General features: G+C 41.4%; 48 protein-coding genes (2 of these 48 running past the window's edge). 18 read left to right on the plus strand and 30 right to left on the minus strand.

Annotation, left to right across the window (positions count from 1 at the left end; all coding sequences use genetic code 11):
- Positions 1-512, plus strand: the 3' portion of a protein-coding gene (gene msrA, locus FZC79_RS16550; RefSeq protein WP_148947869.1) for a peptide-methionine (S)-S-oxide reductase MsrA. 13 nt of this gene lie to the left of the window's left edge; 512 of the gene's 525 nt are visible here — the last part of the coding sequence; its start codon lies beyond the left edge, outside the window; the stop codon is at positions 510-512.
- Between the two features lie 160 nt (positions 513-672).
- The gene (locus FZC79_RS16555; protein ID WP_148947870.1) at positions 673-858 is read left to right on the plus strand and encodes a hypothetical protein; all 186 of its coding nucleotides are present in this window, start codon (positions 673-675) and stop codon (positions 856-858) included.
- Positions 859-935: 77 nt separating this feature from the next.
- Here FZC79_RS16555 and katA read toward each other — a convergent pair whose 3' ends face one another.
- Positions 936-2,390 (minus strand): catalase KatA, encoded by a 1,455-nt coding sequence (gene katA, locus FZC79_RS16560; RefSeq protein ID WP_187442831.1) that lies wholly within the window; start codon positions 2,388-2,390, stop codon positions 936-938.
- A gap of 1,205 nt (positions 2,391-3,595) precedes the next feature.
- The gene (locus tag FZC79_RS16565; RefSeq protein ID WP_148947872.1) at positions 3,596-3,700 is read right to left on the minus strand and encodes a YjcZ family sporulation protein; all 105 of its coding nucleotides are present in this window, start codon (positions 3,698-3,700) and stop codon (positions 3,596-3,598) included.
- 339 nt (positions 3,701-4,039) lie between these two features.
- Between FZC79_RS16565 and FZC79_RS16570 the strand changes: the two genes are divergently transcribed.
- Positions 4,040-5,263: an MFS transporter gene (locus FZC79_RS16570; RefSeq protein WP_148947873.1), complete on the plus strand. Its 1,224-nt coding sequence runs from the start codon at positions 4,040-4,042 to the stop codon at positions 5,261-5,263.
- Between the two features lie 345 nt (positions 5,264-5,608).
- Here FZC79_RS16570 and FZC79_RS16575 read toward each other — a convergent pair whose 3' ends face one another.
- The 7 genes from FZC79_RS16575 to FZC79_RS16605 form a co-directional block, all read right to left on the minus strand.
- Entirely contained in the window at positions 5,609-6,469 is an 861-nt protein-coding gene (locus FZC79_RS16575) for a CvfB family protein (protein WP_148947874.1), read from the minus strand.
- A 573-nt stretch (positions 6,470-7,042) separates the two neighbouring features.
- Positions 7,043-8,227, minus strand: coding sequence for an MFS transporter (locus FZC79_RS16580; protein WP_148947940.1), 1,185 nt, complete (start codon positions 8,225-8,227; stop codon positions 7,043-7,045).
- A 490-nt stretch (positions 8,228-8,717) separates the two neighbouring features.
- Positions 8,718-9,560 carry an STAS domain-containing protein gene (locus tag FZC79_RS16585; protein ID WP_148947875.1) on the minus strand — a complete coding sequence of 281 codons (843 nt, stop codon included), beginning with the start codon at positions 9,558-9,560 and terminating at the stop codon, positions 8,718-8,720.
- Between the two features lie 627 nt (positions 9,561-10,187).
- Positions 10,188-10,703, minus strand: coding sequence for a YhcN/YlaJ family sporulation lipoprotein (locus FZC79_RS16590; protein WP_148947876.1), 516 nt, complete (start codon positions 10,701-10,703; stop codon positions 10,188-10,190).
- A gap of 157 nt (positions 10,704-10,860) precedes the next feature.
- Positions 10,861-13,101, minus strand: a complete 2,241-nt coding sequence (locus FZC79_RS16595) for an alpha/beta hydrolase family protein (RefSeq protein ID WP_187442832.1) — start codon at positions 13,099-13,101, stop codon at positions 10,861-10,863.
- 259 nt (positions 13,102-13,360) lie between these two features.
- Complete coding sequence (locus FZC79_RS16600) at positions 13,361-15,298, minus strand: endonuclease MutS2 (protein ID WP_148947878.1); 1,938 nt, start codon at positions 15,296-15,298, stop codon at positions 13,361-13,363.
- A gap of 520 nt (positions 15,299-15,818) precedes the next feature.
- Entirely contained in the window at positions 15,819-16,097 is a 279-nt protein-coding gene (locus FZC79_RS16605; protein ID WP_148947879.1) for a YkvA family protein, read from the minus strand.
- Positions 16,098-16,344: 247 nt separating this feature from the next.
- Here FZC79_RS16605 and FZC79_RS16610 point away from each other — a divergent pair, with 247 nt between their 5' ends.
- Complete coding sequence (locus FZC79_RS16610; RefSeq protein WP_148947880.1) at positions 16,345-17,943, plus strand: ABC-F family ATP-binding cassette domain-containing protein; 1,599 nt, start codon at positions 16,345-16,347, stop codon at positions 17,941-17,943.
- An 879-nt stretch (positions 17,944-18,822) separates the two neighbouring features.
- Here FZC79_RS16610 and recQ read toward each other — a convergent pair.
- From recQ to FZC79_RS16640, 7 genes are all read right to left on the minus strand, one after another.
- Positions 18,823-20,934 carry a DNA helicase RecQ gene (gene recQ / locus FZC79_RS16615; protein WP_148947881.1) on the minus strand — a complete coding sequence of 704 codons (2,112 nt, stop codon included), beginning with the start codon at positions 20,932-20,934 and terminating at the stop codon, positions 18,823-18,825.
- A 428-nt stretch (positions 20,935-21,362) separates the two neighbouring features.
- Positions 21,363-21,527 carry a hypothetical protein gene (locus FZC79_RS23275; protein WP_187442833.1) on the minus strand — a complete coding sequence of 55 codons (165 nt, stop codon included), beginning with the start codon at positions 21,525-21,527 and terminating at the stop codon, positions 21,363-21,365.
- A gap of 105 nt (positions 21,528-21,632) precedes the next feature.
- Positions 21,633-22,574 carry a nucleoside hydrolase gene (locus FZC79_RS16620; protein WP_148947882.1) on the minus strand — a complete coding sequence of 314 codons (942 nt, stop codon included), beginning with the start codon at positions 22,572-22,574 and terminating at the stop codon, positions 21,633-21,635.
- 409 nt (positions 22,575-22,983) lie between these two features.
- Entirely contained in the window at positions 22,984-23,187 is a 204-nt protein-coding gene (locus tag FZC79_RS16625; protein WP_113929198.1) for a cold-shock protein, read from the minus strand.
- A gap of 135 nt (positions 23,188-23,322) precedes the next feature.
- Positions 23,323-23,523, minus strand: coding sequence for a cold-shock protein (locus FZC79_RS16630; RefSeq protein WP_006834898.1), 201 nt, complete (start codon positions 23,521-23,523; stop codon positions 23,323-23,325).
- A gap of 260 nt (positions 23,524-23,783) precedes the next feature.
- The gene (locus FZC79_RS16635; RefSeq protein ID WP_148947883.1) at positions 23,784-23,909 is read right to left on the minus strand and encodes a YuzL family protein; all 126 of its coding nucleotides are present in this window, start codon (positions 23,907-23,909) and stop codon (positions 23,784-23,786) included.
- Positions 23,910-23,960: 51 nt separating this feature from the next.
- Positions 23,961-24,728, minus strand: a complete 768-nt coding sequence (locus tag FZC79_RS16640) for a hypothetical protein (protein ID WP_148947941.1) — start codon at positions 24,726-24,728, stop codon at positions 23,961-23,963.
- Between the two features lie 99 nt (positions 24,729-24,827).
- Here FZC79_RS16640 and FZC79_RS16645 point away from each other — a divergent pair, with 99 nt between their 5' ends.
- From FZC79_RS16645 to FZC79_RS16665, 5 genes are all read left to right on the plus strand, one after another.
- Complete coding sequence (locus tag FZC79_RS16645) at positions 24,828-26,348, plus strand: spore germination protein (protein ID WP_148947884.1); 1,521 nt, start codon at positions 24,828-24,830, stop codon at positions 26,346-26,348.
- Positions 26,349-26,476: 128 nt separating this feature from the next.
- Positions 26,477-27,589, plus strand: a complete 1,113-nt coding sequence (locus FZC79_RS16650) for a GerAB/ArcD/ProY family transporter (RefSeq protein ID WP_148947885.1) — start codon at positions 26,477-26,479, stop codon at positions 27,587-27,589.
- Complete coding sequence (locus FZC79_RS16655) at positions 27,586-28,752, plus strand: Ger(x)C family spore germination protein (RefSeq protein WP_148947886.1); 1,167 nt, start codon at positions 27,586-27,588, stop codon at positions 28,750-28,752. Before FZC79_RS16650 ends, FZC79_RS16655 begins: the two co-directional genes overlap by 4 nt.
- Positions 28,753-28,937: 185 nt before the next feature.
- A complete protein-coding gene (locus tag FZC79_RS16660) occupies positions 28,938-30,446 on the plus strand; it encodes an HD domain-containing phosphohydrolase (RefSeq protein ID WP_148947887.1) in 1,509 nt (502 codons plus the stop codon).
- Between the two features lie 110 nt (positions 30,447-30,556).
- A complete protein-coding gene (locus FZC79_RS16665) occupies positions 30,557-31,636 on the plus strand; it encodes an AI-2E family transporter (RefSeq protein WP_148947888.1) in 1,080 nt (359 codons plus the stop codon).
- 310 nt (positions 31,637-31,946) lie between these two features.
- Here the strand turns inward: FZC79_RS16665 and FZC79_RS16670 are convergent, their stop codons facing one another.
- The gene (locus FZC79_RS16670; protein WP_187442834.1) at positions 31,947-32,285 is read right to left on the minus strand and encodes a DUF1033 family protein; all 339 of its coding nucleotides are present in this window, start codon (positions 32,283-32,285) and stop codon (positions 31,947-31,949) included.
- A 160-nt stretch (positions 32,286-32,445) separates the two neighbouring features.
- Here FZC79_RS16670 and FZC79_RS16675 point away from each other — a divergent pair, with 160 nt between their 5' ends.
- Positions 32,446-32,901: a cupredoxin domain-containing protein gene (locus FZC79_RS16675; RefSeq protein ID WP_148947890.1), complete on the plus strand. Its 456-nt coding sequence runs from the start codon at positions 32,446-32,448 to the stop codon at positions 32,899-32,901.
- Positions 32,902-32,968: 67 nt separating this feature from the next.
- On the opposite strand, the gene FZC79_RS16680 is transcribed toward FZC79_RS16675, so the two are convergent.
- The 3 genes from FZC79_RS16680 to FZC79_RS16690 all read right to left on the minus strand — a co-directional run bounded on the left by FZC79_RS16680 (position 32,969) and on the right by FZC79_RS16690 (position 35,717).
- Positions 32,969-33,331: a fluoride efflux transporter FluC gene (locus FZC79_RS16680; protein ID WP_148947891.1), complete on the minus strand. Its 363-nt coding sequence runs from the start codon at positions 33,329-33,331 to the stop codon at positions 32,969-32,971.
- Positions 33,328-33,717, minus strand: a complete 390-nt coding sequence (crcB, locus tag FZC79_RS16685; protein WP_148947892.1) for a fluoride efflux transporter CrcB — start codon at positions 33,715-33,717, stop codon at positions 33,328-33,330. The genes FZC79_RS16680 and crcB overlap by 4 nt, the downstream gene beginning before the upstream one ends.
- Before the next feature lie 839 nt (positions 33,718-34,556).
- Positions 34,557-35,717 (minus strand): D-alanyl-D-alanine carboxypeptidase family protein, encoded by a 1,161-nt coding sequence (locus FZC79_RS16690; RefSeq protein ID WP_148947893.1) that lies wholly within the window; start codon positions 35,715-35,717, stop codon positions 34,557-34,559.
- 377 nt (positions 35,718-36,094) lie between these two features.
- Between FZC79_RS16690 and FZC79_RS16695 the strand changes: the two genes are divergently transcribed.
- The 3 genes from FZC79_RS16695 (at position 36,095) to FZC79_RS16705 (ending at position 38,447) form a co-directional block, all read left to right on the plus strand.
- Entirely contained in the window at positions 36,095-36,379 is a 285-nt protein-coding gene (locus FZC79_RS16695) for an acylphosphatase (protein WP_148947894.1), read from the plus strand.
- Positions 36,380-36,670: 291 nt separating this feature from the next.
- Positions 36,671-37,282, plus strand: coding sequence for a 5-bromo-4-chloroindolyl phosphate hydrolysis family protein (locus FZC79_RS16700; RefSeq protein ID WP_148947895.1), 612 nt, complete (start codon positions 36,671-36,673; stop codon positions 37,280-37,282).
- A 13-nt stretch (positions 37,283-37,295) separates the two neighbouring features.
- Entirely contained in the window at positions 37,296-38,447 is a 1,152-nt protein-coding gene (locus FZC79_RS16705) for a toxic anion resistance protein (protein WP_148947896.1), read from the plus strand.
- A 709-nt stretch (positions 38,448-39,156) separates the two neighbouring features.
- Here FZC79_RS16705 and FZC79_RS16710 read toward each other — a convergent pair.
- The 3 genes from FZC79_RS16710 to FZC79_RS16720 all read right to left on the minus strand — a co-directional run bounded on the left by FZC79_RS16710 (position 39,157) and on the right by FZC79_RS16720 (position 42,908).
- Positions 39,157-41,076 carry a vWA domain-containing protein gene (locus tag FZC79_RS16710; protein WP_148947897.1) on the minus strand — a complete coding sequence of 640 codons (1,920 nt, stop codon included), beginning with the start codon at positions 41,074-41,076 and terminating at the stop codon, positions 39,157-39,159.
- An 11-nt stretch (positions 41,077-41,087) separates the two neighbouring features.
- Positions 41,088-41,969 (minus strand): ATP-binding protein, encoded by an 882-nt coding sequence (locus FZC79_RS16715; RefSeq protein ID WP_148947898.1) that lies wholly within the window; start codon positions 41,967-41,969, stop codon positions 41,088-41,090.
- 732 nt (positions 41,970-42,701) lie between these two features.
- Positions 42,702-42,908, minus strand: coding sequence for a DUF6501 family protein (locus FZC79_RS16720; protein ID WP_148947899.1), 207 nt, complete (start codon positions 42,906-42,908; stop codon positions 42,702-42,704).
- A gap of 165 nt (positions 42,909-43,073) precedes the next feature.
- Here FZC79_RS16720 and FZC79_RS16725 point away from each other — a divergent pair, with 165 nt between their 5' ends.
- Positions 43,074-43,418: a hypothetical protein gene (locus tag FZC79_RS16725; protein WP_148947900.1), complete on the plus strand. Its 345-nt coding sequence runs from the start codon at positions 43,074-43,076 to the stop codon at positions 43,416-43,418.
- A gap of 2 nt (positions 43,419-43,420) precedes the next feature.
- Here the strand turns inward: FZC79_RS16725 and FZC79_RS16730 are convergent, their stop codons facing one another.
- The 4 genes from FZC79_RS16730 to FZC79_RS16745 all read right to left on the minus strand — a co-directional run bounded on the left by FZC79_RS16730 (position 43,421) and on the right by FZC79_RS16745 (position 47,875).
- Positions 43,421-44,029, minus strand: coding sequence for a DedA family protein (locus FZC79_RS16730; RefSeq protein ID WP_148947901.1), 609 nt, complete (start codon positions 44,027-44,029; stop codon positions 43,421-43,423).
- Between the two features lie 34 nt (positions 44,030-44,063).
- Positions 44,064-44,858, minus strand: a complete 795-nt coding sequence (locus tag FZC79_RS16735) for a GNAT family N-acetyltransferase (RefSeq protein ID WP_187442835.1) — start codon at positions 44,856-44,858, stop codon at positions 44,064-44,066.
- A 120-nt stretch (positions 44,859-44,978) separates the two neighbouring features.
- Positions 44,979-45,851, minus strand: coding sequence for a gamma-glutamylcyclotransferase (locus tag FZC79_RS16740; protein WP_252183372.1), 873 nt, complete (start codon positions 45,849-45,851; stop codon positions 44,979-44,981).
- 383 nt (positions 45,852-46,234) lie between these two features.
- Complete coding sequence (locus tag FZC79_RS16745; RefSeq protein WP_148947904.1) at positions 46,235-47,875, minus strand: AMP-binding protein; 1,641 nt, start codon at positions 47,873-47,875, stop codon at positions 46,235-46,237.
- A gap of 591 nt (positions 47,876-48,466) precedes the next feature.
- On the opposite strand from FZC79_RS16745, the gene sda reads away from it, so the two are divergent.
- The gene (sda, locus tag FZC79_RS16750) at positions 48,467-48,601 is read left to right on the plus strand and encodes a sporulation histidine kinase inhibitor Sda (protein ID WP_148947905.1); all 135 of its coding nucleotides are present in this window, start codon (positions 48,467-48,469) and stop codon (positions 48,599-48,601) included.
- 394 nt (positions 48,602-48,995) lie between these two features.
- Here the strand turns inward: sda and odhB are convergent, their stop codons facing one another.
- Positions 48,996-50,243 carry a 2-oxoglutarate dehydrogenase complex dihydrolipoyllysine-residue succinyltransferase gene (odhB, locus tag FZC79_RS16755; RefSeq protein WP_148947906.1) on the minus strand — a complete coding sequence of 416 codons (1,248 nt, stop codon included), beginning with the start codon at positions 50,241-50,243 and terminating at the stop codon, positions 48,996-48,998.
- A gap of 19 nt (positions 50,244-50,262) precedes the next feature.
- On the minus strand, positions 50,263-53,094 hold the full coding sequence (locus tag FZC79_RS16760) for a 2-oxoglutarate dehydrogenase E1 component (protein ID WP_148947907.1): 2,832 nt from the start codon (positions 53,092-53,094) through the stop codon (positions 50,263-50,265).
- A 957-nt stretch (positions 53,095-54,051) separates the two neighbouring features.
- Between FZC79_RS16760 and FZC79_RS16765 the strand changes: the two genes are divergently transcribed.
- The 3 genes from FZC79_RS16765 (at position 54,052) to FZC79_RS16770 (ending at position 56,634) form a co-directional block, all read left to right on the plus strand.
- On the plus strand, positions 54,052-54,462 hold the full coding sequence (locus FZC79_RS16765) for an Hsp20/alpha crystallin family protein (RefSeq protein WP_252183373.1): 411 nt from the start codon (positions 54,052-54,054) through the stop codon (positions 54,460-54,462).
- A 255-nt stretch (positions 54,463-54,717) separates the two neighbouring features.
- Positions 54,718-54,882, plus strand: coding sequence for a hypothetical protein (locus tag FZC79_RS23280; RefSeq protein ID WP_187442836.1), 165 nt, complete (start codon positions 54,718-54,720; stop codon positions 54,880-54,882).
- Positions 54,883-55,410: 528 nt separating this feature from the next.
- Positions 55,411-56,634, plus strand: a complete 1,224-nt coding sequence (locus tag FZC79_RS16770; RefSeq protein WP_148947909.1) for an MFS transporter — start codon at positions 55,411-55,413, stop codon at positions 56,632-56,634.
- 280 nt (positions 56,635-56,914) lie between these two features.
- Here the strand turns inward: FZC79_RS16770 and trpA are convergent, their stop codons facing one another.
- Positions 56,915-57,671, minus strand: the 3' portion of a protein-coding gene (gene trpA / locus FZC79_RS16775; RefSeq protein WP_148947910.1) for a tryptophan synthase subunit alpha. The gene runs 35 nt beyond the window's last position; only the last 757 of its 792 coding nucleotides appear in the window; the start codon falls outside the window, past its right edge; the stop codon is at positions 56,915-56,917.

The raw sequence follows: 57,671 nt of genomic DNA on the forward strand, positions 1-57,671 counted from the left end.
AAATAGCAACATTTGCAGGCGGCTGCTTCTGGTGTATGGTGAAACCTTTTGACCAGCTTCCCGGAATACAAGCAGTCGTTTCCGGTTATTCCGGCGGTCATGTAATAGATCCTTCATATGAAGATGTCAAAAGGGGAGACAGCGGTCACTATGAGGTTGTTCAGATCACCTTTGATCCTGCATTATTTCCATACAAACAGCTTCTTGATTTATATTGGCCGCAAATAGATCCTACCGATGACGGAGGACAATTTCAAGATCGAGGAGAATCTTATCGCACCGCCATCTTTTATCATAATGAGCAGCAGCGTCAAATGGCAGAGGAATCAAAAAGAGAAGTTGAACAAAGCGGACGCTTCAAGAAGCCGATTGTTACTAAAATCCTCCCTTCTGCACCATTTTATCCTGCTGAAGATTACCATCAGGATTTTTACAAAAAGAATCCTAAAGAGTATAAAGAAGACCGCGCTCAGTCCGGCCGAGATGAATTTATTGAGTCGAACTGGAAATAATATCTATATATTTTTAAAAAAGAGGGAGAAGCTCAGGCTTACTCCCTCTTTTCCTGTTTTCATTGACACGCCTTCCGAACTTGTCTCTTCTCTACTGACCAGAAACCTTGAGTTGAGAGAGAAAATGAGGGTCATACTAAAAAACAAGGGGTGATGTCAAATGAAGAAAAATCAGCCGTTTGAAAAAGAGGGAGATCAGCGTGCGGGTGCTTATGCAGGTCATGGTGCTTACTTGGATGTAAATGAACCTTATCCAGGGGACTCAGTAAATGAGCACCAGGACCTCGAGTTTGCCAATGAAATCATTGGCAGGGAAGAAATCAAACAGCAAAACGACAACCTTTAAAATTATGAAAAGACCCCCGCTCACCGCGAGGGTCTTTCAATTGAGAATACCGTCATTAAACGAGAATGGTTTTTTATCTATTTTACTTCTTGTGGTATTTGCAGCTGAAGTCCTTCGGCAACTCTTCTTCCATATTCAGGATCGGCCTTATAGAAATGCCCGATCTGCCTCATTTTGATTTCATCACTTTCAACAGGACTCATCGCTCCGACAACTGTTTCAATCAGGCGGTCTTGTTCTTCGCTGCTCATCAATCGGAACAGGTCACCTGCTTGAGTGTAATGGTCATTATGATCATAGGAAGTGCTTTCTGCCACCCCAGAGACAGGGAATGCAGTTTGGTTATCTTGTGGTGACTCCTGAGGGCCTCCTGCGCTGTTCGGTTCATAATATACTGAACTGCCTCCGTTGCTGTCATAGCGCATTTGTCCGTCACGCTGATAGTTTCTTACTTCATTTTTCGGCCTGTTGATGGGAAGGGTGTTATGATTTGCTCCTACACGATAACGGTGAGCATCGCTGTAAGCAAAGATTCTTCCTTGCAGCATCTTATCAGGTGAAACTTCAATACCTGGTACAAGTGTACCTGGTGAGAATGTGGCCTGCTCCACTTCGGCAAAATAGTTTTCCGGATTTCGGTTCAGGACCATACGCCCCAATTCGATTAATGGATAATCCTTATGAGACCACACTTTGGTTACGTCAAATGGGTCAAAACGGTACGTGTCTGCATCTTCAAGCGGCATAATCTGCACATACAGCTTCCAGGCAGGAAAATCTCCCTGCTCTATGCTGTTGAATAAATCTTCCGTGTGATAATCAGGGTTAGCCCCCGCTATTTTCGCCGCCACTTCATTCGTTATATTTTTTACACCCTGCTCGGATTTAAAGTGATATTTCACCCATACTGCTTCACCTTCTTTATTTACCCATTTGAAGGTATGGCTTCCGTAGCCGTTCATGTGGCGAAGGGTCGCCGGAATCCCGCGGTCACCCATCAAATATGTAACCTGGTGAAGAGATTCAGGAGAAAGTGACCAGAAATCCCATACTGCATTAGGGTTCTTCAAATGAGTCTGCGGATGGCGTTTCTGTGTATGAATGAAATCTGGAAATTTAATTGCATCACGTATGAAAAAAATCGGCGTATTATTACCAACCAGGTCGTAATTCCCCTCTTCTGTATAAAACTTAACAGAGAATCCACGAGGGTCGCGTACAGTATCGGCAGAGCCATTTTCACCTGCTACCGTAGAAAATCTTATAAACATCGGCGTTTGCTTGCCTTTCTCAGACAGAAACGCTGCTTTCGTGTACTTACTAAGATCATTGGTCACTTCAAAGTACCCATGGGCTCCAGTCCCTTTGGCATGAACGACACGCTCAGGTACACGTTCCCGGTTAAAATGCGCAAGTTTCTCAAGCAAATGAACATCTTGAATCAATGTTGGTCCGCGAGAACCAGCCGTCATAGAATTTTGGTTATCACCAACAGGGGCGCCCCAGCTGGTTGTTAATTTATTGTTTGTCAATTTCATTCACCTCTTGTTTTTTATAGATGATAATGATTACAATCTAATAATAACATCAATCAATTTAAAATCAATACTTTTTTATAATTATTATAAATAAAAATTGATTTTAACCTGAAATCATCCTTTTAATTAGGCTCTTTTCGTAATCTTTGTTGCTATTTTAAATGAAGCGAAAATAATGCCATAAACGATCGATAATATCCTGGTAAACAATTAAGAAAAGAGCTAATTTTCCTGTTTAGAGAGAAAAACTCCGATTACAGGGAAAATCCAGCACTTGAAATTTCTCCGAAAGCAGCAATTTATGATAAAACAGCCTTTTATAGACTATATGAACGTTTGTACTTTATTTAGAAGTAAAGTTTTGATATAAAGGCCCCCGAACATAAGCACAACAATCATTTTGGATCAATCGGTACCTTAAAAAGAATGCTTATTCATGCATGTGTTAATCTATTTTTCTCACATGAAGATCTCTACCAGCGGGCGATATGCTCAGACCCAATCAGATGTACGAAGAATGAAATTAAAAAGACCCGGCAATTTACCAGGTCACTGAAAAAGTCCAACGAAGACTTAAAATCACAGAATCTTACCTTTTTCGCTTGGGGTATTATGAAAGAGAGTTGGTTTTCGTTCAAGGTACCCGGCTTCGCAGGACGGGCACCTGATAGAGTAGACAAAATAGCGAGAGCGGCCTGTTATTTTCTTAATTAAGTCCCAAGCGGAAAAAATAAAGGAAGTTTTTTCCCTTAACTGCAAATCCCAGTTCATATTGGGATTAATAAAGGAAGTTTTTTCCCTTATATGATGAAACAGAACATTTTTTCTAGTGTATTAGGTTATATAAGGGAAATTTATTCCCCTATCTTTAGCTTTTTTAATGTTTTTTAGAAAATAAGGGAACTTTTTTCCTCTAATTACTATCCGAAATACTGATCACAGTTATAGGTGCCACCGGTCACTGCGCTGAATCAGCATCTTTCCCTCGACTAGTTGAAGAAGGACCCTTCCAGCCCGACAGGAACATGTTCCAAAAGATTAAAGGATTCTAAAGCTGATTAAGTAAAGAGAGCAGCATATTTAATTTATTGCTTTCAAAAAAGTCAACTTTTCTTCCTAATATAGGAAGTGAAGTTGACTTATTCTTTGTTAATAACTTTTCAATGTCCGGCAATTTGTCGAGTCATTTCAATATTATTTTAATATCCTCCGCCGTATGCACCGGCACCTACGACAACTAACAAAATGAACAACACAACGATCAATGCAAATCCTCCTGCATAACCACCTTGACCTTTACTCAAATGGATGACCTCCTTAAAGATAGATTCGTATTTAACATATTCAGTTGAGAATAATCGGTGCGGGCTAGCCCCTAAACCCTTCTATAAAGGAAAAATTCTCACCCCATAATTACTACATTATGGTAATATATATACAGATAAATCAGAGGAGGAATAAACATGTCAAAAACATTTACTGCAGTTCAAACCCGCCAAGGAGGAGTGAACGGTTAATTCTGCTGTCAACATACGGTTGTCCCGGATACTTAACGGACATTTTATCCAAAAAATCCGGACTGATTAACAGCACACTCCTGCCTTCTATTTAAAAACTTTTAATAGAAACAGGAGAATGTTAAATTGAAAAAACAAACGATTGCATCACATAATATCCGCGCTTTATTCTGGGTTCAGTTTTTTGGCACCATCAGCTTTCTGCAGCCGGTCATCACTCTTTTTTATATGGAAAGAGGATTAAATTCTTCCGATATCCTGATTGTACTCATGTTTTGGAGCGGAGCAGTTCTGCTCGGAGAAGTGCCGACCGGTATTTTCGCAGACCGGTTCGGAGCCAAAGCATCTTTCATAACAGGGACGATTTTGAAGTTCTTGAGCATCGCCATGCTGCTCTTCGCTTATGAACCTTGGATGTTCTTTCTTTATAGTGCTTTAAATGGATTTTCGGTAACATTCTTTTCTGGTGCTGATGAAGCGCTCATCTATGATTCTCTAAAGGAGAGTAAAGAAAATGACTTCATGGACAGGGCCATGGGAAAAATTCAGTCTGCAGGATTCATTTCTTCTATCTTTGCCGTTCTTTTTGGGTCATATCTTGCGAAAGATCTCCAGGATGACCAATTTCAGTTTTTGATCCTGCTGTCCCTGGCTTTTCATGTAGTCGAAATTATTTTTGTCATGACCGTCAAAAATCCTAAGACTGAAACTTCGTATAGGGAGAATCCTTTTTCTCAAGTTAAACAAGGATTGACTGTAATTCGGAAGGCACCGCAGCTTTTGATAATGTTCCTGAATGTCACACTGGTATTTATTCCAGCAGGGGCAGTCTATGGGTACTTTGATCAGCCGCTGATGACGGATGCCGGACTTCCCGTTTATTTGCTGGGTGTTATGTATGCTTGTTCCGCTTTACTAGGTTTCTTCGCATCCAATTCGATTGGATGGCTGACTGGAAAGTTCTCAAGGATTATTCTTATGCATGCGACCGGTCTTTTCGCTGTGGCAGGATTGCTGATCTCTGCCCTGCTGTCCGAGACGCTTTGGGTCGTACTCGGTGCTTTCTTCCTTTTAAGGTATGTCAGGGCGATCCGATATCCTATATACTCTCAGCTCAGCAACGACCTTATTCCTTCAGGCATCAGGGCAACGACGATTTCTCTGCTCTCGATTGTTGATTCTGCACTTGACCTGCTTGTCTTTGGAATCCTGTCTTATGTGGCACTGAGTGGATTTGAAGCCGTGCTTTATGGGTCTGCTGCTATAGCGCTGATCGGGACGCTGCTGCCTATAAAAAAAGTGAAACGGCAAGATTCAAAGGCAGCATTGTCTGCATTAAAGAATGATTGAATGAGAAAAGAAGCCATTGATTTGGCTTCTTTTTTATAATTTGCCTAGAATCCAATAGAGCCTGTGTAAATGACCGGTACGGACCATCATACTCTCTATTTCTCTTCTCGTTGGGCCGCATTTCCCTCTTGCGGGCATCTTCCTCTCTATTTTCTTTTCTCATTAGGCCGCAAACTGGCCCACAATAACCTGCTCATTGGACCGCTTCCATTCTTACAGCCAGACTTATCTCATCAGCTCTCGGCTAACGGAACAAATGAAGAAAAAGATTAGAAACGTCAAAACTTATTATCAAACTGAATCTAAAAATGGCGCAAAGGCTTTTCGCCCCTGCGCATACTCTTATTACTTTTTATAATAGGTCCATCCTTCTTCCTGGTAGACCCTTCCTTCTTTCATCAGCTTACCCATCGCTCTTTTAAAAGAAGCTTTACTCAAACCCAGCTTTTCCTTGATTTCTTCAGGCAGGCTTTTATCCCATAAAGGCATCGAGCCGCCTCTGCTGTCCATATAGTCTGTGATGATGTCTGCATCTTCGCCCATTTTATCTTGTTTCAATGGAAGGAAGGAAACATTGAGGCTGCCATCATCTTTAACATCTATAACACGGCCTTCAACCAATTCACCCAGTCTCGGCTCTTCTCTTCTTTCGTTTTCGTGGACAAAGCAGCGGTATCCCTGCTCAGTAAGAAAGAACGTCCCTACTTTCAGCAGACGGTACACGCGCCCTTTTACAGTTGCTTTCAACATTTCTTGTGATGCCCGCCTTGCGATTTGCCCGATAATATTTTCAGTTGCCAACTTTCCATATAATCGTCCGTTTTTGTCTGGTTTCAGTGACAAATAAAGCTGATCTCCCGGCGCAGGCCATAAATCCTCGTAGATGGGAAGATCATCGGATGATACAAGGATATCCTTCATCAAGCCGATATTCACAAATACTCCCAGTCCCGAATTAACGTCCACTACTTCTGTCCAGCCATAAGAGCCGATTTGTATCTTAGGTATATGCATTGTAGCAGTCAGCCTGACTTCTTTGTCATGAAAGAGAAAAACTTTCACTTCATCCTCCACTTCAATTTCTCCATCAACCTGACTATGATGAAGCAGAACATCTTCCTCTCCATTTGTCAAAAAATACCCAAAATCAACTTCTCTATCTACCGTTAAAACCTGGACTGTTCCAGCTTCCAATTCTCTGAACATTACCTATTCCTCCTATATAACCTGTTCTTTACTTTTATCTTTACCCAATGGTTTTTACCTAACTCTGTTTTTGCAGATAAAAAGCACTTAGCTCCGTTTCTATTCGTTTCAATCGATGTGGATTGATACCCAGCCTCATGAAACACTCTAAATGAAAAGCATAGTCACTCATTATCAAAGACTGTTTTCTCATACCTTGCTGCTTTCAGAAATATCCCAAAGTGCCATTTCCCCTTTAAAACTGGAGTGTTCTCTATAAACAGGGAGAGCAGCTTTTCCTTTCTCGTTTAACAGGTGTTCTGCACAATTATGGGATGATAGTTTTTGATTTTTATAAAACAGCATAAAAATTTCACTGAAAAAAATATACCAAAAACTCCGATGAAGGCACGGCCGCCACCATCTATAATAAAAAAGCTGACATCATTATCCTCAATGTATACGTCCGGTTCCAAGAGGCTGAACTTTTTCATACAAAGAGCCCTATCGATACAACATTTTTTTCCACAGACTAAATAGATGTTCCTCTTCTTTCACAACTTCCTGCCGCGCAGAGTTTTAAGGGATTTCCTTTTACATGGCATGGTAGTTCCGTATTTCTTTATCTTTAGGCAGGAGCCACGTCAACACTCCAACAAGCGGGAGAAAGCTGCAGAGAATCATGACAAAGCGGATACTGTATAAATCAGCCAGGCTGCCGAATAGGACAGACCCTACTGCGCCCATTCCAAAGGCCAGTCCGACCGTCAATCCTGATACCATGCCTATCTTCTGAGGAAGCAGTTCCTGTGCATAAACAACAGTAACACTGAAGCTTGAGGAAAGGATGAATCCAATCAGGAAAAAGACCGGTATAACAACGTCCAACGGCAAGTACGGTAAAAGGAGTGTCAATGGTGCAGAGCCAAGCATTGACAGAAAAATGATGTTTCTCTTGCCAAACTTGTCTGCCAGAGGTCCTCCGAAGAACGTTCCCAATACTCCAGCAAACATAAAGGTGAAGATATACAGCTGCGCCTCCCTTATGGTAAGCCCATAATCTTCTATCAGATAAAATTGATAGTAATTCGATATCCCTGCACCATACCATGATCTTGCGAATACAAGGAAGACAACCAGAAGCATGGCTATCTTAATTTTTTTATGTATCCCATTATAGGCTTTCTTCTTCTGATTCTGTCTTTTCTTGCTAAACACGTCTTCGCCAGCCAGCCTTTTCTTATACCATTGAGACACCCGGACGAGCACAATGATGCCGATTCCTGCCGCCAAGGTGAACAACAAGGCACCTTCTTGGCCTAAAGGCACAAAAATGAAGGCAGTTATAATGGGAGCCAGTGACTGGCCTGTATTTCCCCCTACCTGATAGATGGACTGTGCCAGTCCTCTTTTATTACCGGCTGCCAGGTAGGCTACCCGTGATCCTTCTGGGTGAAATATGGCAGATCCGAATCCAATGAACAACACGGATAATAGGAGAAAAATGAAATTGTTAGATAAAGCAAATCCGATTAATCCTAAGAGACTCGACACCATGCCAAGAGGAAGCAGAAAAGGACGGGATTTGATATCGGCATAATATCCAAACACAGGCTGAAGAAGGGAAGAAGTCATATTTAAAGCAAAAGCAATCCAGCCAATTTGTGTGTAACTCAACCCTAGTGATCTTTCTACAATTGGAAACATGGCAGGAACAACGGCCTGCAATGTATCATTGATAAAATGGCCAGAACTGATTGCCAGCAGGACTCCATACATAGTGGCCGTTCGCCTTGTTTCTTCTTTGCTTAGAGTTTGCCCCACTAGATTCAACTCCTGTCAAAAGTTTAAAAGTCTTCAATCTTTGATAGTCAACCTTTCAAGTATATCTTAATTATGATGAATAGAAAATAATAACATGTTGTTTTGACAAGGCTCTTTTCATAAACTTTGCTGCTATTCTATATAAATTTCAAAATCAATAACTATAATTGAGCAGAAATACCTTGTAAAGCATCATGAAAAACAGCTTTACAAAAAAAGGTCAACTGTTCCTAACAAATAGACGGAACTCCATTGCTCTTGCTTAAAGAGCAGTAAGATTAATTAGGTTTAAAACACAACACCAACTAAAAAGACCCTTAAAATCAGGTTCAATCAAAATTGAAACTAACCATTTTAGTGAGCGATTTAGCCAAAGAAGAGGTTTTAGTGATAGAGAAAATTTTGAGTGTTAAGACATAAAAAAAACTGGTGACAGGTTTCCCCGTCACACAGTCCTTTGAGTTTCACTACCGTTTATTGTATTGATTGCCTGTTTCAAACTGGAGTAAGTTTGGATCTTTTTAAAGTCAATCCCGAGATTCACCACTGTTTGGACTATATCCGGAGTCATTCCGGTCACTTTTGCTTCTACCCCGATTAATTCTAATGAATCAATCAGCTGGAAAATGATTTGTGCCACATACGTATCAATAATGGGAACACCTGATAGATCCAGGATAAAATATTTGACTTTCAGTTTCGCGCTCTTCTCGAGTGCTTTTTCCAGCATCAATTTTGCCCTGCCTGTATCGATATCCCCTACGAGCGGCAGCACCGCTATCTCATCTGAAATCGGAATAACTGGAACAGATAACTCGAATAATGCTTCTTTTGAATTTCTTAATTGATCTGCTTGATAATCGACGAATGGCAGGCTGAAATAACAAGTAACATCTCCAATATCCGTCTCAAGAATATTTAACATATTGTAGAAGCCGTCGATCGTCAGGTCATTTTTTTTCGCATGCATTTTCAGCAAGTCACCCAAAATAGTACGATATTCAGGAAATTCATTCAACATTTCCTCAAGACTGGCATTTAAAGTAGCGCATTGGGTTCCCGCTTTCTTTCCCCATGCTTTGAAGTTTTTCTTGCGATCTTCATCACTCATCACAAAAGACTTGGCGAATAAGCTGACCAATTCCTCCCGCATTGAGAGCAAGTCATTTGATATGGACTGCATTTCTGGATACTTCTTTGTTTGGATCTCTGTAACCTCATGAGCAAGTTCACTGCTTTTCTCAAGTATCAGGCTGCAGAATTCTTCGTAAACTCTTTCGTTGGACATTAATACACCCTCTTTGCCTTTCTCGTTAACAATTTAATTACAATTCGTTCTCTATTAAATTGTATATTAAGTTTGCACGAGGATTCAAATAATAATGTTCGAAGTGAGCTTCTGTTAATTAACCAAAGTCTGATAATTGCTGAATTTTTTACACAGCAGGGTGAGGATTTCAGTGAAGGGTAAATGCAAAATCACTCTTATTCTTATTCAGGAAGGCTGTTAAGCCTTTCTCTAATTACTACTATTTACGTTAGATAGCGCCAATTTATTCATGCCCTGGACTCACTGCTTATCGAATAAGAAGGCTCTTTTCGTAAACTTTGTTGCTATTTGATATTTCTTACAAAAAATATGACCGTAAAACGCTCCAATAATCTGTTAATAGTGAAGAGAAAAGAGCACTCCCTGATTCGAGAGAAAATCCTACTATTTGGGGATATCCGAAAGTAACCATTTATTCGAAAACAGCCAATAAGAAAAACTAAGAATTTAAATTGCCCTAAATGCTGTTAAATCAATAAAAACGCACGTTGAATTTGAGTTCAAGTGCGCTTTTATATTTGTTATTAGAGACCCGCACCTCTAGAGTAGATACGTTCACTTTCAGAGGGAAGAACTTTATTTATTCTATTGAGCATTAGGAAATAGCTTGGAAGCTCTTTCTCCAATACGTTCTCCCAGATCTTCTACAGGTCTTCCGCTATGGACCAAGTCACGGTAGGTTTTCAAGTCCCTTACTAAATCACGGTCATTTGTGACATAAACCTGCTGAATATTACTGTTTACACTTTTAACCGCTTCCTCCACTTGTCTTTGTAGATCATCATCAAGATTTTTTTCAAGGCGGTTTTCCAACACTACACCTGCGTAGGCATCAGCACCATTGGTATATACGTAAGCTCGTTCCACCTCATACAGCTTCATTACTTTATTTGCCATGCGGTCTGTCATCCCAAAGGCAGGATCGGCTGGATTCGCTTCACCATAGATATTGTTTGATCCGGTATTAGTAGTGTTATACCGGACCTGCTGCACTCCCATTCCGCCGTCTTCTCCTTCTTGTCCCAGGTTCTCGTCGTTATTCAATGCGCATCCTGCCAGAAATATCATCAATACCTGTATTGAGCACAGTAATTTTTTCATACCCTGACCTCCTTTATCTTCTCAACCTAGAGTTCCCAAATCGGATAAAAAAAATACCGATTGGAAGTCAGAGTTACTAAAAAAGCAGCCAGAGTAACAAGACAGGGAACGTGCACACCTCTCAATGAAAAAGGCAGAAGCCCGGGGCTTCTGCCTTTCATTGATCACCTTCCAGCACACCTATTTCATCGAGGAAGATATGACCTTGTGGTGTCTTATCAAACACAAATTCGATTGTCGTGACTTTCTCAATTGGCAGATCGAATTTTTCAAAAGGAATCATGAAGGTTTGACGTACAGGTTCGTGTGAATCTCCATATCGAGCCTCCTGATAAAACACTGTTTTACTTTGCTGTATATGGAGAGCAGGTGCAAGTTTTATTGATTCTCCCAAAGACACCTCCGAGGCTTTGCCATCTTCTGTTACGAGACGGATAGTAAAATCGGATGCTTCCTTCATGCTGTCCATGCTTGCAGCTGAAAAAGTGAACACATCATTGTCCTTGATAGATGCTCTTTTAGAATAATCCTTCGAAAACTCCAATTGATATTTCCCGGGGGCCGAATAGCTGTCATCCCACTTAAGGTAAACTCCATGATTTCCCCTGTCAGCATTTTCTCTCGATTTCAGGATACCTTCACTCCAGTATCTAAGCCTGGAAGCCTTGAAGGTAACTCCCTCACTATTGCCGGTTGTTAAATCATAGTCATTTTCAAAGTCATTGATCACCTGAAACCGGGCATCACTATACCGATTGATATAGATGGTCTCCGGCAGCCAGTTCAATGCATGACTGTAATCCTGAAACATAGGTTTGTATTCTTCCTTGCCTTTCAGCGTGGCATCCAGAAATCCGGAAATATAGGTTTTGGCAATTTGCCTCTGCTCCTCCCCTTCTAGAAGAGGTTTTTTATTGATGAACAAGTTCATAGGGAATGACGTGTCGTTATCTCCCCATGAGGTGTTGAACTGTCCATGATTGGCACCATGAATATAAAGGGAAGATTTAAACCAATCGCCATCCTTGCTGAATGTCAGTCCATCATATTGGCGGTCGCCGCTGAATTCAGAAACATCACTATCGTATGAGCCGTGAAGAAGCAGATAATTGACATCTTCAAGCTCGACCGGCTTATCTCCAAGTGTAAAATAATCGGTTGGTGCTATCGATATAACCGACTTGATCTTATAATCAAATCGGAAGGGCACCATTCCATTATTCGGATAGCGGTCCAATTCATTGAACTCTGCAGCCACTGCGGCTGCCTGTCCACCCCGGGAGTGGCCCAGCAAAGCAATATTATTCATGTCAATCTTATTAAAGAGTTCTGTACCTTCTGCATTATTAAATTCTTCAAATTGATTCAGATGCTTTAACATCAGCCAAGCCCTTGTACTTATTTCATTGTTCAAGCTGCCCGACCATGAGGATGTATTTAGAAAATTCTCATCCAAAGAAACCGCAATGTACCCCCTGCTAGCCAGGAGTTCTCCCAAATAAGCATAACCTTCATCAGAAAAATCCTCCATAGCATGATTGCCATGGACCATCAAAACAAGCGGAAACTTTCCAGGACCTTCAGGCATCCAAACCGTTCCATTCAAAGGCAGCTCCGTCCGATCGAACCCCCAGAACCATGTCCTGTATTTATTCCAGCCGCCTGTAATAAAGGAAGCATTCACCGGATCTGTTTCATATTCTGCTTCATTTGCGAAATGCGGCCTCCTTTTATCCGTCCCGCTTCCATAGGTAAAGGTGCGAATATCATATCTTCCCCTTTTAGAAGGATCTTCTGCATTTAGGGTTTTCGGTTCCGTCTCCACAGCTGCAGCCGGATATCTCTCCATTCCTGGATACCATAACCACAATGCGAATCCCGTGGAGCAAACGAGACCCAGCAAAAGTACAAGCAAGGAAGTGAGCTTGGTTCTAGTAGATTTCCACCAGAAACCGATGGCTCCCCCGGCAAATATACCAATTCCGATGATTACATAACCCAAAGGCATGATTTGATAAGCTGCCCTCACTTGGGATAACAGGACAATCAATAGAATCGTTGACGATAAGACAACAGCCAAAAATCGATTATTTATTTTTTTAAGCAGCAAAATAAAGGGGTATAAAATATAAGGACTCAGAATTGCTGCAAGCAAACCAGGGATGAATACAATCAGGAAGTCAATAACAGGATTCAATCCTGTTTCCAGGCCGATGCCAAAAAAAGCTAAAAAGAGGATCAGCATAAAAAACGCACCGGCTGCAGCACCCTTCCATGCCTTCTTGCAAGATTCCTCAACTGAATTCCAAGAAGATTGAGCACGCTTCTTCATTCGATGAATGGCGGATTTCTTTTTCTTTATGTCAACTGGTTCATCTAACTTTTTGTACGGTTCCATCAAATTTCCACCTTTTTTTATCTTCAACGTCATTATAACAAATTTGGCGCTCCATCACGGTTTAAAATTATGTAAATTCCCTGAGCGGCATCCAGGGCCATTGGTTATTTTTCGTAAGATAACTCTATAATTCACCCTAAACTTCCTGGTAAGCAAGAAAGGAAAGAGCTGCTCCCTCAAGAGAAAACCTTCATACCAGGGTATATTCCACAGCAGCAATAAAGAAGCCGCCCCTAGGTAAAGGAACAGCTTCTCTCAATCATTTATGCTCATCTTGATAAATCACTGTCTCTGCATCATGGCGCCTGTTCATTTGATGGCTCTTTTTCCGATAATCTTTTGACTTGAAAACTATATCAAAGTCATAGTCTTCCGGATATAACTCTTTTGCCGATATATAAAGCTCCAGGCGTTTATGGTTGACCTCTCTCTTTTCACCCTTTACCCAGACAGTGTAACTTCCCATTTTATCAGGTCCCTTTTCCACTATTCCAATTTCGCCTGCCGGACTGACTTTCACATTGTCACCCATTACAAACTGAGGGGATTCTGTTTTGTGTGTTTCTTTTTCGATGCGCTCTCTCTTCGCATAGCGGTTGACAGCCACCTGTCTTTCTTGTTCCTTCCGCATATGATCATCATATGAAACACCATCGTATCTCCTGTTCTCTTTATATGTCACTCTATGGGCAGCCTCAATGATTTCAGGATGCATTCCTAACTTGAGAGCAATCGAGAATGCCTGGCTCTCGCCGCCTCTTCCCACGATAAGACGATAAGTTGGTTCCAGTGTCTCAAGATCGAACTCCATTGAACCATTGATGAATCCTTCTTCTCTGTCTGCAAAATCTTTTATTTCACTGTAATGAGTAGTCGCCAGCAATGTCGCTCCTTTGTCATACAATTTTTGCAGAATGGCGGTTGCAAGGCCCATTCCTTCTCCAGGATCTGTTCCAGAACCAAGCTCATCCAGAAGAATCAAACTTCTGTCATTGGCTTCTTGCAGTATTTCAATAATATTCTTCACATGAGAACTAAATGTGCTTAAATTTTGCTGCAGGTTTTGACCATCCCCGATATCCAGGAGGATTTTCTGAAAAATGCTGATGTGACTGCCTTTTTCCACAGGAACATGGATACCGCATTGAGCCATAAGCGTGAGAAGACCCACTGTTTTAATCGAAACTGTTTTTCCTCCTGTATTCGGCCCCGTGATGACCAAGGCGTGAAACTTCCCTCCCATCTCAATATTCAGGGGAACCGCATCTTTTCTTAAGAGAGGATGTCTTGCATTCTTTAAAGAGATATAGTGTGACTCGTTAAGTTCAACCGCATTCCCGCCTATAGCCTTACTGTACTTGGCTTTGGCGAAAAGATGGTCATAATTGATCATGATTTCGACTGCCAATTTCAATTCCTTTTCGTGCTGCTGCACCAGCCCTGTCAGATAAAGTAAAACACTCTCCACTTCAGATTCTTCTTCCATTTTCAGATACAACAGTTGATCTTGCTGTGCACCTACTTCTTCAGGTTCGATATACAAAGTGGAGCCGGAAGCAGATGCATCAAGCACAGCTCCTTTGACTTTGCCTTTGTATTCTTTTTTGACGGGTATGACATAGCGCCCTGCCCTTTGACTGACGATTGCTTCTTGAATATACGTTTTATACTTATTGGATTTGAGCATACTGCTGACTTTCTCTTTAAGGCGTTCTTCCCCAATGCTGATTTGTTTCCTGACCTTAAGCAGCTCCTTTGAAGCATAATCATCCACCTGGCCATTACGTATACAGCGGCTGATTTCCTCATATAAGCCTGGAAGGTCCTCAATCGAATAGACATACGACGAGACTCTAGGGGCTATGAATTCTTTATCTTTCATGAACCTTTTTAGTTTCCCGCAGCAATCCAGGAATAAAAGGAGCTTTTGAAACTGCACCGCCCTCAATGCCGTTCCTTTATTCATCCCACTAAGAATAAGTTCAATTCCGTCGAGTGCATGAATCGGCACACTCTCACTTTTATTTAAAATCTCTACTGCTTCTGTGACTTCATCCAGCCAGGCAGCAATTTGCTTCTTATTAAAAGAAGGTGAAAGAGATTTCACAAGCCCTTTTCCTGAATCCGTTAGTGCATAGCTTGCTATCTCTTCTTTGATTCTTTGAAAATCCAATTGCTTAAATGTATTTTCGTTCAATTTTTATTCCTCCGTATTTAATTTATTTTTGCTGATTTCTGGTCTAAGCGCTCTCTGACATCTTGGTTAAGTCATTTACTGAATGTTACTTTTCAATCTCTTCTGTCACTAAAAACCATCTATTTAATGCTTATTTCATCCCATAGAATTCAACTAATCCGTAAAAACAACGCAAAAAACCGTAATGAACAATGTCCATTACGGTTCTCGATATCATACAAAAGTCAGGTCTTCAGCAGTGAAAGATTGCACAAAAAAACCGTGCTTGATCGTACACAGTGCTGCAGACGAATGTTTGCATGCTATGATCATTGTTCTTAACTTATCAGACATAAAGGCATACTTAAATAAGCATTGAGAACAGATATTTTTCTGTCCAGCCTTGATGAATGACCGTATAAAATTACGGATTAGTTAAGAACGACACCTAACATACTACATTTCCCCTTTTGAGAGATTCATTATTTACAACTACATATTATTCCAAATGAAGTGCAATTGTCAATCAGTGATGCAAATTTTACAATTTGATATCATACTTGTTTTTCAGTTCTTCAGGTGCCATCTTGATCATCTGCTGGAGAATCAGCGTAAATACAGCGATGTCATCCACTATTCCAAAAATGACGAGCCAGTCAGGTATCAAATCGAATGGCAGCAGAATATAACCAAAGATCAAGCCCACAGACAATAATTTTTTCCACACCTTTACCGATGGTGATTTGAAAAATGCCACCAAAAATGGAACTGACCTTCTGATGTTAAATAAAAATTTCAATCTGCTGATAAATCTGGTCAAAATTCCTTCCCTCCTTCTAGAACACTCACTATTTATATACCACATTTTGAAACGTTTATCTTTCTATTAATTATATTCTTTCATTTCATATTATAATGGTTCTTTCCAAATCTGTCTCAATCGGCCTTAGATAAGGTTGACACTAGCTAAAAACAGCCTTATTTCAGCCAAATCCACTAATACATGTGAATTTATTCTCTGAACATGTTATAATCTCTTAGATATGATTGATGGAGGTAATTACTAAATGATTCAAGTATCAGATGTTAGTCTGCGTTTTGGTGACCGTAAATTATTTGAAGATGTAAATATAAAATTCACTGCCGGAAACTGTTACGGCCTTATTGGTGCGAATGGTGCCGGTAAATCCACTTTCCTAAAGATACTTTCCGGTGAAATCGAATCTCAAACCGGCAATGTTTCCATGACACCTGGAGAGCGTATGGCTGTCCTGAAACAGAACCACTTTGAGTACGAAGAGCATGAAGTGCTGAAAGTAGTTATCATGGGCCATTCCCGTTTATATGAAGTAATGCAGGAAAAAGACGCTATCTATATGAAAGCGGACTTCTCTGATGAAGATGGCATGCGCGCAGCCGAACTTGAAGGCGAATTCGCTGAGTTGAACGGCTGGGAAGCAGAGTCTGAAGCCGCAATCCTTCTGAAAGGCCTGGGAATCGGCGAGGACCTTCACACCAAGAAAATGGAAGATTTAAATGGTGGGGACAAAGTAAAGGTATTGCTTGCACAGGCACTGTTCGGGAAACCGGAAGTTCTCCTACTTGATGAGCCTACCAACCATTTGGACATCGCTGCCATTCAATGGTTAGAGGAATTCCTGATCAACTTCGAGAACACGGTAATTGTGGTATCACATGACCGTCACTTCTTGAACAAAGTATGTACTCATATTGCCGATCTTGATTTCGGAAAAATCCAAGTCTATGTCGGAAACTATGATTTTTGGTATGAGTCCAGCCAGCTTGCTACAAGGATGGCTTCAGACCAGAACAAAAAGAAAGAAGAAAAAATCAAAGAACTTCAAGCATTCATTGCACGTTTCAGTGCGAATGCTTCTAAATCCAAACAAGCGACTTCCCGTAAGAAGTTATTGGACAAAATCACTCTTGATGACATCAGACCGTCATCACGCAAATACCCTTACGTCCACTTCAAACCTGAACGCGAAATCGGAAATGACCTTTTAAGAGTTGAAGGGATATCTAAAACGATTGATGGTGTAAAAGTTCTGGATAACGTAAGCTTTATCATGAATAAAGATGATAAGATTGCATTGGTCGGAAGTGATGAAATCGCGAAGACGACTCTGTTCAAAATTCTTGCTGGTGAAATGGAGCCTGACAGCGGTTCATTCAAGTGGGGTGTCACGACTTCACAAGCCTATTTCCCTAAAGATAACTCCGACTACTTTGAAGGCAACGAGCCTAACCTGGTCGAGTGGCTGAGACAGTACTCTCCTAACGATCAAAGTGAATCCTTCCTGCGAGGCTTCCTGGGCAGAATGCTGTTCTCTGGTGAAGAAGTTATGAAAAAGCCGAGTGTTCTTTCCGGTGGAGAAAAAGTCCGCTGCATGCTTTCGAAAATGATGCTGAGTGAAGCCAACGTTCTTCTTCTGGATGAACCGACGAACCACTTGGATCTTGAGTCCATCACAGCGCTTAATAATGGCCTTGAGAACTTTAAAGGTTCCATGATCTTCTCATCTCATGACCATCAGTTCATTCAAACAATTGCAAACCGTATCATCAAGCTCGACTCTGAAGGCATCATCGACAAGCAGATGACATATGACGAATTCCTTCAAACGACAGCGGTTAAAAACTAATACTTCCTATAAAAAAAGCAGCCTTCCCCCGGGAAGCTGCTTTTTTTGTTTAGTTTTGTCAGGGAAAATCCAGGATGCATGCAAACCGCCCTTACCGTTCTAAAGCCGCTAAGTGCCGCCAGCTTACTGCGTATCTCCTCCTTATTAATAAGAGCCCCATGGCTGGCACCTTCCGATCTTCTTGCGATAAGTGATATTTACCTATGAACAGCGTACATTTTGCCTTGCTTAGGAAAAAGTTTCCCCTCTTTTAAATTTTCCGCTTCATTCAGATAGTAGAGGTTACTTCTTTAAGGATTCCAACACAAAAATATTTTGCTCGGCCTAAAAGGCCACTGAATGATTTAGTCCAGCGATTTATTCACTTTGGAAACAATAAGGGGAGAAATTCCGCTTATTTAAGAAAAAGCTAAAAAAAACAGCTAAAATAAGCGGAGAAATTTCCCTTATTCTCGATAAAGATGCCAAAAAGGTTCATTATGTTGTGTTTAAGCGGAATAATTCCGCTTATTTACCCCAAATCAAATTCTTTTCCACAGCTTAACCGGAAAAATTCCGCTTATTTTAAATAGGATTATTCATACCCTTCTCAGGGCATGTCTCCTGCTACAATTGAATGAAGTGATAGGGAAAACTGCTATCCTATGTTGAGAGACAGTTTTTATACCACGCTATAAGCTCTTTTGACCCCCTGCATAGCCAAGGGGTTTCAGGAACAAAGTTAAATTGGCTGGAATGAGTTCTGTTGAATATCGAACTCACTCCAGCCAATCAGCCTCATAATATAACTCTAACTTTCGGGGGGCGACGGCAGATACCGTGAATTATTGTTTTACTTTTTTTACTTCCCTGAAGTAAACCTGCAGCTTCTTACAAGACTCATTTTACAGACATGACCCGCTCATGAAGAAAAACCTTTATTTGAAAATAACTAATTTCATCAGGAAGCTCTTCCTTGATGGGCTTAAGCTTTTCTCCTCCTGTTTTTTCCACTGCAAGTTCAATGAGTTTTCGTTCTTCGACAGAAAGAAAAGCTTCGGTGTCTACTTCCATTCCTTCTTCAAAGCATTGCAGGATATGGTTCTGGACAGTGGTCAGAGACAAGTTGCGCTTTTCTGCTACCTCTGCCAATCCCAGCCCCTCTGTAAACATCTTAAAAGTTATTAAACTGGAGGGCTCATCTGTTTTCTTCTTGCCTTCCTCAGCTTGGGCATTCTCTTCTTTATACTGAGAAATCGCTCGAAGGAAGCGAGAACCATACTTTTCACTTTTGTGGGCGCCGACTCCTTTAACATCGAGAAAAGCAGTATTATTCTCAGGGAGCTTTCTGCACATGTCCCTGAGCGTTTGATCTGAAAAAATGACAAACGGAGGCACTCCTTCTGAGTCAGCCAGCTCTTTTCGTATTGCTCTTAGAATTCCAAACAGCTCATCGTCTTCTTGATGAGAAACTTTTTCTGCTCTCATGGTCTCTTTCCGCATCACTTTTTCTTTTCCCTGAAGGACACTCTTTCCTCTCTCATTAACCCTGAGTACAGGAAAAGTCCCGCTCACCACTGTTATATATTCTTCAGAAATCAAAAAATCAATGAACAAGCTGATCTCTTTTTGTTTCTGTTCTTTCATCAATCCGTAGGTAGAAAGTTTCTCAAATCCAAATTCTTTGATTTTCTTATTCTTTGAGCCAGCCAGGACCTGACTGACCAATGAATTCCCAAATCTCTCGCCCATCCTGATCATGCAGGAAAGCACCATCTGTGTCTCTTTTGTCACATCGATTGCTTGACGATTGTCTGTACAATTGCTGCATTTCCCACACGGAACTGCTCTTTCATCACCGAAGTAATGAAGGATGAATTCCTGCAGGCAGCCTTCTGTATGGCAGTAATCAACCATTTGTCTCAACTTAAGAAGTTCCTGTGTATGGCGGGCAGGATCCTGAGAGTTTTGTGAAATCAGGAATCTCTGAATCTGCACATCCTGAGGAGAATATAGCACCACACACTCACTTTCTCCACCATCCCGGCCGGCTCTTCCTGCCTCCTGATAATAGCTTTCCATATTTTTCGGGAGCTGGTGGTGAAGCACATATCGCACATTCGATTTGTTGATCCCCATCCCGAAGGCATTTGTTGCCACTATTACCTGCAAATTGTCTTTCAGGAACTCTTCCTGCATTTCGTTACGCTGGACATCACTCATTCCTCCATGATACTTGCCCACTGAGAAACCCTGTTTGTTCAGTTTATTATATAGTGAGTCGACTTCTTTCCGTGTTGCGGCGTAAATAATTCCCGATTCATTTTTATTCGCTCTTACATAGTTCATGGCATACTGGCTGCGGTCCTGGCCCTTGATGACTTTAAAAGAAAGATTCTCCCTTGAGAAGCCGGTGATATAAGTATTCTCCTCCTGTATTTCAAGAGAGGCACAAATATCATTTTGCACCTGCGGAGTTGCGGTAGCTGTCAAGGCCAGAACAACCGGGTTACTCGGGAGTCCCTTCAGTAGATCCTTGATTTTGAGATAGCTTGGACGAAAATCGTGGCCCCATTGAGATATACAGTGTGCCTCGTCTACAGCGACCAGAGGAATCGGCAGGTTTCGCAGGTATTGTACAAAATAGGGTGACTCCAATCTTTCCGGAGCAATATAGACCAGTTTATAAACCCCCAGTTCTGCCTCACTCAATCTTCTTTCAATCTCTGCATGAGTAAGGGAACTGTTAATAAAAGTTGCCGGGATACCGGTTTGGTTCAAGGCATCCACTTGATCCTTCATTAATGAAATCAAAGGTGAAACGACAAGTGTTATTCCTTCCAGAAGGAGTGCCGGAATTTGATAGCAAATGGATTTCCCACCGCCTGTCGGCATGATTCCTGCTGTATTTTGGCCAAATAAGACACTCTGAATAATTTCATCCTGTCCTGTCCTGAAATTTTCGTATCCGAAATATTCTTTTAAATAATTTTTAGCATGATAAATATTCATTGCTCAATAACTCCTTATAAAAACCAATAGGCTTGGTCATATGCTTCTTCCTTCTATTATAAACCCCATATACTCTGAGGTCGATGAAAGCCCTTGGTTTTACAAGGAATTTTTTCCGCTTGGAGATTCCAGAGGCAGCGTACTGTTTTTCTTCATTAAGAATCTTAGTTTCTTAACGAGTAGAGCTGCTCCGGGCTCAAAAAAAAAACCCATTGACTGCTCAACGGGTCTCCATTCTTTATTCCTTATCAAAAGGCTGTTTCCGCATATATTGTTGCTTTCGGATATTCTCTGATACTAAGAGTTTTATCTCTTATCAGAGAGGAGCAGCTCTTTTCTTTTCGATATTACCGAATTTTTCACTTCCAGATAATGATATTTCTTCGGAGTTAGAATCAAATAGCAACAAATTTTACGAAAAGTGCCTATCAAAACCAGCGGAAGCCGGGCTTTTCTTCTTTTTCTTCTTGTTCAACTTGTTCCTCTGCTTCTGCTGCAGGCACACCTCTCCAAAATACATCCCACACATTATGTTTTGGCTTTTCTTCGACAGCTTGCACTTCTGCTTCTATATCAACATTTTTCTTTGACATGGAAATACCTCCTTTGAATTTCTTCCGATTGTTGCCGTAAGTAAATCGACATTACATACTATTCAAAGAAAGGCACATCGTTTAGGCGGATTGCCCACTTTGTCATCAATTTTCTTTAATCTCGCCCATTAGGCGGCGCAGGATATTTTTAATGAAATCTTCATAATCGAAGTTAATATTGATGAAATGGTTTGCTTCCGGATTGTTCTCCATGTCCCTGAAATCAGCATAGGTAAATCCTTGAGTGAGTTTTTCGGTAGATATCTGCACGTTTTTTTGGACAATGGTTGTTTTATCAGGATTGGTTAAAAAGTATAAGGTATAAAGATCATGTAAAGGCACCCCCTCCAGGCCGGGCTGCAGTTTTTCGTACGCTTTCTGATAATATTGAAAGATTGGCAGAAAGATCGATCGGAATGGATTTTTACTATTTTCAGCCAACAGTCTGACATGTTCCTCTTTCAACTGTGCATATTGGGTTACATTAAGGGGAGCCAAATAGACCGGCAGACCGGATTCAAGGACAAAATTTGTGGCAGTCGGGTCACCATGAAAGTTCGCTTCCGCCACAGGAGTGACATTGCCGGGCACTAAGAAGGCACCGCCCATCAAATACACTTCTTTTATACTATCTTTAATGAAAGGATAAAGGTTAAAGGAGAGGGCCATGGAGGTATTTCTCCCAATATCCACGAAGTAAAGGTCATCATGCTGGGAAGTGACTTCGAGGATATGGCTGAATGGTTTAGCTTCATAGGTAAAAGTATCTGGTATGTCGATTGGACCGATTCCTTCTTCACCATGTATTTCAGGATAATAGGGTTCATACTCTCCTGTAAGCGGCTGAGATGCTCCAGTGATGACAGGGATGTCTTCCCTTCCTGCAACGTGCAGTATAAATGCCGCATTTTCAGTGGCATCTTCTTTACTGACATTTCCAAACCCAGTGACAATCGCCTTGACTTCTAACTCCGGGCTGCTTAAAGCATAAACGATCGCGAATGTGTCATCTATGCCAGGATCTGCAAACAAGACAACTTTTTTCATTGGAAACACACCTTTCGGAAAACTTCATGATGATTGAGCTTATTCAAAGGCTGTCTGTTTTCTCATATATTGCTGCTTTCGGATATCCTCGGATTCTAAGGTTTTCCTCTCTAATCGGAGGGTGCAGCTCTCTTCTTACAATTATTTTCGGTGATTCGGGGTGATATCTTACGCATTTCATGTTAAATAGCAGCAAAGTTTTCGAAAAGAGCCTATTCAAATGAGAAGGATTTCAGCCTTGAAATCAAGGCCCTATCACTTTTCATTCTATTTACCATGGTATGCACGATAGCCGGGAGAGGCACTTCAACACTTTAAAGGACTAAAAGGGACAGTTCCTTTTAGCCCTTTAAAGTGTTGAAAAAAGTAAAAAACTTCCTACTGAATAGGAAGTTGAATGATCACGGTACTATTTAGTTGTTGGATGCGGGTTATCCACAACTTGAAGAACTTCTGATGAAGGGACCATTTCGCTTTTGCAAAGCGGACAGTGAGGTGTTTCTTCACTTTTGAAGTTATCTCTCATCCAGCCTTTGCAGCCTTCAGATGAACATCTCCAAATTTTCGTATCTTCAGTTTTGATTTCTTCTTCATTTCTTCTTCCAAATGCCATCGTGTCATTACCTCCTTTGATATTACAACAAGACCGATTCCCGGCTTAAAACTGCCGAATTCTAGACCGGTCTTACAAAAATAGCTACCCTCTTGCTGGTGGGGCAGCTATTTTTTAAGCGTCAACGCACTAAAATTATAATTTTACAACGTTAGCTGCTTGTGGTCCGCGGTTGCCTTCAACCACTTCGAACTCTACACGCTGACCTTCGTCAAGGGATTTAAAACCTTCACCAGTAATCGCACTGAAATGTACGAATACATCGTTTTCGCCTTCAACTTCGATGAATCCAAAGCCCTTTTCTGCATTGAACCATTTAACTGTACCTTGTTTCATGAGTAGAAACCTCCAAGCAATAAAAAAATTAATATGTTACTTTTTAAATATAAAAATTCACATATTATAAAAAGTACCGGCGAAGAAAGGCGATCACTTTTTATAATATGTGAATGGCTTTCGATCTTGCGGTGTTCCGTTATTAAATCTGATAATCCTATTATAGTACATTAATTGATTTTGTCAAATATGTAAATGGTAATGCTTACCGGTTTTAGATGGAGCAGGAGAGCCTCCTCGACTCTCCTTTGCATTATTTCTTATTTTTTTTTCCTGGAAGAATCAGCTTTTATTCCGCCTGGCAGTTCACTTGTTGTGGTACCCTGCCCTTCAACCTGCGCGGATCCCAGACCCGTCTTAGAAGGATCTTGTTTATTCTTTGCCATACTTATCACCCCGGAAGTTAGTATGGCTGAAACTGCTGTATTCTATGTTCATTAATTTTCGATTGGACTTCTCATCTGCCATCCATCAATAGAAAAACCGCCCATTTGGCTAAGAACATATTCACTCAGTTTTTCATACATATCTGCCATTTGTTCTGTTTCTGATAAATTCATGGCCATTTTAAATAATCGGGAAAACTCCTCATCAGGAAAAGGGGGCTTCAAATATTTCTTAAGGTATCTCTTATCACTTAAATAAGCACCTATTTGATAGTAAGGGATCTGTTCCACTGAAAGGTACCGGCAGTATTGATCAAACAGCAGGTTTAGGGAGTTATGATAAGCAAAAGTGATTCCTTTCTCTTCCTTCTCGTGCATGTCCTGTAGGTTATCCAGGGTATCCCAAATGCCATACTTCATAAACTCCATTTCCGTATCGCCGATTTCTTTAAACGGTTTATTCAGCCATACACCTGCCTCTTCTTTCAGTCCTGCCACGCTTCCCTCCTTATCCCAGAGAATTTCCCCTGTAGCGAATTGAACTGCTGCATGAGTAGTCCTGCTGTAATGATCTTCCTCAAAATACTTCCTTATTTGAACAGGTGGGTTGCAGAAGTACTCGATAAGATAACCGTCCACAAATTCATTTCCCCTCTCCCTCCATTCCTTTCCTTCCTTCAGAATCAAGTGGACATCGATATCTGAACGTGCTGAAGGGTTTCCTGTAACGAAGCTTCCGCAGACCAATACACCAGCAAGGTCGGATGCATATTGAAAATCATTCAAAAAACTTTCCAGTGCTTTTCTCCAATTCTGCATAATGATCACTGCTTTCTTTACTGATTCCGTCAAAAAACGGTAATAATTCCACATTTCCAGGACAAAATACTAGAAAATATAGGTTAAGGATGTTTGGGCATGGTATTCAAATGGCGCGAAAAGAAAAGAAGAGAAGAAGAAAAATCAATAGCCCACAGCCTAAGCTTCGAAGGCTTGAAAGAAGAGATAAAAGACTCATTGAAACAGAGTGCGGATATCGCCTTTCACGAAATCGAAAAAGAAAATCACAGCATACTGATTATCTATTTAGAAAATATCATAAATACAGATCAACTTCATCAACATATCATCAAACCACTGGAAAGAACTTCAGAAGAACTGGATCCTAGATCGATCGCAAACAATATTAATATTGGCAAAATTTCAATCACAAATAAACTTCTGGATATTACAGAGGCCATTCTAAATGGCCATGCTTATATTTATGGAAAGGGCCAAGCGTGCGGTGTGCTTGCCGATATTGCTGAGAAAGCAAGCCGTTCCCTTGAAAAAGCCGAAACCGAATCCCTTGTTTTCGGACCAAAAGTCGCTTTTACTGAAGATTTATCAACTAATATGAATGTCATCAGAACGAACATTAATGATCCGAATTTATGCGTTGAAGAATTCATTCTCGGTTCGCGGGTGAAAACCAAAACCTATCTGATCTATATAAAAGATATTGCAGAACCAGAAAACGTAAACACCTTCAAACAAAGAATGAAAGACCTTGAAGTAGACAGCATCATAGACAGCTCTGTTCTGGCTCAAATGATAGAGGATAATTCATATACGGTTTTTCCTCAGCTCATTACCACAGAGTTGCCTGACCGCTTCAGCATTTCACTTTTGCATGGAAAATTGGGCATTCTTGTAGACAGAAGCCCTCAAGCCATCATAGGACCATCTACCTTCCTGAATTTCTTCGAATCTACAGAAGATCTATATATGAGATGGAATATGGGTACTTTTTTAAGAATGCTGCGCTTTACCGCCATCATGCTGTCTGTTTTACTGACACCAGCTTATGTATCCGTTCTTACTTACCACTATGAAGTCATTCCATCTTCATTGCTGGTTTCACTAGGTGAATCCAGGTCAAAAGTACCTTTCCCTCCAGTGTTTGAGGCTCTCCTTCTGGAGTTCATCATTGAACTGCTTCGGGAAGCAGGTGCCCGGCTCCCTACAAAGGTCGGCCAGACCATGGGTATCGTGGGAGGTATCGTTATCGGGCAGGCAGCCGTTGAAGCTGGGTTCACAAGCAATATCTTAATCATTATCATTGCTATCAGTGCCCTGGGCTCTTTTACAGCTCCCAGCTATGCTATAGGGACGGCTGTAAGGATCATCCGTTTTCCAATCATAATCTGCGCGGGGCTTTATGGCGGAGTAGGAATCGTTTTCGCCTTTTCGTTTTTGTTGATTCATCTCTTAAAGCTTACGACATTAGGAAGACCTTATCTGTCTCCCATCTACCCGCTTACCATTTCTGACCTCAGATACAGTTTATTCAGGATGCCATTTCAGTATATGGGAAAAAGGCCGGAAGCCAACTCCCCTGTGGATTCTGAGAAAATGAAGGCCAGCAAAAAAGCTGAAAAGAAAGATGTAGACGAATAAACAAGCCCTGCTTGCGGCAGAGCTTTAAATGCCAGCAGGAATATTTATGAGCTTTTCGTCTAAGGGGCCGTATGCGGCTGCCTATTTAAATTCCATCAAATTGATATGAATGATAAAGGATTGTGTCCATGAAAATAAATGTTGATCCTCCAAAAAGCTTAATGTTCAGCTCATTTTACATCATGTTTGTTGTTCACGCGGCACAAACAGGAGTCGGTATCGCGGGCCTCCCGAGAATCGTCTTCCTTGAAGCTGGGCAGGACGCGTGGGTTTCCATCCTGCTTGCCGGTGTCATGACCTCAATTGCAACAGCAGTTATTGTGTTGCTTTTGAAGAATTATGAGAGTGCAGATCTTTATGGTATTCATAAGGATCTTTTCGGAAAGTGGATTGGCAGTTTTTTCAGCATGATTTATATCGGATACATGCTGGTAATCGCCTATCTTGTCATCATGCATTATACCGAAATGGTTCAGGCTTGGATTTTTCCGCAAATGCCCACCTGGCTGCTGTCTGCTCTATTAATTTTTCTAGGGGTTTACGCTGTATTGGGAGGAGTCAGAATCATAGTCGGAGTAAGTTTTATGGCTTTCATACTAACAGCTTGGCTGATATTTGTTATTTATGCCCCTTTGAAGTATATGGATTATACACATTACTTCCCTATGATGGATCATAGTTGGAAAGAATTGGGGATGGGAACGTATAAGACGGCATTTTCAGTCATCGGATTCGAACTCCTTCTCCTTCTCTATCCTTATGTAAAAGACAAAAAGAAAGTCTTGAAGTTTTCTTTATTTGGCATTGCCTACACAATATTCATCTACTTTGTGGTCACCTTTGTCTCCATAGGCTTCTTTTCCGAAATGACACTTGAGAAGACAATCTGGCCAGTTCTTTCAATGTTCAAAATTGTTCGGATTCCTAACCTGGAACGTTTTGAATTTATCGCCGTGTCTTATTGGATGCTGGTCATCCTGCCGAATATCTGCTTATATCTTTGGGCAGCCACAAGAGGTGTGAAAAGAGTGTTCGGTTTTCAGCAAAAGAAGGCAATCTATATATTTGCCGTAATTTTATGGGTAAGCACATTTTTCATTGACCAGAGAATCCAGATGAATACTTTTACCGATAAGGCTGCAACCGTCAGTTTCGTCCTTGTATTTATCTATCCTGTGCTGCTATTAATTTTTGTATTTATAAAGAAGTTGTTCAATAAGCAAAAGGGGGAATCCATGTGAAAAAACTTCTTATGGTAACAGTATTCCTAACCGCTTCACTTCTTCTAAGCAGTTGTGTTGAAACAAGATATTTGGAAAAACAGGGGTTGATCACCGGTGTAGGATATGATCAATCTGAAAAAGAAGGGAAAATTAAAGGGACCATCGTGTTCTACCAATTCAATCCTTCTATGAAAAACTTATCCACCGTCATTTCAGCCGAAGCAGATACAAGTAAAGGAATCCGAATGTCCGCCAATATGGAAACCGACCATAATCTTGTTTCAGGCCAGCTGAGGGTTGCTCTATATGGGGAAGAAATCGCTAAGAAAGGAATAAACTCTTTGGTTGACTCTCTTTCAAGAGATGCCTCTATAGGAAATATGATTTTTTTAGCAGTGGCGAGTCCAAATGCAAATGAAATTCTTTCCTTCCAGCCAAAGAGCCAGCCAACCAATATGGGAACCTACCTTTATAATCTCATGCAGCTGAATATTCAGAACGAAATCATCCCTAACCCTACCCTGCAGGAATTTATGACGAGTTACGGGTCCGTAGGAAAAGATGCTATCCTGCCCTACCTCGCTATTGTTAATGGCAAGGTTGGAATCACCGGGTTCGCCCTCTTTTCCGATGACAAGCAAGTGGGAATCCTTGATCGCGAGAAAATATTTTATGTCCGCTCCTTGCTGGACTCCATAAAAACCGGAAGCACTGAAGTGGAGGTTCCTAAGGAAGTTTTCAAAAAAGAGATCGAGATGGCTGAGCCGGAAAAAACAGAAGCAAAAGAGGAAGATAATGAAGAGAAGATGATGCACATTACCATGGACAATATCAAAAATAATTTCAATATCGACTTGATTGACAAAAGCAAACCTTCTTTTCAAATCACTTTAGAGTTTGAATCCAGAATCCTTGAAATGACTGTCCCGCTTAATTTATCAGACGCAGAAGTTCTCAGGAAGCTCGAAAGCGAACTAGAAAAATCGATGGAAAAGAAAGGGATGGAAGTAATCCAGGAGTTACAAGAATACGGAACTGATCCTATTGGTTTCGGCTCATACTACCGGGCATCCAGCAGAGGGCAAGAAGTGACAAAGAAAATGTGGGCTGATAAATATCCTGAAGCCGAATTCGACCTGAATATTGATTTGAAAATCGTCCGGACAGGAATCATTGATTGACGTGAAGGGATTACTGAGGACTAAGAGTAGAGCTATTCTCTTATTAGTATCCGGGAAAAATCCGGCTCTTGGAATTTTTCCTAAAGCAGCATTTTTATGTGAAAACAGTCTTTTTTATAAGTTATATACCAAAGCTGCCTATTTTGCATTATAATGTCATCATTAGCAGGATTATGGAGGTATGCATGGCTGTTTTCACTCTTTTCCAAAGAAAAATGTTTTACAATTACATATTAGGTTCACTGATCGCCGTACTTGGTGTCGGCTCTGTCTTTATCTTTCAGACACTGGATCTCCCAAATGGAGAGTATCAGTATATGATTTTCACCATTTTCATATCTTTAATCACCATGTTTTCAACTGAATATTTTGTATACAGCAGGCATATCAATCCGATTAAGACCATTTATATAGACCAGCTGTATTCACTGGATGCCCTGAAGAAAGCCTTCAACCACAGCTTAAATTTTCCTGTACTGACGGTCAAAAGAATCATGCTGCCTCATTTCCTTGGACTCGCTGTTCCGGCAACAGTACTCACTTACTTCTTTATAGAGTCAGAACTGCTGGACTTGCCTTATACTTATATAGGCTACGCCTGGGCAGGAGCATTCCTCGTCGCTACAATGCATGCACTTATTGAATTTTATTTAACTTTTATCACTGCTGCTCCTCTCCTGACAGATTTAGCTGATAAAGCCCAGAAATTATATAATATCGATCTTTTTAAAAACAAGCCCTTTTATCTCAGCTTAAAGAGGAAGCTCTTGGCAGGTTCGCTTTTCCTTGCCCTCTTTCCGGTACTGCTGTTTAGTCTTGCATCACAAATCCGGCTTTCGATCACCTCTGAACCTCAATCGGATTATTGGAGCTGGGCCGGGCTTCTAATACTGATCATCCTGGTGCTCGCTCTCTTAGGAACCATCCTTCTCTTCAGAAACATTGAGCAGCCGGTAAAAGAGCTTCAAGCTGGATTTCAAAATATTGAGCAGGGTAACCTGAAGCAGTTGACAAATCCTTATTCTGACGAATTTTCTGACCTGGTCAACGGTTTTAACAATATGGTGACTTCCATTGGGGTAAAAGACAAGAAAAATGAACAGTTGATCGCCAGCTTCTTCGATGTCATTGCAGGAGCATTGGATGCCCGTGATCCTTACACTGCCGGCCATTCCAAGCGTGTCGCTCACTATTCTTCCGAAATAGCCGAAAAAGCCGGGTGGAGACCTGATAAGATCGAATTGCTTAGAAAATCTGCACTCCTGCACGATATCGGAAAAATCGGGATTCGTGATGACGTTTTGCTGAAAGACGGAAAACTGTCTGAAGATGAGTTTGCCCAGATCAAACTGCACCCTGTTATCGGAGCAAATATCCTGGAAGGGATCGACCTGACAGAAGAACTCCTTCCCATCCTGCCCGGAATAAAATATCACCATGAACGGCTGGACGGCAAGGGATATCCAGAAGGGCTGTCAGGTGCTCAAATACCTGAATTCGGACGGATGATTGCTGTCGCCGATGCCTTTGATGCCATGACATCCGACAGGCCTTATAGAAGAGGTATGAGCCCCATGAAGGCTTTGTCCATTCTTCAAGAAGGAAAAGGCACTCAATGGGATTCGGAGTTCGTCGATCATTTCATCTCAATACAGTCATCGCAAATTGCTGCGAAAGCTTCTGCCCACAGGTAGGAGCTTTTTCATTGTTTAGGAAACTACACGTTTCAAAGGAAAAAATAAAGAGAATATATAGAGGAGAGGACTGTATACAGTCCTTTCAGTATTTGTAAGGAGTGAAATGTATGCCTGAGGTAAAATGGTTTCGCAGGGGCTATGCCGTTGCACTAATTTTATTAATCATCTATTTAGGGACACTGGTGGACTTTATTTTCACCCCCCTTACCGTGTTAGTTACAGCCTTGTTCGGACCAATCGTGCTGGGAGGAATCTTTTATTACCTATTGCGCCCGCTGGTCAATTTCCTGGCTAAGAAAATGCCTAGACCCGCAGCTATATTCATCATCTACTTGGTCGTCATTGGTATTTTTACCGGAGTAATCTTCTATATCGGCCCGATTCTGCAAAGACAAATCAACAGCCTGATTGAAAATACACCGCAGCTGATTGAGAATTTCCGCGATGCACTGTTGAACTTGCAGCAAAATGAATGGGTCTCCCGTTTTCAGAACGGAGAGAGGTTCTCCCTGGAGGATATCACCAACCGCCTGACAGACTACCTTAACGAAGCAGCATCCACACTGGGCAGCAACCTGATGAATATTATCAGCACGGTAACCAATATTGTTGTATTGGTGATTCTTATTCCGTTTGTTCTTTATTACATGCTGAAAGACGGCGGCAAGCTTTCCGGCAGAATCCTGCAGCTCGTTCCACATAAGCATGAAGATGAAGGAAAAAAAGTATTGAGTGACATGGATGAAGCATTGAGTTCTTACATCCAGGGACAAGTGATTGTCAGCTTCTGTGTAGGTGTCCTTGTATATATTGGATACTTGATAATCGGTTTGGAATACTCACTCGTCATTGCCTTGCTGACAATGCTGACAAATGTGATTCCCTTTGTCGGTCCTTTTATCAGTTCTGTGCCTGCGGTCATCGTTGGATTTCTTCAAGAACCTATTATGGCACTATGGGTTGTCATTGTCATACTGGTTGTGCAGCAAATCGAGGGAAATCTTATTTCCCCGCAAGTCATGGGCAGAAAATTGGATATTCATCCGTTGACCATCATTCTGCTTCTTGTGGCGGCAGGAAGATTTGCCGGCTTTCTTGGATTGCTTCTTGCAGTACCAACCTATGCGATCTTGAAAGTAATATTCACGCACGTTTACCGATTTATTAAGTTACGGACAGATTTATAAGGTGCTGGCTCCCAATAATTTGAAATGCTCTTTTCGATCAGAGAGAAAACCTTTAATATCCGGTGATATCTCAAAGCAGCAATAGATGCGAAAACAGCATTTTAAAAAAAGCAGGAATGAAGGATCCCCTTCCATTCCTGCTTTTTTGTTGAACCTGTATCAGACCAGGTTACAAGCAGTGCGATTTAAGGTTCTTCACTGCTTTTATAGGCTGTCGCCATGCTGCGGAAAGAGCCATACTTCAAGAGAATGGTTCTTTTTTCAATACAGCTCAATAAGGTGATACCCTTCTATATTGACCGAAAGACGGTCATCTTTTAAATGAAGAGTCAAACTTCTTTTTTTCTTCTTCAGTAAACTCTTTTAACTTTTCATCTTCCATTAGAATTAGGCCATGATACAGCTGCAAGTCATCGTCACACGCTTCACAAAAAACCTTTTCGTTCTCATTCCAGAAAGCGGCAGTATTCTTTTTATGCTTTGCATGCTGAAAGGCCTTATTGTATTCCTCAATAAGGTTGATATACTGCTCAAATGCTTCTTTTTCAGTACTATAGTGTAGTTCCTCTTTTATATCCTTCTTCCAATCAGGAAAAAACCACCACGGTTCTGCTTCTCCTGACATTTTAACTATTTTCCATGATGTCATTGCAAAACACCTCCGAATCCTACGGGTAAATTGTACAAAATTTCCGTCAGGATAGAAAATCATCTGCTTAGTTTCACCTCTGAGACAAAGTTCATTCACCTTTTAGACAAGTTTTAGAAGGACAAGGCATATATTTGTACAAGATAAAGGAGGTTGTACCATGAAGTTTGTTGTATTGAAGAAAGGGTCTCTTATTCTTTTTATTATCGGTTTTATCGCCCTTTCACTGGGTGCCGTGTGGATGATGTTTCCAAAAGAATCCTATCCGACTGTCTCAATGAATGGAGAGAGCTCCAGCGTTCAGGTAATTCAGATGGTTACCGGGGAATTCTCTTCCGAAACTGAAAGCGGTGAGAAGATTGAGTCTTATAGATGGGATCCGGGCACAATCGTAGTGGACAAAGGCAAGGAAGTACAATTCCGCATTTTAGGCGTCAATGGGATGGCCCATCCCTTTTACATTGAAGGTACAGATGTAAGGGGGACTGTTAAAAAGGGAGAAGAGTCAATTTTCAATGTGACCTTTGATAAGAAAGGAACCTACAGGCTCGTTTGTGAAACTCATGAATCTATTGAAAACGACGGGCCAATGATCGGCTATATCGTGGTCAAATAAATAAATTAAGGCTGTCTCATTATGCGTCTAACCAGATAACTTGTCTGGATAGACAGATGAGCCGGCCTTAATTTAACAGATTTATTCCCGCAGCAAGTCCTAAGAAAGCTGAAGACAAGCCGCCTGCATAACTCCATGCCAGATATAATACCGCTCTCCTTCTTTTTCCTAATATTTCCAGTCTCCATACCTCCACCATAAAAGTAGAGTAGGTGGTGAATGCACCAAGAAATCCAATACCGAAAAATGCGTATGGTCCCCCTTCGATTCCCAAACCGAGAAGCATGCCCAGCAGAAACGAACCTGCCACATTTATAGACAGTGTGCCTACAGGAAAACTTGAAGGGAATCGGCGTTTGACTGCATTTCCGATTACAAAGCGTGAGACAGCCCCCAGAAATCCTCCAGCTGCGATCGCCATTAGAATCATCCTCTCACTCCTTTCCTCTTCCCGGCTTTAAGTCCGCCGAAGGCAAATAAGAGTCCACCCAATGCACTTAAAATAAAATATAAAAATGCCAAGTAAAAGTGTCCGCTGTACAAAAGTCCGATTGTTTCTGCACTAAATGCAGAAAAGGTTGTAAAAGAACCAATCAAGCCTGTTCCCAGAGCGGCCGACACTTCAGTAGAAATCCTGCCAGTCTTCATCGATGATTCTGTTAAAAGCCCCAGCAAAAAAGACCCCGCCAAGTTGGCTGCCAGTGTTCCATAGGGAAACGCAGAAGGATTCAAGTCCAGCAGTAAATTTCCCATCATATATCTTAGCAGGCTGCCTGCCGCTCCGCCTAATCCAATAAGAATATAATTATAGTTCATAAATCTCCCTCACACTATGTAGTAATATATATCCTGCCTTTTTAAATATTCACATAAGAAAAACTTTGATATGAAAAACACACTCCCCTTTATTGTAACTCTGAACAGTCACAATAAAAAGAAGTGTGCATCTTTTCAAGTCTTACTATATTTTTCCCTTGGGTTTGTATGATGTACACACCGGGTTCAATCATTGATAAATTGCCCTAAGACAATGAAAGCCCTTCCTCTCAATCATCCTTATGGCTCCTAGGCCATGCCAGTGAGAATTAGGGGAAAATCTAGCAATAACATATATCATACAACTCTCATTCTGTTTGCATCGGATAATGTTGAGCCTTTTTAGCTGGATTTGAAAAAGGCCTCCTTATCTACTCCGGATCTAATCGTCCGGTCAGCATAAGGATCAAAAAAATCGATCAAGCTGTAGTTGATCTGCAGAAGAAAATTTTTCGATGTACTACTACGGAGATTAGTAGTCAGTAAGACCTGACTTATGGTATTTCATTACCACAAATATTAACTATACACTTTTCTGTAAGACTTGTCAACAGGTGAAGAAGGAATGGAACTAGTCTGCACGATGGCCTCTACTCTTTCTTTGAGAAAGCTCCCTTCTTTACACATTCTTAATGCCCGCCTTCCTCATTCTCATTAGCTCATATTGGGCCGCCTCATGTTGATCGTCAAGCACCGATCCTTATTTACAGTGAATGTATCATCACTTGCTCAGTCGTTGCACCAAAAGTAAAGAAGCCCAAAAACCGTTCAAGGAAGTAGCCCTTGAAGGTTTCTGGTTTTCTTAAAAGCTGGTAAGCTGCTTCAATACTTATACAGATTTATACGGAAGTTATTTTATTTCTTACTGCTGCGGCGCCTGCAATCAACAGCAGTCCAAAGTAGAGGTAAACAGGATATAGAACAAGCTGGCTCTTAACAGAATCCCCAGATTCCTCCTGGTCTCTCTCCTTCTGCTTTCCCTCCGATTTTTTCGGGATGGCAGGCAGCTTACTCAACAGCTGTTCCTTCCCATCCAGTGTATAAATCAATCCCCCGGTATCATCTAAGGAGATTAGGTCTTCCTCTCCCATAAGACTTGTATAAATGATCTCCCTATCTGAGAAATATTCCTTCCCGCCGTTTGCATATCTCTCTCCTTTTGGAATGACGTTATGCTGGAAATGGGTTAATCCATATTTCAGTAAAGCATCAGTATCCTGGTATATGGCCGTTTTGGATTGCGCTTTTAATAGAACTACTGCAATTGAAAGGTTTTCATTTGAAGCAGTGGTGACGAGAGTATGTTTCGATTCATCTACATAGCCATTCTTTCCGCCGGTCACCTCAGGAAAAACCATTTCTCCCTTGACCATCTTGTGGTGGTTAAATAATGTTGTTTCCCAGCCTTTCCCTTTCCATTCTACTTCTTTCAGAGAAAATAAATCTTTGAAATCCTGATTTTTCATGGCATAAGAGATGATTAAGGCCATGTCCTCTGCTGTTGTATAATGTCCCTTTTCATAAAGGCCATGAGGGTTGGAAAAATGGCTGTTTGTGACGCCGGCTTTTTCTTCTAAAAATAGGTTAAGGTTCTCACTGAATTTTTTAACTGAACCATCCAAATGTTCTGCGATAGCCACAGAAGCATCATTACCTGAATTAATCATCATTCCGGTTAAAAGCTGCCTGAGGGACATCTGCTCTCCTTCCAGCAAGTATACAGAGGAACCCTCGGTCTCAGCAGCCTCTTTGCTGATTGTCACCATACTGTCTAAATTTCCCTTTTCAATTGCATAAACAGCTGTGGCTACTTTGGTTATACTGGCAGGAGACATGGGCCTTTTCGCATTTTTAGAGTACAGGATTGTCCCGGTATCCGTATCGATCATGATCCCACTTTCGCTGAAGAGCATAGAGGGCTTTTGGTTTTCTTCTGCTTGAGCAAATACAGTTGTGACGGATGAGAAAAATAAGATGATTGCAATAACATACTTTTTCACAGAAGGGTCTCCCTCCTTATCATTATTTAAGATGTTTTCGTATATATTCCTGCTTTCGGATAATCCAATACTAAGGGTTTTCTCTCTAATCGGGAAGAACAGCTCTTTTCGGACAGGATCACCAGGTAATTCCGATGAGTTATGGTTATTTTTTTGAAATTAGTACCAATAGCAACAATGTTTACGAGAAGAGCCTTATTTAAAAAGACATTTAACATTTTAACAGAAAATTGCGCTTCTTAACCGTTGAAATCAAAACTTAATAAAGTTATGAAGAGTATGCCCAATGTTTGAACCAGGATTCTTTCAAAGAGTATAAGGTTAACCATTTCTTTGTTAGGGAATAAAAGAAATGACGATTTTACAGGAGGATTAAAATGAAGAGAAAAGTACATTTATTTGTAGAAGGGCACGTACAGGGAGTTGGATTCCGTCATTTCACTAAAAACAAGGCAGACGAAATGGGCATCTCAGGTTGGGCAAAGAACCTCGAGAATGGTTCTGTTGAAATTACTGCTCAGGGAGATGAATCTGATATTGAGAATTTCGTCACCTTTGTCAAGAATGGAGCGAGTCCGTCTTCCCGCGTAGACGTTTGCCATATTAATGAGCTTGAGGCGGATGAACACTCCCGCTCGGCGGATAGTTTTAAAACATTATAATATGTAACCGGATGAAAGCTGCAGGGCACGGTCAGCGGGATTTTTGCCAGCTGAGTCAGGTCAGCTGGCAAAATAAGACTGGCCCAATAGTTGGTCAGATTTTATTTGATGCGATGAAGTTATCGGGCCATTGAAAAGAGAAAATGCCCTAGGAATAAAGTGTCGCCGAAATTCATTTATATTTAATTCCTCTATATTTGCAGGATTTTTGAAACTTTTATAGTATTGAATCGTAATAAATAATAATAAAGCTATCGCTTTTAATACAGTACGATTTAAGGAGTAGATCATATGAAATCAATACCTCTGACATTCTTAAAGTCATTTTTAGGAATTAACGGGTTTTTCATCACTTTCCTTGTCATGATATTTGGATTTGACCAATCCGTTCCTGCAGGAGCTTTAGGCGGAATAGCTGCTGCCTTTCTGGCTTCTACGCTTGGAAAATGGGTGTACACAAGGAGATTTCTTAAGAAAAACGGCATTTCCTTACAGGATTACCGTTATATAGATAAAAACTTGAAGGAAGCCAAGGTGAAAATCAAACGCCTGCAAAAGGCTCAATTCCAAGTCCGCTCCCTTGGTGCTTTTAAACAAATTCTGGAATTGAACAGGCTCGCCCGCAGGATCTATGCAATTGTCCGTAAAGAGCCGAAAAAGTTTTATCAGAGTGAACAATTCTTCTTCTATCATCTGGATTCTGTGGTGGAGCTTTCGGAGAAATATACTTACCTGGCTACACAGCCAATTAAAAATGATCAAGTATTTCAGTCTATAAAAGATGCCAAGCGCACACTCCAGTCCCTGGAGGATTCGCTTCAAGAAGACCTGATGAGTGTACTTTCCAACGACATCCAAACCTTGGATTTCGAGTTGGATGTTGCACGCAAAAACAAAAAATAAAAGGAGCAATCTCATGAACTCAAATCATTCTACTGACTATAAAAATGATGATTTAGAAAGTCTTTTGGCAGAACCTTTTGCCGGGAACAAATCCGAAGTAAATGAGGTCAGCAATACACCCGTGATGCTTGCCGACCGCCTGACACCTGAACACAGGCAGAAAGCTCAGGATATCGCCAAGCAAATCGACATCGGGAACAGCCAGGCCATACTGGAGTATGGGACAGCCGCACAGACCCAGATGTCTAACTTCTCTCACTCCATGCTTGATCATGTCAAAAAGAAAGATGTCGGACCGATCGGAGATGTCCTGAACGACTTGATGAAGAGATTGAAAGAAATGAACCCTGAGGAACTTTCTGATGAGAAAAAAGGCTTCGTCAAAAGATTTTTCGGCAAGCTCTCCAGTTCTATTCAAGAAGTACTGTCAAAATATCAAAAAATCGGCAGTCAAGTGGATCGAATTTCCGTAAAGCTCGAACATTCCAAAAATGTTCTTATAGACGATAACCGGTTTCTGGATGAATTGTACGACAAGAATAAAACTTATTTTCAGTCTTTAAATATTTATATTGCTGCAGCTGAACTGAAGCATGAGGAACTAACGACTGTTACCATCCCTGCTTTAAGGCGGAAAGCAGAATCTTCTCAAGATGACATGGGCTACCAAGAAGTCAATGATGCACTGCAATTCCTTGACCGCCTGGAAAAGAGGATTCATGATTTAAAAATCAGCAGACAGATGACGATTCAAACAGCACCGCAAATACGTCTCATCCAGAATACGAATGGAGCATTGGCTGAAAAAATACAGTCATCCATACTGACCAGCATTCCCCTTTGGAAGAACCAAATTGCCATCGCTCTCACTCTTTTTCACCAAAAGAAAGCCGTTCAGGCCCAAAAGCAGGTTTCAGATACGACCAATGAGTTATTGTTGAAAAATTCTCAAATGCTTAAAACAAACAGCATAGAGGCAGCAAAAGAAAATGAACGGGCCATCATTGATATGGAAACACTGAAAAAAACACAGGAAAACCTGATCTCCACTATTGAAGAAACACTGAGGATACAGCAAGAGGGCCGTTCGAAGAGGCAGCAGGCTGAAAAAGAATTGATTTCGATGGAAAACGATTTAAAAAACAAACTGCTTCATCTGAAATAGAGCACATAAAAAAGGCTGAATCCCAGCCTTTTTTTGTTTCTCACCCTCTAGGGTTCAATGCCTGCCTTCAATTTCAACTATAACATTCGTGATTCGCTCGCGTTCCCTATCTGCTGTTTTCGTGCTTCTCATTTATGCACTACTATTACTACATTGAACGGAAACCGACTTGAAAAGCGGAAACTCTGGTGTCCTAGAGATTGGCATGCCGATCTCTATTAAGCTTTTTCTTGTAAAATTTATTTTGAAATAAGGAGGAGAAACTCCGCTTATTTCTTAGATGCTCTATTCGTGAACTATGTGGCTGTTTGATATTCATTACTAAAGATAGCGCCATAATCAACCAGGAAAATCCTGTTAGACAAGAGAGAAAAGAGCTTCTCTCTTCGTTTAGAGCAAAAAGCCTAGTATCCAGTGGGGAAATTCGGCTTTTGGGGTTTTTCCGAAAGCAACAATGTATGCGAAACAGCCTTCTAAAAAAAAGCAACTAAGACCGCTTAAATTATTGGAGAAACTTCCCTTATTCTCTTAAATGATGCGCAAATGGGTCGTTTTTCTGTGATCAAGCGTAAAATTTCCGCTTATATACCCCTTTCGAATTTTAATGCTTAACCGGATAATTTCCGCTTATTTTAGATGTAACTGTACTCAATTATGTATCCAGCAGGCACCAACAAAAACGCCTGCCACGTTATGTGACAGGCTCTGCTTAAATACTTTTAATCAATAGGCGTCTCAGCAAAGGAAAGAGGACATCAGGAAGCTCTTCCACATCGGATACAGGAATACTGAATTTCCCATAGATATTCTCAATCATTTTCCGCTGCGCTTCAGTAATGTCATCATTTGAAAGGAAAACATTGATCACTTCAATCCCCTGTTTTCTTGCTTGCAAGACCGCTTCATGTGTATCCACGATCCCATTTTGCTCATACCCGAAGGCTGCTGGTTCACCATCTGAAAATACCAGGAGAAACTTTTGTTTTTCACTTCGCTGAAGCAATCTTTCTGTCATCAGCCTGATTGCAAAACCATCACGATTGTCTTCCTCAGGCTGCAAACTCATAATTTCAGCACCCGTTCCCGGCTTCAGGCTGGTCCTGAAGTCCAGGACAGCTTTCATATAGTTGGGCTGCTTTGTTTCTGTAGCATGGTTAGTATCTTCCCAGAATCCCACTACTTCATGGGGAACTCTGACTGATTTTAAGGATTCATGAAAAAGTGTGATTCCAAGCTTAGTTTGTTCCATTTTGTCATACATGGAAGCGGAACAATCCACCAACAGGGAAAAGACAGCATCAATCTCTGTTGAAGGATTCTGTTTCTTATTAAAAAGTCTTGGATTGTCATCAGTCAGGAACCTTAATAATTTCTTATTCAATCTTCCAAAATGCAGGTCACTTCTTGGCTGGATTTTTTTATGTTCCAACGTTTTTTCTATCATCTTCTGAAGCTTCTTCTGATAGGGAGAAATCAACCCTTTATTATGATCATAAGCCTTTAATTCCTCATAGGTGGGGATATCGGGCTTTAGGAAAATCGGATAGGCGAATCGGTTTTCTTTTCCGTACTCTGTTTCCCCTCCGCCTTTTTCCTCTTCACGATCCTGCCGGGCTGCTTCCATTTGAGAAAAATCCTTGTTAGCTGTCTCTTGTGAAGAGCCTTGCACCATACCAAGTGCCTGGTCGCCTTCCTCTCCTTCTCTCACTCCATTGCCCATTAAATCGGATTTAGAACCTTGATCGAGATCAAACTGCAAAAAGGAATCCCCTTTATCACTCGTTTCTCGATGCCAAGTCCTCATTTCCTCCTCGAACACTTCTTCTTCTCCAGTACTCTTTTCTTCAAGAGTATCATCATTTTGAAGTGGATCTTTTCTTTTGAGATCTTCAATGGTCATTCCTTGCTCATCCTGGGTAAAGACTTTTTCCGGCAAATGAAAATACTCATTAAGCATATCTTTTTCTAGAATCTCCTCGAATACTTCCATTAATTCCAGACAAATCCGGCTGACATCTCCGGTCGAATCAGTTTCATAGAACTTGGAAAGAGTACTGGTTACATAAGGCATGGCAAGGTCTATCCGCTCATTGATGGAGGCAGCTTGTTCCAATGGGGATTTGGCATTGAGAATAAGATAAATACTGTTAAACAAGGAGTCTGTGAACACACTTTTCACTAGATTTACTTTTAATTGTGATTGAAAATGCTGCCGGTACAAGCTCCTTCTCGTTGCAAAGGCTTTTTTTGTCCCCGGCCTCTCTCTTTTGCAAAGCTCTTCTAAGCGAATGTCTTCTCCCAGAACAAATAATTGCTTGCCCATGCTTGGAAGCCGCGTCTCCTTGACCTTCTCGATGTAATCAGCCGTTTTAGAAACATCAGTATATTTGAGGTTGCCGATTGTCCTGAGAAAGATATCACTCTTTAAACCATGAAGCTCTTCCACCTTGCTTCTATGATCCCAAAAGTGTGTAACAAAGACTTTTTCGTTTTTATAATCCAAATAGGAATGTGGACCATACTCCAGCTCCATCCCGCTGTTTTTAGAGAGGGTCCTGGCCAGGTCGGAAAGTTCCATAAAGAGAAATGAATCGATCGTTTCATCGTTAAACTGAATAAATCTCTGCATACAATCAACCCTTACTCAAATAAAGTTTCTGCAATATTCAGGATGGCGGCTTTTTCTCTATCGTCTTCGAGCTTGTCGATGATTCCACGCTGAATGGCTCTCAATGGAGGAAGGTAAACGGCAAGGTCGCAGGCATCTATCAGCGCCCTGATGGAGGCAGCCTCTTCCGAAATCTGCCCGTTCCGCACCTGTACCAGCAGATCTGAAGACAAGGAGATGAACTTCTCTACAAGCTTCTCATCCTGCAGTTTGCTTTGTGCCATAAGTACGGACTTTAAAGTATTCCCGCTGATATAAGGAACATCGATGACAACAAACCTGTTCTTCAATGCTTCATTTAAAGGAACAGTACCCACGTACCCTTCATTAATTGCAGCTACAACTCCGAATGTCTCAGATGCCTTAATGACGTCGCCAGTGAACGGATTTGTAATCATCCTCCGATAATCCAGCACCCCATTTAGAATCGGAAGAGTTTCCGGCTTAGCCATATTAATTTCATCAATGTAGAGAAGATGTCCTTTTTTCATCGCTTCGATTACAGGGCCTTCGATGAACTCTATCGTATTCCTGCCCTCTTTTTCGGCAATTGTTTTGTACCCAAGCAGGGCTTCGGCATCCATGTCGACTGAACAATTGATGCTGTGCATCGGCTGTGCAAACAGCGATGAGAGGGTCTCGGCAAGCTTTGTTTTTCCGGAACCCGTAGGCCCTTTCAGTAAAACATTCTTCCCCATCGCGAGGGCAATCACTGCATCCTCCAGTACCGCGGCATCTTCTGCGGTATAACCCCCTCCCCCTATCAGTGTCTGGTCTTCACTGTTGGCAAATTGGTCTTTTCTATTAATTAAAATACCTGAAATAGCACTAGGTAATCGATTTTCAATCGTCATAATTATACTTCCTTCCTAAAAACGTAATTCTGCACTAGAGACCATTCTACATGTAAAAACGTTTTCACTGCAACGATTGTAGTTTTAACGTGTTTTATAGCGTCTGCGAGAAGTAAAGACGAAAGTGAATTTCTTTAAACCAGCCATTATCCTTGATGGTTCTGACTTTCTTCCTCTAGTGTTCGCGGGTCACGTTGCGGAATGTTTTCAAGCCTGAGTCGGAGCAGCAAATCCAGAGGCCGCTTTTCTAAAAATACTCCAAAGAGAATCGCGTTTAGTATTGCACTGGTATTTTAAGGTTCATTCTTCTATAGGATATCGTAATTCTTATTTGCAAGACGTATCTTACCATCTTAGTAAGATTGAAACGTTTTTCATTTATTACCCTGCTGCTAAACAAAACTACAATAAATATACGCACATAAGTTGTCCTGTATCTCCGGCCTGAGAGAATCAATCATACTTATAGTTTACCCCCTCATTTCAAAAGCTTTTTCCTCATAGATTGTGGGTATCGGAAAAATTCCAAGTGCCGGATTCTCCCCCCTGGAATTTGTATATTTCTCTTACTAGGAGAGCAGCTCTTCTCTTTCTTGCTTGTCAGTTATTTCCGCTCATTTATGGAGGTAGTTTTCGATATTCTTATGGAATAGCAACAAAATATCACGAAAGGAGCACATCAAAAAAGGAGTGGATTGCCTATGCAATCTACTCCTTCCAGCTCACCTGACCTTATTTCGCTTCCTCAAAATAGTCTCTATAGAAGCCGCCCATTTTGCCGCTGTCATCAACAACAAACAGATAATCTTCTGACTCGTTTTTTACCTCGTACGTTTTTCCAGGTGTTAATACGTTTTCTACCTTATACTTTGCAGCGTTTGTATGTATACATTTTACGGTCTTGATGGAAGGACGGGTTGTCCAATCGCGATGAATCATTTTGGGATTCTCCTTTCATTATCTTTCCCTCTAGTATATTCTCCCCGGACACAGACTTCAATAGCCCGGTTTGGTCATGGAACAGTTTTTTTAATTCCCCGGGCTGTCTCGGTAACTTATTAGATGTTATAGTAGAACTATACATTTTTTGAGAGGTTGTAAGCAATGAAAAAACTATTAAACCGACTGCTGGCCATGTTGCTTTGTGCGACATTAATTTATTCTGCGGCACACCGCCCGACAGAACAAGATTTTAATAGGTGGCTCAAAAATGAATACGGTCTTTCCTGCGGTCCCGCTTCTTGTACGATGAAGGACCAGGAATCAGATAAATACCGCACTCTGATTATAACCGGCTCTAGAACAAAAGACGGATACCTTCTGTTTAATACAATTTCAAGGACGTTCGAAGGCAAAGAAGGAAAGCAGACAGTCATCAAGGCCATCGGTTTTTTGGGGAGCTATTATACGCTGGTTGAAGAAAGTGACCATATCCTGCCCAGCGGTTAATTTCATTCTCCTCGATTCATGATGGTTCTCGAAGATTGTTTCCTCCTTTTAAAATAAAAAAACCCAATCAATGCGAAGAACACAATCACAGCCGCTGCCGCAGCGACTAAGGAAAGATGTTCAATGATAATTGTAAAAGTGGATGGAAAAAGCCTGCCTATCTGGAAATAAATCATGCACCAAATAAATGCAGCAGGATAAGCAGCCATCATGAAGGTGCGGAAAGATATTCCCGATGCACCCGCTATATAGGGCATGACCAAGCGGACACCTGGTACGAAATAACTGAAAGATATCCCGATTGGACCGTACTGCCTCAACCAGGTTTGAGCCTTACGGTAGAGCGATTGTGATTTGGATGTTTCCATTTTATGCAGAACACGTGCCTTTGCCCACCTTCCAACACCATACCCAAATGTGCCTGAACTTATAATACCCAAGTAGGTTGATGTAAAGGCGAGGACAGGCGAATACCCTCTCGATTCTGTAAGCACACCTGAAAAGGCGGCGGCTGCTTCGTTGGGCAGCGGCAGTCCTATAAAAATCAGCCAGCTGAATATAAACATGGCAAAATAGCCTAAATCATTTACGAGTTCTATCAAGAAAGCCATGCTCTTCCTCCTGTCTTAAAAGCTACTAGGTTGTTTATCTATTATACACCCAATAGTCATATTCAGCGTATTGTTTAAACCCGAGCTTCTTTAAAACAGGTGAGGAGTGGCCTTGTCTGGCTTGGCAAGTTGCAAGGATAGCTCCCTTACTTCTGGCATGATCCAATCGGAAGTTGACCATTTCAGAATAAATTCCTTGATGCCTGAATTCAGGAAGCACCCCTCCTCCATTCATGAACATCGTCCGGCCGTCACTGCTGAACCTGTAATTACTGTACCCTGCCGGCTTGGAATTCTTTCGAGCCAAGATATATCCTCCTTTCCTATAAGGAGAGGTAATATAACTTTTTCTTTCGTCGAAAAGCTTTTCATGCTGATCTTCCTGGTACCCCCAAATTGTTGAAGACACTTCTACCAGACTTTGTATATCTTCTTCATCCTCAACATCAGTTAACCGGATTTCTCTATTTTGAGGCAAGGCTGCAGGCTGATTGTTCAACATGCAGGCAAGCCCGTCATATCTGTCTGTCACTTCATATCCATCAGCTTTTAATATTGGGGACAGCAAGCTGCTCTGAGATCTCTCCAGCCAGAGACTGAAAGAATTCTCTCCAAAAAAGGTCTTCACCTTCCTCCATTTATTCATTCTGCAGTCAGGATTCGAAGCGGAAAACTCCACTACTTTATTACTGAAAACATTGTTCATTCGTGGATTCTTTATCGCTCTCAATCCGTCTTCTTCTAAAGTTTCAATATAAGAAGGGATCCATTCTTTTTCATAATCCCAATGGTGGGCATCGATTGCCTTGACTATTTCATTAGTGTTCATTCTTTTCACCTTTATAAAATTTTCTTTTTGCTCTAAATGGTGAGTATTTCCGATCACAACTTTCTTCAGTGGGTCTGCAAGTCTCCGGCACATTATCCAGGAGTCGAGCCGCCATCTCACTTATTCAGACAAAAGCCCTTCAACTTCCTGTTCGGACATTCCCAGCATTAACAGCTGTTTTTTTAACTTTAAATGATACTCCCGGCTGACGAAAGGCCGGGCCCCCCTCAAAATTTCTCTCGCATAATGAGCCGGCGGCCGGGTTTCTTCACCTTTATGATTTACAATGAACGTCAGTACATTGGGTATCACCACATCATTGACTTCTATATTCACGAGTGCAGCCCTATAATTGCCGGGTACCACACCTTCTCTTTTGTAAAGATAATCAACAGCCTCGAAGGGAAGTCTGTATACTATGCCTTCTGTCACACCTCCATCTTCAAGGATATCTCCCCGTCCTCCATCTTCCACAATAAAGGTATATTTCATTGAGTAACCGTTCAAAATCCCTTTACCCAGAGGTTCCCGGAAATGCTGATCAACCCCTGCAAGTTTGAATCGTTCAAGATCCATGCATGAACCATATGCAAAATAAAGAAGAGATTCCGGTTTTTGCTGCATGAAAGTATGTAATGTCCAGTCGCCTGAAGCAATATGCTCCTGGAAAAGCGAGGATTGAAATCCAGTGTAATATATGACATCAACCGGGCCATTATCAGTTTGGGCAGAAGCCGACTGTCTTAAATAAAGGTTATGATCTCTGTTTTCCTTATAATCTTCTAATTCATCGATGTTCGCCAGCACAGCTGGATTTATTTCATATATTTCTCCAAATACCCTCTCGATTCCTTCTTTAAGAGCAGGATAGCCTTTACCAGTGTCATACAGCTCACCTTTCATCCAGGCTTGCTCTGACACCAGGCTGGACTTTTCCAAGTAGTAATGGTATTTTTGATTTTTCCTTAAAGATCCATATACAAACAGTTTCATTGTTTCTATGTAACCCCCTGTTGAATTGATTTAAAATGTAATTCGTTAACCTCTGACCCAGCACATCATTATTTGTCTTTCTACACTATATGAATAAACTTCTTTTTTCAACCATGGTCATATCCCAATATATCTATTACTCTGAAGGTTCGTCTTAGAAATTTTAAATTAGAGAAAATGAACTGCATTTACATGCGGGGAGCTTTCCTCTCAATGTGTGTAATGATAAATGTCCCATCTATCCCTATTGCTTCCACGCTGACATATGCAGCCTGCCCAGCAGCATTACATACATACTTAGGTGCCTTAAATTAAATTACATAAGTCTGCGTTACTGAATAAATGATGCCGGCTGCTAAAACAGCAGACCGGCTTCATTTCATTTAACGCTGCAAGGCCTTCCTTTCAGCCTCTTCTCTTAATCTGAACTTTTGGATTTTTCCTGAAGCTGTCATAGGATATTCGTCTGTGAACTCAATATAGCGCGGAACCTTATGACGGGAAATTCTTCCTGTGCAATATTCTCGCAGTTCCTCCGCCGTGGCTGTTACACCTTCTTTAAGGATGACCCATGCCATGACCTCTTCCCCATATACCTCATCAGGAATCCCAACAACTTGGACATCCATGACTTTGGAGTGAGTATATAAGAATTCCTCTATTTCCCGAGGATAAATATTCTCCCCGCCCCTGATAATCATATCCTTCAGCCTTCCAGTGATTCTGCAGTATCCATTTTCATCCATAACGGCGAGATCCCCCGTATGAAGCCAGCCATCAGAATCAATGGCAGAGGATGTGGCTTCTTTATTTTTATAGTAGCCTTTCATTACATGGTACCCTCGTGTGCACAGTTCTCCTTGTGTCCCTGAAGGCACCTCTTCATCTGTGCCGGGGTTTACAATCTTCACTTCCACATTCGGCAGTGCACGCCCTACTGTTTCAACCCGAAGTTCAATTGGATCATCCGTCCTGGTCTGAGTAATAACAGGAGAAGCTTCTGTTTGACCATAAGCAATGGTTATCTGATCAGCACCCATCCTTTCTATGACGCCCTTCATTACTTCAATGGGACAGTTGCTGCCTGCCATGATTCCCGTCCGAAGAGAAGAAAGATCAAATTGGTCAAATTCGGGGTGGTTCAGCTCTGCGATAAACATTGTCGGCACACCATGCAGCCCCGTACATTTTTCATTCTGAACTGTTTCTAAAACCGTTCCCGGATTGAACTCCTGTACAGGAACCATAGCAGCACCTACCGATACACATGCCATGGTTCCAAGTACACACCCAAAGCAATGGAAAAAAGGAACAGGGATGCATAAGCGGTCCTGCTCGGTTAACTTCATACATTGCGCAATATTGTAAGCGTTATTCACTATATTGCTGTGGGTGAGCATTACCCCTTTAGGGAAGCCGGTTGTTCCGGAAGTGTACTGCATATTTATGACATCATGTGGATTTAGGCTTCCCAAGCGTTCATCCAGCTCTGACTCTTCAACTGAATCAGACATATTTAATATATCCTCCCAATTGTATGTACCGCTGTATCTATTCTCACTTAGGACAATGACATTCCGTAAGCTGGGCAGACGTTTGCTCTCCAGGTTCCCCGGCTGAGAATTTTTTAATTCAGGACATATTTCATAAAGCATCTCAATATATGAAGCATCGCGATATTGGTCCATCAAGAGAATGGTCGTTGCGTCTGACTGTTTCAGCAAATATTCCAATTCAGCCGTGCGATAATTGGTATTGACTGTTACCAACACAGCGCCCATCTTCCCAGTAGCAAACTGACTGGCAAGCCACTCGGGAGTATTAGTCGACCAAACAGCCATATGCTCCCCTTTCCGCAGTCCCAGTCCCATTAAGCCCCTTGCCACTTTTCTGCAGTGTTGATCAAACTCTTTATAAGACATTCTTAAATTGCGGTCACTGTAAATGACTGCATCTCTTTCCCCTTGTAATTCAGCCTTCTCTTCCAGTAATCTTCCTACAGTGACATTCAATAAGTTAGTCAAAGTATATCCCCCATTCAAGCAAAAGATTTTTCCTTTGTGGATTGGAAGCGATCTGTACTACTTGAAGTTCTCCACATCTCCCGCTCTTATATTATCATAAATTTTAGAATATTAAAAATACAACACTGTATACTTTGTTATCTTTCTTTCTTAGTGTGTAAATCAGCAATACATACTCCTTTAAAGAAGGCTGTTTTCTTATAAATGTTACTTCCAGAAAATCCTTATAAATGGATTTTCCCCTTGGAACTCGAGTTCTTGCTTACCAGGGTATTTCCGCTCATTTATGGGGATCGATTTTGATTTTGAAATTAACTTGAAATAGCATGAAAGTATACGAAAGAGCCTAAAAGAAAGAGTTATATTTAGCTAAAGAACTTTCGCTTATCTGTAAGCGATGCAACTTTTAAGAAGTGGACGCTTTTTCTTAATCATTGAATGTCCTGATCTACTGTAATTGCAGCTCTTCGGTTGATGGCAAAAACTTCTATAAATTTTTCTATAATACCCCTTTTCTTCTGGCAAAATTAGTTGTAAAATAAATAGAAAATATAGAAAATTCTATATTTTAATTTTCCTAGGAGGTTTTCCATGAAGATTATGAGTAATGAACAATTGGTTGCAGCTTATCGTGACGCGGAGAAAACCGGAACTGATCGTGACTGGATTCAAATGTTGAAGAAGGAGATTCATAGTCGAGGAATAAGGCCAAACAGGAAGATATAAGTCTAAATTTGATACTTAAGAACACCGATTATTTCTGTAGTACCCCCTGAGTGAAAGATAGTCTGAGAGAGCCTGTTCTAAGGCTTTCTCTTTTTTTATGTTCTTTTCAATCACAGTTAAAATATATGACTCAATGCAGGGACTTTTTAGGAAAGGGTGTATACGCATATATTGTTGCTTTCGGGAATATCCTTAGTGCTGGATTTCCCACCGTATCCTAAGGGTTCTCTCTCAAATCTGAGTGAGCAGCTCTTTTCTTTTCCTGTTTACGGGATTATTCCGGTGAATTAAAATTATTTTTTCATAATTAGTCTGAACTTGCAACAAAGTTAACGAAAAGAGCAAAAAACACCAGCAGAATTGCTCCTGCTGGTGTTTTTTCGTTTCTATTCTATTATCCTTCAAGCAGCAAGTCTTCAGGATTTTCAAGAAGATTCTTGATTGTGGATAGGAATCCAACCGCTTCTTTACCATCGATGATACGGTGGTCGTAAGAAAGGGCAATATACATCATTGGACGATTTTCCATTGTATCTTTATCAATTGCAACTGGACGAAGCTGGATTGTATGCATTCCAAGAATACCTACTTGAGGTCCGTTCAGGATTGGCGTGGAAAGCAATGATCCAAAAACGCCGCCGTTTGTAATAGTGAATGATCCGCCTTGAAGGTCGCTGAGAGCTAATTTGTTCTTACGTGCTTTTGTAGCAAGCTCCATGATTTCGCCTTCGATTTCTGCGAAGTTTTTCCTGTCACAGTCTCTTACTACCGGTACTACAAGACCATCATCAGTTGAAACCGCAACTCCTACATCATAGTACTTCTTAAGCACAACTTCATTGCCGTCGATTTCAGCATTTACATATGGATATTTCTTAAGTGCCGCTACGACTGCTTTAGTGAAGAATGACATGAATCCTAAGCGTACATCATGAGACTCAAAGAATTTATCTTTTTTGCGCTTGCGCAATTCCATTACCGCTGACATATCGATTTCATTGAATGTCGTAAGCATTGCAGCGTTTTGCTGAACTTCAACCAGGCGTTTGGCTATCGTCTGGCGTCTGCGTGACATTTTTTCACGTACAACCGGTTTACCATTATCTTGCTTAGGCGCAGCGGCTGGTTTGCTTTCAGATGCGGCAGGCTTAGAAGGAGCAGCCTGAGGCTTATTCTCATAAGCTTCAATATCTTGTTTGCGAACTCTTCCAAGCGGGTCTGTAGACACCTGTGATAAGTCGATACCTTTTTCACGAGCAAGCTTGCGGGCAGCAGGTGATGCGATTACACGCTCTTTTTTGCTGTCTTGATCATCCTGCTTTGAAGAAGCTTCTTCCGGTTGTGCTTCTTCTTTGGGAGCTTCAGCTTTTTCCTCTGCTCCATTTCCAGAAGACGCCGGCTGCTGTCCGCCTTCACCGACTATCGCAATGACCTGGCCTACTTCTACCGTATCTCCCTCTTCAGCCTTTAACTCCTGAATAGTTCCCGCTTCCTCAGAAATGACTTCCACGTTGACCTTATCTGTTTCAAGTTCAACAATGTATTCCCCTTTTTCAACATAGTCTCCCGGTTGCTTCAGCCACTGGGCAATTGTACCCTCTGTAATGGATTCTGCTAATTCTGGTACTTTAATTTCTGCCACTTTGTCTTCCTCCTCCTGTTTATCTTGTCAACGCTTCACTGATGATTCTGGATTGCTCTTTTTTATGGACGATCGGCTCGCCTTCTGCCGGGCTTGAACGCCTTCTGCGGCCGGCGTACTTGACAGTTACACCTTCAGGCGCTATATCACGCAAGCGTGATTCCGCAAAAGTCCAGCCTCCCATGTTCTTAGGCTCTTCCTGAACCCAAAGCAGTTCATTCAGATTAGGATACCTTTTCATGATTTCTGTAATATCCGACTTCGGGAATGGATACAATTCTTCCACACGAAGAATGTGAACCCAATCCAAACCTTCTTTCCCCTTCAGGTTTTCTTCAAGGTCGATGGCCATTTTTCCGCTGGTAAGGACAATTCGTTCCACCTTTTCAGCGTTGTCCCCCAGCCCTGGCTGTTCAAGCACTGAATGGAATTGTCCATTGGCAAGTTCTTCGGCTGTTACTGCCGCAAATTGATTCCTCAGCAGGCTTTTAGGTGTCATGATGACAAGCGGCCTTACCTCTTCTTTTTGAAGGATCGCTGCCTGCCTGCGCAGGATATGGAAATATTGTCCTGCAGTAGAGCAGTTTGCTACTGTCCAGTTAAATTCAGCGGCACTTTGAAGGAAACGTTCAACTCTTGCGCTGGAATGTTCTGGTCCCTGCCCTTCGTACCCATGAGGCAGAAGCATGACAAGACCTGATTTCTGTCCCCATTTTGCTCTTCCGGCCGATATAAACTGGTCAAACATCACTTGAGCAGTATTGGCAAAATCACCGAACTGGGCTTCCCACAAGACAAGGGTCTCAGGAGCAAATACATTGTAACCATATTCGTAACCAACTACAGCCGTTTCCGTCAACGGACTGTTAAACACGGAGAAGGATGCATTCGAATCTTTCAACTGGTGCAGCGGGATCATTTCCTTGCCCGTTTCATGATCGTGCAGCACTAAGTGGCGCTGTGCAAACGTGCCTCTCTCGGAATCCTGCCCTGTCAGTCTGATTGGCGTTCCTTCTTTAAGAATTGTCGCAAATGCAAGCGTTTCCGCATGCGCCCAATCAATTTTCCCCTTTCCTGCAAAAACGCCTCCGCGTCTTTGAAGGATCTTCTCCAGTTTCTTGAATGGGGTAAATCCTTCCGGCCATTGAAGCAGCTCGTCATTCAATCCTCTGAGCTGGTCAAAATCAACACTGGTGTCGATTTTCGGGAAGCCGTTCGTCACGTCTTCCGGCGGATTCATCACGATATCAGGGTTTTCATCTTTTGTCGGCACTTTTTCATATGCCGCTTTCAGTGTATCTTCAATATCCTTCTCCATCTTAGCCGCCTCTTCCTGGGTCACAATACCTTCTGAGATCAGCCTTTCTTCATAAATCTTGCGTGGAGTTGGATGATTTGTAATTCTGTTATACATCACAGGGTTCGTCACCATTGGTTCATCCATTTCGTTATGCCCGAAGCGTCTGTATCCAATTAAATCAATCACGAAGTCCTTACTGAATTTATTGCGATATTCATAGGCTAACACAGCAGCAGCGAGACAAGCTTCAGGATCATCTGCATTAACGTGGACAATCGGGACCTCAAATCCTTTGGCTGTATCAGATGCATACTTGGTCGAACGTGAGTCATAGCTTTCTGTCGTGAATCCTATCATATTATTTGCAATAAGGTGAATGGATCCGCCGGTATTGAAGCCCCGCAGCCCGCTCATATTGAACGTCTCTGCCACCACTCCTTCACCTGGGAAAGCAGCATCTCCATGAATCATGATCGCGTAGGACGTTTCAGGATTCTGTTTCGGGGAGCCTTTTAGTTCTCTTTCTTCTTGTGCAGCTCTTGTATATCCAGCCACAATCGGGCTGACAACTTCCAAATGACTTGGATTGTTGGCAAGTGTTACTCTTGCTCTTGCTGTATCACTCACTCCGATTTTACGGTCGGCACCCAAATGATATTTTACATCACCCGTCCAGCCGTAAGTAATTCCGATTGATCCTTCTGAAGGAATCAAGTCCTTGCTTGGTGCGTGCTGAAACTCAGCAAAGATCATTTCATACGGCTTGCCGATCACATGGGCTAGTACGTTCAGGCGTCCACGGTGAGCCATCCCGATATTTATCGTTCTTGCACCATTTTCAACAGAATAGCGGACAAGTTCGTCAAGTAAAGGAACCATGTTATCAAGGCCTTCAATGGAAAAACGCTTTTGTCCGACAAAAGTGCGGTGAATGTACTTCTCAAAACCTTCCACTTCGGAAAGGCGCTTCAAGAGGGCAAGTTTCTGCTCCTTGTTTGATTTTGTCAAAACGGATCCAGACTCTATCTTTTCTTTCAGCCAGCTTTTTTCTTCCATTTCATGTACATGAGCAATTTCATAAGCCAGCTTGCTTGTGTACACCTTTTTCAAATGGTTGATTGCATCAAGCCCGTTCCGTACCTCTGAAGGTGCTTGAGGGCAGATGAATTCAACCGGGATCCCCTTAAGGTCTTCTTCAGTCAAATTGTATTCTTGCAAATCAATTCTTCTTGTGTCCTTTTCACGGTCATTCAATGGGTAGATATCCGCGGCAAGATGTCCATATGTACGAATATTGTCAGCAAGATTGACCGCGGCGACAATTTTCCCCAAATCTTGGTTTCCAGCTGGAAGAGAGGTTACAGGAGATGATTGTCCTGCTTCTCTTTCGACTGCTGCCGGCGGCCCCCATTGATCAAAAAGTTCTTTCAGTTCAGGGTCGATTTCTTCCGGATTTTCCTGATATACCTCATACACTTCCATTATATAACCGAGGTTTGGGCCATAAAAACTTTCCCATGGTCCTGCCTGGTTTGTTGATTGTCTTTTCACTTTGAAAAACCTCCAACCATTTCGCCATTCTAAATTTTTAATTACATTATTGGAATACTATGTAAGTATAGTATTTTAAAAGAAATATAAAACGCTTACAGCAACATTTTATCACTCTGAAGTAAAGAGATAAAGCATTTGTGACAAAATCTTTAAAATTTCGCCAACTTTTCGAAATAGTGTATAACCGGTAAAATTATCCACTGTTTGTTCAATTGGTATAGTATTTAGATTATTCTGAAATAGTAAAATGCAATGAGTTATCTTTTGAAGCCCATCTCTGTCCAACATTACCATTTTTCATAAACCATCTTACTACTGTTACCTAAAAAAACCAAATATTTTTTTTGATTTTATTCACTTTTTCGTATATTTTTTTAATATCCCTCTAAACAGGGATTCCTTGCCCATTTTTCTCTTCTTATTTAACACCGCTCCTTTCCTGAAATCGAGGTATTGTCTCCCTATTTTTCTTATCCCTTCTTGCCGGAAAGTCAAACATGAACCAAAAGCGGAAGCACCTTGTCCAGACCCGACAGGCAAATGTTCTCAAGAGAAAAAAGGCGGTCTTTCCTTTTATTTTCTTGGGGTTATTTAACCCCGAGGGGCTAAATCCGTTCCAGCGGGTTTGGACCATCAAGCGCTGAAGCAATTTAAAGGATATTCATTTTGCAATCTCCTGGGCAGTGAGGATTTCGAAATCATCTGAGAACTGATGGGCATCCGCCTGCATATGATGTAGGAGAGTATCTCATTCACTTACCTATAGTGCTTTTGATTAATACCTTTCATATAAAAGATTTCATTCCTGCTATCCTCCGTTCAAATAATTTTAGAATACTGAAGAGGTGATAAGACATGTTTCCCTGGAACTCATTTTTTCCACTAAACAAGAATATGAAAGAAATGATGAAAAGTATGAATCCCCAGGACGTTGATCAGTATGTTAAGGGGGTAATGAAGCAAATGTTCCCGAGTGACTGGCAAGGGACACAAGATCCGGGTGACTTTATGAAGAATATGAATAATATGATGAGCGGAGGCCGGAATGATTCTGAGAAAACAAATACTCCGCATGAAAGTGCCGAGAAAATACCGGTGAATATATTTGAGGCCCTTGAGAGCATTTATATCCAAATAAAGATACAGGATGAAGACCTGGTCAAAAGCATGAAAGTGTTTCATACTTCCAATCAAGCCATCTTAGAGAATATCCCTTCCGCTGGAGAGCGGCAGGTGATCACTCTTCCTTGCCTTGTTAAAAAGAAGGGGTCTTCCGCACAATACAAAGATGGTATTCTTGAGATTAAAATCCCTAAAAGCATAGACCTTCAATATACAGAGATAGATGTTTCTGAACGAAAATAAAACCACCTTCAAATTGGCTTATTCCTTAAGACTTTAAAATCATAAGAAAAAAGGCTGAGGAAAGGAAGAAAAAGATGAAAGAGTTTAGAATGGAGACAGACAATGACCATGAAGCCGTCCAAAGACTCAATGGGTCTGGCTTTCGGCCTGTATGAAGAGAAACTGATAGATTGCATCAGAAGTTCAGAATAGTTTGTCCCACTGCTATCTCTATGTGCAGTCAGCAATAAAGGGACCGTTGTCGGACACCTGCTTATGAGCGCAGTATTGATTGATGGCGGCAGGGAATACTTTTCCATCCTGGCAAGCTTGTCAGGGAGGCCCTTGAAAAGGGGGAAATACAGGGCACTGGGGCATGCTGTCGTATTGGGCCATCCTAACTATTATCCCCGGTTTGGATTTAAAGCAGCTTCGTCATAATAAATCCCCTCTCCTTTTACATTTACGGATGAGGATTTGATGGCCATTGAGTTCAAGCCTGGTCCCCGGAAGGAATGCGGGGAACAGTCAGATACCCTCCTTTTTTGATTCCATTACATAGAATGAACATTTGAACATAGAGTGTTTCACCAGTAGTTTAAGCGGGGTCCATATGCAGAAACTTTTCGTCCAGGATCTGCAGCGGGGAAAATCCCAAGCTTCGATTTTCCATGGAAATTCTGCCTTTTATATTTGAAAAGGAAATCTAATATTTAAATCAAAATATGGCAGCCGGATCTCCTCGATATGCAGCTTTTATCTTTCCTTATGACAATGGAAGACAGATCTAGTCATTAAACGCGGTTGGACAAGGATGCCGCTTACAGAATGGCTTGTTTCATTTTTCTTATTGCTCTTTCGCGAGCTGCTATTTAAGTATCCAAAAAATGACTTCTTGCCATTGAATGAATTCCTTTTTTTTGAAGACAATAAACGAAGTGAACGAATTTGTCTTTTGGAGGATCGACTATGGAACAAAAAAAGAAATGGGACTTATTTGCTCTCTCTTCAATTCCGCTTGTAATGACACTTGGCAACTCCATGCTGATTCCTGTTCTTCCGACCATGGAGAAAAAGCTTGGAATCACCGGCTTTCAATCCAGCATGATCATTACAGTATATTCTCTTGTAGCTATTCTTTTGATTCCCATTGCAGGGTATCTATCTGACCGATTCGGCCGAAAAAAGATTATTATCCCAAGCCTTATTATTGCAGGGATAGGTGGAATCATTTCCGGATGGGCTTCTTGGCAAATGAAAGATGGCTATTGGATTGTACTGCTGGGGCGCTTTGTCCAAGGCATCGGGGCTGCTGGTGCTTTCCCGGTTGTTATCCCTACTGTAGGCGATATGTTCGAGGATGAAACAGAAGTGACAAAAGGATTGGGGTTGATAGAAACCTCTAATACCTTCGGAAAGGTACTCAGTCCTGTTCTAGGGTCACTGCTTGCAGCTTGGATCTGGTTTATTCCGTTCTTCTCAATTCCCCTATTTTCGATTATTGCGATTCTGTTAATGTTCTTCTTGGTAAAAGTTCCGAAGAAGGAGAAAAAGGATGAAAAAACTCAGACAATAAAGGAGTTTACTAAAGAAATTAAAGAAATCCTAGGCAAGGAAGGGAAATGGCTTTCCGCTATCTTTGTCATTGGGATCGTCTCCATGTTCATTCTTTTTGGCTTTTTATTCTTTTTATCAAATGTATTGGAAACCAAATACAAAATCGATGGTGTCCTTAAAGGGCTTTACCTCGCAATGCCTCTGTTATTTTTATGTGCAACCTCCTTCCTGACTGGGAAGTTCATTGGAAAAAACAGGACAATGATGAAATGGGCGATTGTAGCCGGAATGTTACTGGGAGCTGGAGCTCAAGTACCGATTTTTTTTACAGAGGGAAAATGGATGCTTCTGATATTCCTCTCGTTAGCCAGTATTGGCATCGGTGCAGCATTGCCTTGTTTAGATGCACTTATAACAGAGGGTATCGAAAAAGAGCACAGAGGCACAATAACGTCCATCTACAGCAGCATGAGGTTTATCGGGGTGGCAGCAGGCCCTCCCATTGTCGCTTTGCTTTCAAAGGGAGTTACTTTCATGATTCTAATCGGCATTAGTGCCGTTTCAGCATTCTTTGCCTTGTGGTTGATCAAACCTGAACCCCAGGAAGAGGGAAAGATGCAGCCAAAAATTACGTAGGTTTATTGAATGGATAGACTCACAGCCTGTTCTGACTTTAACGGTCAAAAGAGGCTGGCAAGTGGTTTGCTATTTATACCAAGGTTAAAATAAAAATACCTGGCTCAAATCTCGACTCTTGAGCCAGGTACTTTCTGTGTTTCCTCCTATATTGATGCTTAGGGGTCTCACTGTTTGTTACCAGGTAATCCAGTGAATTATGGTGCTTATTTCGGAATTTGCATCAACAACTAGCCACAAAGTTTATAGAGTAATTACAAAAGTATCGAAATTTGTTTTTTCAAGAGACCGAAGTTTTTACGTCCGCCGCTTTAATGAGTTCTTTTATTTCCTCTAATTTGTTCTCCTGTAGAAGCTGAATGATTCTGCTTCCCACCACGACCCCATCGGTTATTTCAAGGAAATTCCGGACATGTTCTGGTGTTGAAATCCCAAACCCTGCAAGCACGGGAGCATCGCAGACTTTTTTCAACTCTAAGAGATGGTCTTTCAATGAAGATTGAAACTCTTTGACAGTTCCAGTAATTCCATTGATTGTTACTGCATACAGAAATCCTTCCGTCGTCTTTGCTATTGTTTTCAGCCTTTCCTTGGAACTGGTCAATGATGCAAGCTGTATTAAAGCTATATCCTCTTTCTGTATATGAGGTTTTAAAATCTCTGTATGTTCCAAAGGCAAATCTGGAATAATCAGGCCGTCCACTCCGGCAGCAGTGCATTCTTCAGCAAATTTATCCAACCCGAATTGCAGTATAGGATTGAAATAGGTCATGAAGATGATTGGTATGCCGATCTTCCCCCGGCTCTTTTTAAGAGTTTCAAATATCCCGGTCAAAGTTGTGCCTCCTTGAAGAGCTCTCTTGCCGGCTTCCTGTATGACTGGTCCATCCGCAGCAGGGTCGGAAAAGGGGATGCCGATTTCTACGGCAGATGCCCCCGCATTTTCCAGAAACGACACCTGGTCCACCAGGTTTTCCAGCCCCCCGTCTCCAGCCATTAGATACGGGATAAATATTCCCTGTTCTTCTGTTCTTAAT

This window comes from Rossellomorea vietnamensis, assembly GCF_008180615.1.
GTDB lineage: Bacteria > Bacillota > Bacilli > Bacillales > Bacillaceae_B > Rossellomorea > Rossellomorea vietnamensis_D.

Excerpts from the sequence above, each read along its gene's own strand:
- FZC79_RS16555 (WP_148947870.1), top strand. The coding sequence starts at position 673 with ATGAAGAAAAATCAGCCGTTTGAAAAAGAGGGAGATCAGCGTGCGGGT.
- FZC79_RS16575 (WP_148947874.1), bottom strand. The coding sequence starts at position 6,469 with ATGTTCAGAGAATTGGAAGCTGGAACAGTCCAGGTTTTAACGGTAGAT.
- FZC79_RS16580 (WP_148947940.1), bottom strand. The coding sequence starts at position 8,227 with ATGTATGGAGTCCTGCTGGCAATCAGTTCTGGCCATTTTATCAATGAT.
- FZC79_RS16585 (WP_148947875.1), bottom strand. The coding sequence starts at position 9,560 with ATGTCCAACGAAAGAGTTTACGAAGAATTCTGCAGCCTGATACTTGAG.
- FZC79_RS16590 (WP_148947876.1), bottom strand. The coding sequence starts at position 10,703 with ATGAAAAAATTACTGTGCTCAATACAGGTATTGATGATATTTCTGGCA.
- FZC79_RS16595 (WP_187442832.1), bottom strand. The coding sequence starts at position 13,101 with ATGGAACCGTACAAAAAGTTAGATGAACCAGTTGACATAAAGAAAAAG.
- FZC79_RS16610 (WP_148947880.1), top strand. The coding sequence starts at position 16,345 with ATGATTCAAGTATCAGATGTTAGTCTGCGTTTTGGTGACCGTAAATTA.
- recQ (WP_148947881.1), bottom strand. The coding sequence starts at position 20,934 with ATGAATATTTATCATGCTAAAAATTATTTAAAAGAATATTTCGGATAC.
- FZC79_RS23275 (WP_187442833.1), bottom strand. The coding sequence starts at position 21,527 with ATGTCAAAGAAAAATGTTGATATAGAAGCAGAAGTGCAAGCTGTCGAA.
- FZC79_RS16620 (WP_148947882.1), bottom strand. The coding sequence starts at position 22,574 with ATGAAAAAAGTTGTCTTGTTTGCAGATCCTGGCATAGATGACACATTC.
- FZC79_RS16625 (WP_113929198.1), bottom strand. The coding sequence starts at position 23,187 with ATGGCATTTGGAAGAAGAAATGAAGAAGAAATCAAAACTGAAGATACG.
- FZC79_RS16630 (WP_006834898.1), bottom strand. The coding sequence starts at position 23,523 with ATGAAACAAGGTACAGTTAAATGGTTCAATGCAGAAAAGGGCTTTGGA.
- FZC79_RS16635 (WP_148947883.1), bottom strand. The coding sequence starts at position 23,909 with ATGGCAAAGAATAAACAAGATCCTTCTAAGACGGGTCTGGGATCCGCG.
- FZC79_RS16640 (WP_148947941.1), bottom strand. The coding sequence starts at position 24,728 with ATGCAGAATTGGAGAAAAGCACTGGAAAGTTTTTTGAATGATTTTCAA.
- FZC79_RS16645 (WP_148947884.1), top strand. The coding sequence starts at position 24,828 with ATGGTATTCAAATGGCGCGAAAAGAAAAGAAGAGAAGAAGAAAAATCA.
- FZC79_RS16650 (WP_148947885.1), top strand. The coding sequence starts at position 26,477 with ATGAAAATAAATGTTGATCCTCCAAAAAGCTTAATGTTCAGCTCATTT.
- FZC79_RS16660 (WP_148947887.1), top strand. The coding sequence starts at position 28,938 with ATGGCTGTTTTCACTCTTTTCCAAAGAAAAATGTTTTACAATTACATA.
- FZC79_RS16665 (WP_148947888.1), top strand. The coding sequence starts at position 30,557 with ATGCCTGAGGTAAAATGGTTTCGCAGGGGCTATGCCGTTGCACTAATT.
- FZC79_RS16670 (WP_187442834.1), bottom strand. The coding sequence starts at position 32,285 with ATGACATCATGGAAAATAGTTAAAATGTCAGGAGAAGCAGAACCGTGG.
- FZC79_RS16675 (WP_148947890.1), top strand. The coding sequence starts at position 32,446 with ATGAAGTTTGTTGTATTGAAGAAAGGGTCTCTTATTCTTTTTATTATC.
- FZC79_RS16680 (WP_148947891.1), bottom strand. The coding sequence starts at position 33,331 with ATGATTCTAATGGCGATCGCAGCTGGAGGATTTCTGGGGGCTGTCTCA.
- crcB (WP_148947892.1), bottom strand. The coding sequence starts at position 33,717 with ATGAACTATAATTATATTCTTATTGGATTAGGCGGAGCGGCAGGCAGC.
- FZC79_RS16695 (WP_148947894.1), top strand. The coding sequence starts at position 36,095 with ATGAAGAGAAAAGTACATTTATTTGTAGAAGGGCACGTACAGGGAGTT.
- FZC79_RS16700 (WP_148947895.1), top strand. The coding sequence starts at position 36,671 with ATGAAATCAATACCTCTGACATTCTTAAAGTCATTTTTAGGAATTAAC.
- FZC79_RS16705 (WP_148947896.1), top strand. The coding sequence starts at position 37,296 with ATGAACTCAAATCATTCTACTGACTATAAAAATGATGATTTAGAAAGT.
- FZC79_RS16710 (WP_148947897.1), bottom strand. The coding sequence starts at position 41,076 with ATGCAGAGATTTATTCAGTTTAACGATGAAACGATCGATTCATTTCTC.
- FZC79_RS16715 (WP_148947898.1), bottom strand. The coding sequence starts at position 41,969 with ATGACGATTGAAAATCGATTACCTAGTGCTATTTCAGGTATTTTAATT.
- FZC79_RS16720 (WP_148947899.1), bottom strand. The coding sequence starts at position 42,908 with ATGATTCATCGCGATTGGACAACCCGTCCTTCCATCAAGACCGTAAAA.
- FZC79_RS16725 (WP_148947900.1), top strand. The coding sequence starts at position 43,074 with ATGAAAAAACTATTAAACCGACTGCTGGCCATGTTGCTTTGTGCGACA.
- FZC79_RS16730 (WP_148947901.1), bottom strand. The coding sequence starts at position 44,029 with ATGGCTTTCTTGATAGAACTCGTAAATGATTTAGGCTATTTTGCCATG.
- FZC79_RS16735 (WP_187442835.1), bottom strand. The coding sequence starts at position 44,858 with ATGAACACTAATGAAATAGTCAAGGCAATCGATGCCCACCATTGGGAT.
- FZC79_RS16740 (WP_252183372.1), bottom strand. The coding sequence starts at position 45,851 with ATGAAACTGTTTGTATATGGATCTTTAAGGAAAAATCAAAAATACCAT.
- sda (WP_148947905.1), top strand. The coding sequence starts at position 48,467 with ATGAAGATTATGAGTAATGAACAATTGGTTGCAGCTTATCGTGACGCG.
- FZC79_RS16765 (WP_252183373.1), top strand. The coding sequence starts at position 54,052 with ATGAAGCAAATGTTCCCGAGTGACTGGCAAGGGACACAAGATCCGGGT.
- FZC79_RS23280 (WP_187442836.1), top strand. The coding sequence starts at position 54,718 with ATGAGCGCAGTATTGATTGATGGCGGCAGGGAATACTTTTCCATCCTG.
- FZC79_RS16770 (WP_148947909.1), top strand. The coding sequence starts at position 55,411 with ATGGAACAAAAAAAGAAATGGGACTTATTTGCTCTCTCTTCAATTCCG.